This window comes from Amycolatopsis sp. TRM77291 (genome assembly GCF_054166285.1).
Genome location: NZ_JBSZHF010000001.1, coordinates 920,431 through 978,101 on the forward strand (window position 1 = coordinate 920,431; position 57,671 = coordinate 978,101).

48 protein-coding genes and 1 pseudogene are annotated in these 57,671 nt (G+C 65.5%); 23 read left to right on the forward strand and 26 right to left on the reverse strand.

The genetic code is table 11. The features are described from left to right. Positions 1-14: 14 nt before the first annotated feature. On the reverse strand, positions 15-1,388 hold the full coding sequence (locus ACXIZN_RS04445; protein ID WP_457952676.1) for a hypothetical protein: 1,374 nt from the start codon (positions 1,386-1,388) through the stop codon (positions 15-17). A 276-nt stretch (positions 1,389-1,664) separates the two neighbouring features. Here ACXIZN_RS04445 and ACXIZN_RS04450 point away from each other — a divergent pair, with 276 nt between their 5' ends. After that, a complete protein-coding gene (locus ACXIZN_RS04450) occupies positions 1,665-1,916 on the forward strand; it encodes a MerR family transcriptional regulator (RefSeq protein ID WP_457952677.1) in 252 nt (83 codons plus the stop codon). A 522-nt stretch (positions 1,917-2,438) separates the two neighbouring features. Here the strand turns inward: ACXIZN_RS04450 and ACXIZN_RS04455 are convergent. The 3 genes from ACXIZN_RS04455 to ACXIZN_RS04465 form a co-directional block, all read right to left on the reverse strand. Further along, positions 2,439-3,650 (reverse strand): cation:proton antiporter, encoded by a 1,212-nt coding sequence (locus ACXIZN_RS04455; protein WP_457952678.1) that lies wholly within the window; start codon positions 3,648-3,650, stop codon positions 2,439-2,441. A 121-nt stretch (positions 3,651-3,771) separates the two neighbouring features. After that, a complete protein-coding gene (locus tag ACXIZN_RS04460; RefSeq protein WP_457952680.1) occupies positions 3,772-4,956 on the reverse strand; it encodes a cation:proton antiporter in 1,185 nt (394 codons plus the stop codon). Positions 4,957-4,958: 2 nt separating this feature from the next. After that, positions 4,959-5,438, reverse strand: a complete 480-nt coding sequence (locus ACXIZN_RS04465) for a cation:proton antiporter regulatory subunit (protein ID WP_457952681.1) — start codon at positions 5,436-5,438, stop codon at positions 4,959-4,961. 152 nt (positions 5,439-5,590) lie between these two features. Here ACXIZN_RS04465 and ACXIZN_RS04470 point away from each other — a divergent pair, with 152 nt between their 5' ends. Next, positions 5,591-6,139, forward strand: a complete 549-nt coding sequence (locus ACXIZN_RS04470; RefSeq protein WP_457952682.1) for a hypothetical protein — start codon at positions 5,591-5,593, stop codon at positions 6,137-6,139. Positions 6,140-6,424: 285 nt separating this feature from the next. Here the strand turns inward: ACXIZN_RS04470 and ACXIZN_RS04475 are convergent, their stop codons facing one another. Further along, entirely contained in the window at positions 6,425-7,120 is a 696-nt protein-coding gene (locus ACXIZN_RS04475) for a winged helix-turn-helix transcriptional regulator (RefSeq protein ID WP_457952683.1), read from the reverse strand. Next, entirely contained in the window at positions 7,120-7,335 is a 216-nt protein-coding gene (locus ACXIZN_RS04480; protein ID WP_457952684.1) for a hypothetical protein, read from the reverse strand. The genes ACXIZN_RS04475 and ACXIZN_RS04480 overlap by 1 nt, the downstream gene beginning before the upstream one ends. A gap of 175 nt (positions 7,336-7,510) precedes the next feature. On the opposite strand from ACXIZN_RS04480, the gene ACXIZN_RS04485 reads away from it, so the two are divergent. The 4 genes from ACXIZN_RS04485 (at position 7,511) to ACXIZN_RS04500 (ending at position 12,428) form a co-directional block, all read left to right on the forward strand. Next, positions 7,511-8,419: an ATP-binding cassette domain-containing protein gene (locus ACXIZN_RS04485; protein ID WP_457952685.1), complete on the forward strand. Its 909-nt coding sequence runs from the start codon at positions 7,511-7,513 to the stop codon at positions 8,417-8,419. Further along, positions 8,416-10,056, forward strand: a complete 1,641-nt coding sequence (locus ACXIZN_RS04490; protein ID WP_457952687.1) for an ABC transporter permease — start codon at positions 8,416-8,418, stop codon at positions 10,054-10,056. Before ACXIZN_RS04485 ends, ACXIZN_RS04490 begins: the two co-directional genes overlap by 4 nt. A 248-nt stretch (positions 10,057-10,304) precedes the next feature. After that, positions 10,305-10,706 carry a MerR family transcriptional regulator gene (locus ACXIZN_RS04495; protein ID WP_457952688.1) on the forward strand — a complete coding sequence of 134 codons (402 nt, stop codon included), beginning with the start codon at positions 10,305-10,307 and terminating at the stop codon, positions 10,704-10,706. A 255-nt stretch (positions 10,707-10,961) separates the two neighbouring features. Further along, on the forward strand, positions 10,962-12,428 hold the full coding sequence (locus ACXIZN_RS04500) for a SulP family inorganic anion transporter (protein WP_457952689.1): 1,467 nt from the start codon (positions 10,962-10,964) through the stop codon (positions 12,426-12,428). 42 nt (positions 12,429-12,470) lie between these two features. Here ACXIZN_RS04500 and ACXIZN_RS04505 read toward each other — a convergent pair whose 3' ends face one another. After that, a complete protein-coding gene (locus ACXIZN_RS04505) occupies positions 12,471-13,127 on the reverse strand; it encodes a TetR/AcrR family transcriptional regulator (RefSeq protein ID WP_457952690.1) in 657 nt (218 codons plus the stop codon). A 136-nt stretch (positions 13,128-13,263) separates the two neighbouring features. On the opposite strand from ACXIZN_RS04505, the gene ACXIZN_RS04510 reads away from it, so the two are divergent. After that, positions 13,264-14,628, forward strand: coding sequence for an MFS transporter (locus tag ACXIZN_RS04510; RefSeq protein WP_457952691.1), 1,365 nt, complete (start codon positions 13,264-13,266; stop codon positions 14,626-14,628). A gap of 242 nt (positions 14,629-14,870) precedes the next feature. Here the strand turns inward: ACXIZN_RS04510 and ACXIZN_RS04515 are convergent, their stop codons facing one another. From ACXIZN_RS04515 to ACXIZN_RS04590, 16 genes and pseudogenes are all read right to left on the reverse strand, one after another. Further along, positions 14,871-15,641, reverse strand: coding sequence for an NYN domain-containing protein (locus ACXIZN_RS04515; RefSeq protein ID WP_457952692.1), 771 nt, complete (start codon positions 15,639-15,641; stop codon positions 14,871-14,873). Between the two features lie 491 nt (positions 15,642-16,132). Continuing rightward, entirely contained in the window at positions 16,133-17,077 is a 945-nt protein-coding gene (locus ACXIZN_RS04520) for a hypothetical protein (RefSeq protein WP_457952693.1), read from the reverse strand. 10 nt (positions 17,078-17,087) lie between these two features. Beyond that, complete coding sequence (locus ACXIZN_RS04525) at positions 17,088-17,471, reverse strand: hypothetical protein (RefSeq protein WP_457952694.1); 384 nt, start codon at positions 17,469-17,471, stop codon at positions 17,088-17,090. 322 nt (positions 17,472-17,793) lie between these two features. Beyond that, positions 17,794-18,591, reverse strand: a complete 798-nt coding sequence (locus ACXIZN_RS04530) for a S1 family peptidase (RefSeq protein ID WP_457952695.1) — start codon at positions 18,589-18,591, stop codon at positions 17,794-17,796. A 771-nt stretch (positions 18,592-19,362) separates the two neighbouring features. After that, a complete protein-coding gene (locus tag ACXIZN_RS04535) occupies positions 19,363-20,184 on the reverse strand; it encodes an inositol monophosphatase family protein (RefSeq protein ID WP_457952696.1) in 822 nt (273 codons plus the stop codon). 89 nt (positions 20,185-20,273) lie between these two features. Further along, a complete protein-coding gene (locus ACXIZN_RS04540; protein ID WP_457952697.1) occupies positions 20,274-20,738 on the reverse strand; it encodes a hypothetical protein in 465 nt (154 codons plus the stop codon). Positions 20,739-20,904: 166 nt separating this feature from the next. Next, positions 20,905-21,543, reverse strand: a complete 639-nt coding sequence (locus ACXIZN_RS04545; RefSeq protein ID WP_457960455.1) for an IS3 family transposase — start codon at positions 21,541-21,543, stop codon at positions 20,905-20,907. A 41-nt stretch (positions 21,544-21,584) separates the two neighbouring features. Next, positions 21,585-21,812: pseudogene (locus ACXIZN_RS04550) on the reverse strand (IS3 family transposase); the annotation flags it as partial. Then, a complete protein-coding gene (locus tag ACXIZN_RS04555; protein WP_457952698.1) occupies positions 21,809-22,111 on the reverse strand; it encodes a transposase in 303 nt (100 codons plus the stop codon). The gene ACXIZN_RS04555 and the pseudogene ACXIZN_RS04550, both read right to left, overlap by 4 nt. Positions 22,112-22,278: 167 nt before the next feature. Continuing rightward, complete coding sequence (locus ACXIZN_RS04560) at positions 22,279-22,689, reverse strand: hypothetical protein (RefSeq protein WP_457952699.1); 411 nt, start codon at positions 22,687-22,689, stop codon at positions 22,279-22,281. Between the two features lie 2 nt (positions 22,690-22,691). Further along, positions 22,692-23,558: a DUF6192 family protein gene (locus tag ACXIZN_RS04565; RefSeq protein ID WP_457952700.1), complete on the reverse strand. Its 867-nt coding sequence runs from the start codon at positions 23,556-23,558 to the stop codon at positions 22,692-22,694. A 2,618-nt stretch (positions 23,559-26,176) separates the two neighbouring features. Next, positions 26,177-26,596 carry a hypothetical protein gene (locus ACXIZN_RS04570; RefSeq protein ID WP_457952701.1) on the reverse strand — a complete coding sequence of 140 codons (420 nt, stop codon included), beginning with the start codon at positions 26,594-26,596 and terminating at the stop codon, positions 26,177-26,179. A 1,638-nt stretch (positions 26,597-28,234) separates the two neighbouring features. After that, positions 28,235-29,503, reverse strand: a complete 1,269-nt coding sequence (locus tag ACXIZN_RS04575; protein ID WP_457952702.1) for a Wadjet anti-phage system protein JetD domain-containing protein — start codon at positions 29,501-29,503, stop codon at positions 28,235-28,237. Beyond that, complete coding sequence (locus ACXIZN_RS04580) at positions 29,500-34,386, reverse strand: SbcC/MukB-like Walker B domain-containing protein (protein WP_457952703.1); 4,887 nt, start codon at positions 34,384-34,386, stop codon at positions 29,500-29,502. The genes ACXIZN_RS04575 and ACXIZN_RS04580 overlap by 4 nt, the downstream gene beginning before the upstream one ends. Continuing rightward, the gene (locus tag ACXIZN_RS04585; RefSeq protein WP_457952704.1) at positions 34,383-35,495 is read right to left on the reverse strand and encodes a DUF2398 family protein; all 1,113 of its coding nucleotides are present in this window, start codon (positions 35,493-35,495) and stop codon (positions 34,383-34,385) included. The genes ACXIZN_RS04580 and ACXIZN_RS04585 overlap by 4 nt, the downstream gene beginning before the upstream one ends. Next, positions 35,495-37,018, reverse strand: coding sequence for a TIGR02677 family protein (locus ACXIZN_RS04590; RefSeq protein ID WP_457952705.1), 1,524 nt, complete (start codon positions 37,016-37,018; stop codon positions 35,495-35,497). Before ACXIZN_RS04590 ends, ACXIZN_RS04585 begins: the two co-directional genes overlap by 1 nt. Positions 37,019-37,431: 413 nt before the next feature. Between ACXIZN_RS04590 and ACXIZN_RS04595 the strand changes: the two genes are divergently transcribed. The 7 genes from ACXIZN_RS04595 (at position 37,432) to ACXIZN_RS04625 (ending at position 49,336) form a co-directional block, all read left to right on the forward strand. Then, entirely contained in the window at positions 37,432-39,165 is a 1,734-nt protein-coding gene (locus ACXIZN_RS04595) for a hypothetical protein (protein WP_457952706.1), read from the forward strand. 852 nt (positions 39,166-40,017) lie between these two features. Next, positions 40,018-40,824 (forward strand): hypothetical protein, encoded by an 807-nt coding sequence (locus ACXIZN_RS04600; RefSeq protein WP_457952707.1) that lies wholly within the window; start codon positions 40,018-40,020, stop codon positions 40,822-40,824. After that, positions 40,821-41,906, forward strand: coding sequence for a helix-turn-helix domain-containing protein (locus ACXIZN_RS04605; protein WP_457952708.1), 1,086 nt, complete (start codon positions 40,821-40,823; stop codon positions 41,904-41,906). Before ACXIZN_RS04600 ends, ACXIZN_RS04605 begins: the two co-directional genes overlap by 4 nt. Positions 41,907-42,044: 138 nt before the next feature. Further along, positions 42,045-42,395, forward strand: a complete 351-nt coding sequence (locus ACXIZN_RS04610) for a hypothetical protein (RefSeq protein ID WP_457952709.1) — start codon at positions 42,045-42,047, stop codon at positions 42,393-42,395. Positions 42,396-42,482: 87 nt separating this feature from the next. Further along, positions 42,483-46,307, forward strand: coding sequence for a hypothetical protein (locus ACXIZN_RS04615; protein WP_457952710.1), 3,825 nt, complete (start codon positions 42,483-42,485; stop codon positions 46,305-46,307). A 373-nt stretch (positions 46,308-46,680) separates the two neighbouring features. Then, positions 46,681-48,108 (forward strand): tyrosine-type recombinase/integrase, encoded by a 1,428-nt coding sequence (locus ACXIZN_RS04620; RefSeq protein WP_457952711.1) that lies wholly within the window; start codon positions 46,681-46,683, stop codon positions 48,106-48,108. Positions 48,109-49,051: 943 nt separating this feature from the next. Beyond that, positions 49,052-49,336: a hypothetical protein gene (locus ACXIZN_RS04625; protein WP_457952712.1), complete on the forward strand. Its 285-nt coding sequence runs from the start codon at positions 49,052-49,054 to the stop codon at positions 49,334-49,336. 413 nt (positions 49,337-49,749) lie between these two features. On the opposite strand, the gene ACXIZN_RS04630 is transcribed toward ACXIZN_RS04625, so the two are convergent. After that, a complete protein-coding gene (locus ACXIZN_RS04630) occupies positions 49,750-49,875 on the reverse strand; it encodes a hypothetical protein (RefSeq protein ID WP_457952713.1) in 126 nt (41 codons plus the stop codon). A 145-nt stretch (positions 49,876-50,020) separates the two neighbouring features. On the opposite strand from ACXIZN_RS04630, the gene ACXIZN_RS04635 reads away from it, so the two are divergent. The 3 genes from ACXIZN_RS04635 (at position 50,021) to ACXIZN_RS04645 (ending at position 52,094) form a co-directional block, all read left to right on the forward strand. After that, a complete protein-coding gene (locus ACXIZN_RS04635) occupies positions 50,021-51,148 on the forward strand; it encodes a hypothetical protein (protein ID WP_457952714.1) in 1,128 nt (375 codons plus the stop codon). 548 nt (positions 51,149-51,696) lie between these two features. Beyond that, positions 51,697-51,825 (forward strand): hypothetical protein, encoded by a 129-nt coding sequence (locus tag ACXIZN_RS04640; protein ID WP_457952715.1) that lies wholly within the window; start codon positions 51,697-51,699, stop codon positions 51,823-51,825. Then, positions 51,822-52,094, forward strand: a complete 273-nt coding sequence (locus ACXIZN_RS04645) for a deazapurine DNA modification protein DpdA family protein (RefSeq protein WP_457952716.1) — start codon at positions 51,822-51,824, stop codon at positions 52,092-52,094. The genes ACXIZN_RS04640 and ACXIZN_RS04645 overlap by 4 nt, the downstream gene beginning before the upstream one ends. On the opposite strand, the gene ACXIZN_RS04650 is transcribed toward ACXIZN_RS04645, so the two are convergent. Further along, on the reverse strand, positions 51,986-52,741 hold the full coding sequence (locus ACXIZN_RS04650; protein WP_457952717.1) for a hypothetical protein: 756 nt from the start codon (positions 52,739-52,741) through the stop codon (positions 51,986-51,988). The genes ACXIZN_RS04645 and ACXIZN_RS04650 overlap by 109 nt on opposite strands. A gap of 510 nt (positions 52,742-53,251) precedes the next feature. Here ACXIZN_RS04650 and ACXIZN_RS04655 point away from each other — a divergent pair. Then, positions 53,252-53,458 carry a hypothetical protein gene (locus ACXIZN_RS04655; protein ID WP_457952718.1) on the forward strand — a complete coding sequence of 69 codons (207 nt, stop codon included), beginning with the start codon at positions 53,252-53,254 and terminating at the stop codon, positions 53,456-53,458. A gap of 487 nt (positions 53,459-53,945) precedes the next feature. Here the strand turns inward: ACXIZN_RS04655 and ACXIZN_RS04660 are convergent, their stop codons facing one another. Further along, positions 53,946-54,395 carry a DUF4232 domain-containing protein gene (locus ACXIZN_RS04660; protein WP_457960457.1) on the reverse strand — a complete coding sequence of 150 codons (450 nt, stop codon included), beginning with the start codon at positions 54,393-54,395 and terminating at the stop codon, positions 53,946-53,948. Between ACXIZN_RS04660 and ACXIZN_RS04665 the strand changes: the two genes are divergently transcribed. The 5 genes from ACXIZN_RS04665 to ACXIZN_RS04685 all read left to right on the forward strand — a co-directional run bounded on the left by ACXIZN_RS04665 (position 54,373) and on the right by ACXIZN_RS04685 (position 57,575). After that, the gene (locus ACXIZN_RS04665) at positions 54,373-54,513 is read left to right on the forward strand and encodes a hypothetical protein (protein WP_410585750.1); all 141 of its coding nucleotides are present in this window, start codon (positions 54,373-54,375) and stop codon (positions 54,511-54,513) included. The two genes, ACXIZN_RS04660 and ACXIZN_RS04665, sit on opposite strands and share 23 nt — an antisense overlap. 313 nt (positions 54,514-54,826) lie before the next feature. Next, complete coding sequence (locus tag ACXIZN_RS04670; protein ID WP_457952719.1) at positions 54,827-55,261, forward strand: SPW repeat domain-containing protein; 435 nt, start codon at positions 54,827-54,829, stop codon at positions 55,259-55,261. A 920-nt stretch (positions 55,262-56,181) separates the two neighbouring features. Next, complete coding sequence (locus tag ACXIZN_RS04675; protein ID WP_410585643.1) at positions 56,182-56,658, forward strand: SRPBCC family protein; 477 nt, start codon at positions 56,182-56,184, stop codon at positions 56,656-56,658. 141 nt (positions 56,659-56,799) lie between these two features. Continuing rightward, complete coding sequence (locus tag ACXIZN_RS04680) at positions 56,800-57,231, forward strand: SPW repeat domain-containing protein (RefSeq protein WP_457952720.1); 432 nt, start codon at positions 56,800-56,802, stop codon at positions 57,229-57,231. Then, a complete protein-coding gene (locus ACXIZN_RS04685; protein WP_457952721.1) occupies positions 57,219-57,575 on the forward strand; it encodes a hypothetical protein in 357 nt (118 codons plus the stop codon). Before ACXIZN_RS04680 ends, ACXIZN_RS04685 begins: the two co-directional genes overlap by 13 nt. Positions 57,576-57,671 lie beyond the last annotated feature (96 nt).

Here is a 57,671-nt window from a genome sequence, read left to right on the forward strand (position 1 = left end):
TCCGGGCCTCTTGTCTAATCGAGGTAGCCCCCGGCACGGAGTGCACCTTCGAGTTCGGGGTACCGGTAGTAGCTGTCGTCCGCGGTGGTCTTTGATTGGACTTCGTGGAGGAAGGACGTGAACGCCTCTGGCTGGCCAGCCCCCAAGTGTGCTGTGGCCCGGTACAGTGTGACGGCCAAGCCGGTCATTCGCTCGGCCAATCGGCACTGGTCGTTATCGGCCCACGCTGTGAGTGCGCTAGTAAGTTGGTCGACAGATAGAAGGCTGGCATGTTGAACGAGCAATTGGCCTATCTGCTCGCCGGTCCGGAAGTTCCACGCCTCCTTGAGAAATTCGATGACAGTAGGGATGAAATATGGTGCGGGCGCGACCGCGACTACGTTCATCCGATGTACCTTGCTCAACGTGGTGAATCGTTGTTCGAGTTGAGGAAGCCGGGATCGGGCGAGTTCGCTGCGTACGACAGCGAGGCAGATCGCCACGTCGACCGGCAGTGGCTCCCACTGCTCGGGGATGGGCAGAGCCAGGAGCAGTTGCTGTAGTCGCCCGGACAGGGCGTTGTCCACCATGGCCCAGAAGAAGTCCTGGTCACCCAGGCGAGCCATCGCGCGTAGCTGAACCTCCCCGACGAGTGCCTGGAAGGGCTCCAGTTGGCTCTCCACAGCTGACGTGACCATCGTGCGGTCCCGTCCCGCGAGAGCGAAGAGGACGACCGCGGCGCGGTTGGCGTACTCGACAGGGTTGAGTCGGCCGGCGGGGTCGATTTCGCGTAGTGCGTGCTTGGCGGCGATTTTGGCAATGTTGGTTCGGGTCTTGGTACGCACACGGTCGTAGAAGAGGGTCTGGATGTGTGCGATCTCAGGCACGAAGGAGGGGTCGCAGGTGTAGTTCTGAAATGCCTCTAGCGCCTGGCTGCCTTGGGTCGGCGGATGTGTGAGCAAGGCTGACAGGGCAACGGCGAGATGTGCTCGGGCGGACTCTGGACGTGGGGTGTACACCTCGCCGAAGCTGCGCAGCGACGGGTGGACGCACAGGTTGCGGTCTTCCCGGAGGCGGTCGAGCTCTCGTTGGTCGATCGTGTCGATGAGTTCCAACTGCATAGCGTTGGTCAGAAGGCTGCTTTCGATGACCTGCATCGCGCGCACGCCGTCGAAGGTGAGCCCTTTTGCTTGGGCGGCGGCAAGTTGGTCGCGAAACGTACCCGCTTGGGTGTCGCCTGTATCGGCTAGGGAGACGAGTTTACTGATGATGTCAGCGGTGACGGCTGTCCAGGTCGCCGCGATGCACGCACGAAACGCGCCTGCGTTGTAGGTACGCCATGCCTCCTCGGCCAGCGTCCGGATCTCCGGATTCCATACCTGCGCGAGCAGGGTCTCCACGTCATCCACCGCAGCCTCCTCTTCCTTAGCTCGAAGGCTATCGACTTCGGCAGCAGCGGCGGCGCTCGACATGGCCGATGCGACCCCGACTTGACTCAGTCTTGGGACCACAGCGGCTCCTAGAGTCAAGTCTTCGCATCATATTCGTCCGTTCGGGTGGTCGTTACTTTGTGCGGCTACGGTTGGTAACGCTTGAAGATGCGACGTAGATATGCGAGGCGATCTGTTTTCCTCCTGCCATACTCGTGGTCGGGCAGGAAGTGTCAGCGCGAAAAGGGGGTGAGTATGTTTCCGACTGGCCTCACATCCGTGCTGTCCGGGGCTTCGGTAGCGCAGCTGCGTAGCTGGAACAGGACGGGCCTGTTAGTACCCGAGGTGGCGACAGAGCCGTACCTGCTCTACTCGTACCGTGACGTGGTAGCTCTCCGTAGTGTCGTGCATCTTCGCCGTGAGCAATCGCTGCAGAAGATCCGCAAGGCGTTTACAAACGCCAACGAGCTGGACTTCTCTGAGCATCCATCTCGTTACCTGGCGTGAACTCGAGCAAGTGGGTTCCGATGAACTCACAGCTCGATATGTCCGGCCGTCCGGACGGTCCACGCCGGTCTCGGACCTGGAACGAACCGTTCACGCCGAGAAGCTTTGACGAACCCGTCACCTGTCCGGGTCGGTGCCGGAACGGGCACGCTTCCATGTCAAGGCCAGCCAGAGCAGGCTGAAGACGGTGATCGCCACGCCCAGCGAATCGGTCCAGTGACCGGTGAAGGCGCTGTCGATCCAGACCAGGACCCAGCCGAGCACGGCGGGCAGTTGCAGGTACCANGTCCGGGTCGGTGCCGGAACGGGCACGCTTCCATGTCAAGGCCAGCCAGAGCAGGCTGAAGACGGTGATCGCCACGCCCAGCGAATCGGTCCAGTGACCGGTGAAGGCGCTGTCGATCCAGACCAGGACCCAGCCGAGCACGGCGGGCAGTTGCAGGTACCAGTAGCGCCTGGGGATGACGCCGAGCAGGACCATGAACAGTAACGCGAACACCAGGGCGGGTGTGATGCCTCCCATCAGGAGCTCTCCTTCTGCGGAAGCTTTTCCGGTTGTCCGGTGGGCAGGTTGTCCGGCGGTTCGATGCGCAGTGCCTTGGCGACGGGCACGTCGGTGGAGGAGTGCAGCACGATCGACAGTGCGATGGTGATCGCGACCAGGTCGAAGACATGCTCTCCCGCCGGGATTCCCGCTTGTAGCGCAAGAAGTCCGTAGACGACGGATGCGAAGCCCTTGGGCCCGAACCAGGCCGCGACCGACCGTTCTCGTGCGGGCAGCGGGGTGCGGATCAGCGAGAGCATCATCGCGGCGGGCCGCACCAGCACGATCGCGATCACCGCTACCGCCCAGTCGCCGATGCTGAGGTGTGACAGCCGTTCCGGTGTGATGAGCGCGCCGAATACCAGGAGTGCGGCGAATTTCGTCGTCTCGGACAGCAGGTCGCCGAAGTGTTCGAAGTGCTCGGCCGATACACGGTCCATTGTGGCCAGTGTTGCGCCGGCCGCGAACGCGGCGAGGTAAGGGTTGGCGTGGGTGAGGTGGCAGGTCGCGTACAGGATCACCGCGACCGCCAACGGCCCCAGCGCCTGTAGCCGTGGTTCCGCGGTGAGGACTTTCAGCCGCCAGGCGAGCGCGATGGCCGCGGGGATGGCGACGCCGAGCGCGAGGCCGGCGACGAGTTCGATGGCGATGCCGCCGAAGTCGGTGTCCCGGTTCGCGGCGGTCGCGAGGAAGATCAGCACGAAGGGGAGCGCGAGGCCGTCGTTCAGCCCGGATTCGACGTTGAGCAGCCTGCGCAGCCGCAGTGGCACGTCCGTGCGGCCGACGATGGCGGAGGCGAACACCGGGTCCGTCGGTGACAGGATCGCGCCGATCAGGAACGACGTCGTCCAGTCCAAGCCGGTGAGGTAGTGCGTCGGCACCGCGATGCCCACCATGGTCAAGGGCATCGCCAGGCCCAGCGCGCGGCCGGAGAGTCGCCATCCTTCCTTCAGGGAGGGCAGGCTGGCGCGCTGGCCGTCGGTGAACAGCACGGTGAACAACGCCAGATCGGCCAGTCCGGTCACGAAGGCACCGTTGGAGGGAATGTCGACGAGGCCGAATCCGCCTTGCCCGATCAGAGCTCCCGCGACCAAGAACAGCAGCGCGGTCGACAGCACGGTGCGTGCCGCGAGCCCCGACAGCGACACGCTGATCAACAGCACCAGGCCGAATGCCAAAGCGAGCGCCATCAAGACTCCGTCCACGTCGAATGACCCACCCCTCGTGGGGTGGGTCGTGCCGACCAGACTTCCCGGCGCTCCGCGCGTAAAGATGCCGTATAGGCGCGGCGGACGCAAACCGCCGTCCCCGTCACGCCGAAGTCGGGGACACCGGCGGGTCCTTGCCCCCGACTTCGGGCGTTCTCGGTATCCGTCGTGGCCAGCGGGTGAGCACTGGCCCAGCTGTGGCGAGGATGAGGACATAGGCGGTGACGAGTGGACCGAGCGCGGCGCTCGCCGTGCCCGCGAGGCTGACGATCACCACCGAGAACTCCCCGCGCGCGATCAGGACCGTCCCGGCTCTGATTCGTCCTCGGCGTGCGGCGCCGTCCCGGCGTGCGGCCAGCCAGCCGGTCGCGAATTTGGTCGCTATCCCCGCCACTGCGAGAGCCAGCGCGGCGGGCAGGACGGGCAACAAGCCCGCCGGGCTGACCGCGAACCCGATCGAGAGGAAGAACGCGGCGGCGAACAGGTCGCGCAGCGGTGCGAGCACTGTCCTCGTGCGTTCGGCCGCGTCGCCGGTGAGGGTCAAACCGACGAGGAAGGCGCCGACGGCCGCGGACACGTCCACGAACTCTGCCAGTGCGGCCACGACGAGGGTCGAGCCGAGGACTCGCAGCATCAGCTGTTCCGAGTCGGGATGCGCGAGCCACCGGTTGACGTGATGTCCCCACCGATGGGACACGAGGAACGCCGCGGCGACGCAGACGATCGCGATCAGGACACCGGTGATCGCTTCGACCCAGGTACCTCCTGACGCGATGACCGCCAGCACAGGGAGGTACAACGCCATGGCGAAGTCCTCGATGACGAGGATCGACAGCACCGCGGAGGTTTCCCGGTTACCGAGCCGTCGCAGATCGGCGAGTAGCCGGGCGATGATGCCCGAGGACGAGATCCAGGTCGCCCCGGCGAGGGCGAAGACCCCCACCCAGTCCAGGCCGAGCAGCCATCCCGCGATCGCTCCCGGCGCCGCGTTCAGTACGAGGTCGACGACGGCGGAGGGAAGATGGCGGCGAAGGCTGTCCCGGAGCTCGGAGGCGTCGAATTCCAGGCCAAGGGTGAGCAGGAGGAGGACGACGCCGATCGAGGCGCCCGTCTGGACGAAGTCTCCGGCTGCCGGGATAGGCGCGATTCCGCCTTCGCCGAGGGCCAGGCCGGTAAGGAGGTAAAGGGGGATCGGTGAGAGCGACAGGCGGCGTGCGAACGCGCCCAGCACGCTGAGCACCAAGAGGATGATGCCGAGCTCGAGCAGGAGCGCGAGCGAGGTGTGCATGGTCAGCTTTCGATGATCGCGCGCACGCCGGTGATCCCCTCGTGCGTTCCGATCACCACTAGAACGTCCCCGCCGCGAAGGACTTCGTCCGGCGGCGGTGATGCGATGACCTCGCCACCGCGGACGATGGCGACGATGGACGCTCCTGTGCGGGTCCGGGCCCTGGTGTGGCCGAGCGGCTGTCCCACGTGGTCGGAGGCCGCCGGGACCACGATCTGGCCCGCGCTGAGGCCGGGTACCTCCTTGGTCAGGTCGGCGAAGCGCTCCGCGATCCTCGGCGCCCCGAGGATCTCCGCGACCGTGTCCGCTTCGGCAGCGGTGAGCCTGAACAGGAGCTCACCTTCGTCCGGGTCGGTCGTCGAGTATCCGATCACTTCGAAGGTGCCTGATCTACGAGCGACGATGCCGATCCGGTCGCCGTCGGCGTTGACGAACTCGTAGCGAAGCCCGACACCGGGCAGGAGAACCTCGTTGACGTCCATGGCTTCATCCTTACTGCGGCTACGGCCGGCGCAACCGTTGTGTGCACCGTGTGCTTCCGTGATCGATCGTAAGGTTTTCGTCAGGTCGGCCCTCTGCCTTCCGTGACAGGCTCGGCGTGTGGCGGGCATCTGGTCGTGGACGAGGAGAAGTGATGGCGCCGACGGTCAGGTTGCGTAGCAGGGCGCTCACCGAGCTGCTGTATCGGGACACTGGGAAGCCATCTGGAACACCGACTGCGGAGAGCTCCGGCGATAGCGGACTGTCGCGTGCGAGTCGGCTGCGTGGTCACGCGGCGCGTCTCCGCGAAATCGCGGGCGAGCACCTCGAAAAGGCGGCCGAATCGGTCGCCGAGGGCAAGCCGCTCTTGGCGCAGCGCCAGCGGGACCTCGCCGAACGGGCCTCCTGCCACTACATGGCCTATGACGAACTCGCCATGGCGGCGGAACGTCGGAGCAGGGCCCGGCGGCTCGCACGCGGGTCGACGGCGCAGGAGATCGAAGTTTGCCTCGCGTTCGCGGCCATCAGACGTGCGGAGGGCCATCGTGAGCGCGGCGAAGTCATCCTGCACCGCGGCGACAACTCGGTCTCGGCACGTCACCGCCACTTCGCGGAGGAGGCAGAGGAGAAGGCGAGAATCGCCGAGCTTCGCGCGGCGGAACTTCTGGAGGCACAAGCCGGAGTGAACCAAGGAGTGCCATGAATCCCCAGAAACGCGGACGGCCCCTATTCGGCCGACTGGATCCCTTCTGCCTGCTTGCCGTCGTCCCCTCCATGCTGGTGGGAGCCCTCTTGGCCACCCAGGGGCTATGGCTGCTCGGACTCGCCCCGGTGGGTTTCGCCGCGTTCGTCCTGCTGTTTGATTCCTGGGCGAATCGGCCGGACCCGCCCGCGCCGCCGCGACGCACAGCGCCTCAGCCGCGACCCCTCAACCGGCAAGTCTCACGGGTACCTCCGACCCACGCGGGACATCCAGGAGGGAACCCTCCTATGAGGACAGTGTGGGCGCGCCCGCATCAGTAGAGTTTCTGCTGCCGGAGAAGCGGTTCGTACCGAGCCACGTGATCGCCTCGCGGACGGCGCTCCGGGGTCCGGAGATCACGATCGCCTTGTCCCGCAAGGCTTCCAGCCAGTCCGTGTGGCCGAGCCAGACCTGAGCCAGCGCGCCGAGCGTGCAGTCGATCCGCATCGCCTGTGGCAGCCGTGGATCGTGGATGGTCGGTGCCGCGACATCCCGCGAGAGTACGAGCCACCACCAACGCGGCCCGGGCGACTCCGTAAACCGGAAATGAACCGACACTGCTTTGTCCGGAAGGACCGATCGGTCGATCTCCCGGGACATATCGCGTAACAGCAGGGCAGGATCGAGGTCGTTGTGCCGTGGCGGCGGCAACCAGCGCGCACCCCAGCTGCCGAGCGATTCGACGACCGCCGCCAGATCGCGGCCGGCTTCGGTCAGCTCGACCCGCTGAGGCCGGTTCGCCGGATGAAGGACGACCATTCCCGCGGTTCCCAGGGCCCTGAGCCGTTTGATCAGCAACCCGGTGGACATTCCCGGAACACCCGCGGCGACGTCCGGAAGCGTGGTGCTGCCGCGCAGCAGTTCCCGGACGATCAGCAGCGTCCACGGTTCGCCGACCACCTCGGTCGCCAGCGCGATCGGGCAGTGCTGTTCGTAGCGCATCAAAGCACCTGGACGAGACGGGCGATCCGGTGCCGCGCCATCCGGTGAAGCATCTCACCGAGCGCTTCGGGGACGATCTGTTCCTGGAGTTCTCGGTGGGTGGCGCGGACGATGGCGCCGACCGCGACCGGGGACAATTTCGTCGAGAACTCGCTGGCCAGCCAGACGGAAACGTCTTCGACGACGTCCTTCGCGCTCGGGGTCTCTACGCTCATCACTCTCCTCGCGTGCCCTTGACCTCCGGCCATTCTTCCGGTTCCGCGCTGGAGTGAACCTGACGACTGCCTGACGATTCCTCTGGTGCCTCGCGTCGCAGGGGGAGTACATTGCCCGCAGGAGCGCCGGGAAGCCTGGTCGGCAACAGCATTCGCCGACCGCGAAAGGGCTCCCATGTCATCCGTAGCCGCGACCCGCCCTCCTGCCGTCCACGTCGATGGACTGACCAAGCGGTTCGGTCGTACCGTCGCGGTCGACGACCTCACCTTGTCCGTTCCCGCCGGCGAGGTGTTCGGCTTCCTCGGCCCGAACGGCGCGGGCAAGTCCACGACGATCCGGCTGCTGCTCGGCCTGATCCGGCCGTCGGCCGGGACGGCCACCGTGTTCGGCGTTCCGGCGTCGGATGTTCGCCGGGCACACCGGCTGCTGGGTTATGTTCCTGGCGACGTCGCGCTGTGGCCGGAGCTCACCGGCGCCGAAATCCTCGAGCTGCTGGGCCGGGTCGGCCCGGACGTCGATACCCGCTATCGCGCGGAACTCGTGAGCCGGTTCGCGCTCGACCTGGACAAGCGGGCGAAGACCTATTCGACCGGCAACCGGCAGAAGATCGCGTTGGTCGCCGCGTTCTCGGCCCGGGCGGACCTGCTTGTCCTCGACGAGCCGACCAGCGGTCTGGATCCGTTGATGGAGCAGGAATTCCAGCGCTGTGTGGGCGAAGCACGGGAGCGTGGCCAGACGGTCTTCCTCAGCTCGCATCAGCTCGCCGAGGTCGAGGCCGTCTGCGACCGGGTCGGGATCCTGCGCGCCGGACGGCTCGTCGAGATCGCCGGGATCGCGGAGCTGCGCAAATTGCGCCGTACCACCGCCGAGGTGGCCTTCCGCGGGCAGGAGCCGTCCTTAGTGGACATATCTGGTGTCATCGAGGTCGAACGACTGGACGGAGATCGCGTCCGGTTCACCCTGTCCGGGCCCCCGGGGCCGGCGTTGCGGGCGCTCGCCGCGGCCGACGTCACCACGATATCGATGCGTGAACCGCGGCTCGAGGAGATCTTCCTCGACTATTACGGGGAGAACGCGCGATGACCACAGCGTCTGCGGAAACCCTTGCGACCACGACAGAATCTGCCGGGCAGGAGAGCGCGAACCTGGCCGTCACCCGTCACTTCGCCCGCAGGACGCGCCGCGGCGCCCTGATCGTCGCCTTCGCCGCGGCCGGGATGTCCGCTCTCGTGGCAGGCCAATACCAGAGCACCTTCGCCGGGGCACTCGACGGATCGGCGCTCCGGGCGCTGGCGGAGAATCCGGCCATCCGGATCCTGTTCGGGCCACCGGTCGCGCTCGACGATCCCGGTGGGTTCACCGTGTGGCGAACGGGGACGCCGGTACAGGTCCTGGTCGCCGTGTGGGCGCTTCTGACCGCGACCCGGCTGACCCGTGGTGACGAAGACGCCGGTCGCGCCGACCTGCTGCTCGCAGGCCGGCTCCGGCCGCTGGACCTGGTGATCCGGTGCCTGATCGCCTTGGGTGCCGCGGCGGTCGTCATCGCCTCGGCCGTGGCACTGGCCTTGTTGCTCACCGGCACCAGGCCCGCCGGTGCGCTCATCCACGCCGCCGGTCTGCTCGGCGTGATCCTAACGTTCGCCGCGGCGGGAGTGCTCGCGGCTCAGGTCCTGCCTACCCGTTCGGCGGCGACGGGCCTTGCCGTCGCTGTTCTCGGCGCGGGGCTGCTCCTGCGCATGCTCGCGGACGGCGCCGAGACGCTCTCGTGGGTCGCGTGGCTCACCCCGTTCGGCTTGACAGGCGAAGCGTCGCCATACGCGGGCAACAAGGCGGCGCCGCTGCTTGTGCTTTTCGCATTCCCGGTCGTGCTCACCGCCGGCGCGAGTGTGGCCGCCGTTCACCGAGACGTCGGCCGTGGCCTGCTCAACCCGTCCGGCCGTCGCCGGCCGCGGACACGGCTGCTCGGTTCCATCACCGGCTTCGCCGTGCGGCGCACCTTGCGTGCCACGGCGGGATGGGCCCTCGGAATCGTCGCGTACTTCTTCCTTGTCGGGATCTTGATCTCGTCCGTTCTCCGTTTCCTGCAGGAGAACCAGCGGTTCGCGGAGCTCGCGGGCGCGGCCGGGTTCGCCGGCCTCGGAACCGCCGAAGGGTTCGCCGCCGCTATGTTCGGTCTCCTTGCCATCCCTGCCGGTCTTTACGGCGCCACCCGGATCGCGGCTTTCGCCGCGGACGAGGCCGACCGCAGGTGGACACCCTTGCTCGCCCTGCCCATTCCACGCCACAGATTCGCCCTCGCGGAGATCACCGTGTCGGTGGTCGCGTTGCTCGCGCTTCTCGCCGCGGCCGGGCTGTCGCTCTGGACCGGCGCCACCATCGCGGCCGCGCCACTCGGCTTGGTCGCCGCCCTGACCGGCGCGTGGAACGCGGCACCGGTCGCGTTGCTCTCGCTCGGCGCCGCGGTGTTTGCCCTCGGCTGGGCGCCGCGTGCGGTCGCCGTGCTCGGCGCGCTCCCCGTCGTCGGCGGCTTCCTGCTCAACGTCGTCCTGCAAAGCGTCGAAGCTCCGCCATGGCTGACTTACCTGACACCCTTCGGCCATCTCGCCTCGGTCCCGGCCGAGCCGCCGAACTGGAGCGCCATCATCGTCCTCCTCGTGACATCGGGACTTCTCGTGCTCGCGGGCCTGGCCGGCTACGGCCGCCGGGACCTGGCCACCTGACCCGAAACCTCTGACCGCACCAGAACGCTGGGAATGGGCCGTTCATGCCGATCAGCCGTCGTCTAACTGTCTGGACGCGACTTTGACAAACACGGCACATCTGGGGGCGCGATGGTGGTCGCCCTCTTTCCCGTCAGGCGGTTGAGTGTGTGGCCGACGCGAAGGGGGACAGTACTGTTTACGTGAAAGTGTGGTCGATGGCGCGGCGAATCGAGCCTCGATGTGGTGGCACGTGAAGGGGAACCGGTGTGGGTGAGCAGATGCAGATCGGCGAGGTGGCCGAGCGCACCGGGCTGTCGTTGCGGACGATCCGCTATTACGAGGAAGTAGGCTTGGTGGTCCCCAGCGCTCGCAGTCAGGGCGGTTTCCGGCTGTACACCGACCCGGACGTGGACCGGCTGGAACTGATCAAGCGGATGAAGCCGCTGGGGTTCCAGCTGGAGGAGATGCGCGACCTGCTGGCCATCCTTGACCCGATCCCGGGGAGTCCCGAGATCGCGGACCCGGCGGCTCGTCTTGGGGAATTCAGTGAGACCGCCGAGAAAGCCTGCGTGGAGCTGCGTGCGAGGCTGACCATCGCCGAGGAGTTCGCCGCCCTGTTGCGCTCGTACGACGCCACCGACACGGGCTCCGGCCGGCGTCGGGGGTGACCTTGCCCTCTTCCGTCCCCGGACCCTTCGGGTCGGACCATCTCTACTCTAACGTAAGGTGAGAGTTGCCTGGCGGGTGGTGGACCATGCCGCCGGGTCATCAGTGCCCCAGCTCCCGCACCTTGGTCGAGGATGCCCCTGGCCGGCACGTCCGCAGGGTCTTGTCAGTACGCCGTGGTGGCGTGCGGTGGTTCCGCGCCCGCGTGGCGCCCGAGAAAGTCAGGTTGTCCGTCTGTGCCGAGTCTTGTGCCCCAGGTGTTCACGCGCCCCTCGTGGTTGTCGCCCAAGGTCGCTCGTACTGAGATCCTCGCCGGTCTGGTGGTCGCGCTCGCGTTGATCCCGGAGGCGATCTCGTTCTCGATCATCGCGGGCGTGGACCCGAGTGTCGGGTTGTTCGCGTCGTTCACCATGGCGGTGGTGATCTCGGTCGTGGGCGGTCGTCCGGCGATGATCTCCGCCGCGACCGGGGCGATCGCGCTCGTGGTCGCTCCCTTGGCGCGTGAGCATGGGCTGAACTACCTGATCGCCACGGTGATCCTGGGTGGTCTGTTCCAGATCGTGCTCGGCTCGCTGGGTGTGGCCAGGCTGATGCGGTTCGTGCCGCGCAGCGTGATGGTCGGGTTCGTCAACGCGCTGGCGATCTTGATCTTCCTGGCGCAGGTGCCGGAGCTGATCGACGTGCCGTGGCCGGTGTACCCGCTGTTCGCCGGTGGGCTCGTGCTCATGGTGCTGTTCCCGAAGCTCACCAAGGTGATTCCGGCGCCGCTGGTGTCCATTGTGGCTTTGACCGCGCTGACGATCGCCGCGGGGATCGCGGTCCCGACGGTGGGGGACAAGGGTGTCCTGCCCTCCTCGCTGCCCACGCCCGGTGTTCCGGAGGTGCCGTTCACCCTCGGCACGCTCGCGTTGCTCGCGCCGTACGCGCTCGCGTTCGCGCTGGTGGGGCTGATGGAGTCGTTGATGACCGCGAAGCTCGTCGACGACATCACCGACACGCGTTCCAACAAGACCCGTGAAGCGATCGGTCAAGGTGTCGCGAACATCGTCACGGGTTTCTTCGGCGGTATGGGCGGTTGCGCGATGATCGGTCAGACCATGATCAACGTGAAGACCGCCGGTGCCCGGACTCGGCTGTCGACGTTCCTGGCCGGAACTTTCCTGATGATCCTGTGCATCGTCTTCGGTCCGCTGGTCTCACAGATCCCGATGGCGGCCCTGGTGGCCGTGATGGTGCTGGTCGCGTTCGGCACCTTCGACTGGCACAGCGTCGCCCCGGCCACACTCAAGCGGATGCCGTGGGGCGAGATCATCGTCATGGTCGTCACCGTGGCCGTCGTGGTGGCCACCGACAACCTCGCCATCGGCGTGGTCGTCGGCTCGATCACCGCCATGGTGATCTTCGCGCGCCGCGTCGCGCACCTGGTCGACGTCACCGCAGTGGTCGACCCCGACGGCACCCAGGTCGTCTACGCCGTCACCGGAGAGCTGTTCTTCGCCTCCAGCAACGACTTGGTCTACCAATTCGACTACGCGAACGACCCGGACAAGGTCGTCATCGACCTCACCGACGCCCATATCTGGGACGCCTCCACCGTCGCCGCACTCGACGCGATCACCACCAAATACGCGTCACGGGGCAAGACCGTCGAGATCGTCGGGCTGAACGAACACAGCGCCCACATGCACGGAAAGCTCTCCGGCGAACTCGCCGGCAGCCACTGACACAGGCCGAACAGTGAGGGCGGAGCCGTCACGGCTCCGCCCTCACTCGTTCGATGCGGTGGTCGAGTGTGACAGGGTCGCCACGCTTTCCCCGTTGTGCGCCGAAAACAGGGTATCCACGTGATAGCGCAACACCGCGGTCGCGCCGTCCACATCCTGTTGTCCGATCAGGACACTGGTGCCCAGGCCATGGCTGAGCGTCACCAGGCGGGCCGCCTCCAGCGACACGTCCACGCCCGGCGCCAGCTGCCCGCCGGCCTGTGCGCGACGCAGCGCATTAGCGAGCTGCTGGTGGAGGTCGTCCACGCTGGAGGCGAACGGTTCGGCGCTCAGCTGGGAATCGGTCATCGCCAGTACCGCGTACGAGGCGCCGACCAGATGGAAGACCCGGCTTTCCTCGTCCGACGGCAGCGCTTCGGCGAGGAACGCTTCGATGAAGTCCCGCGGTGGCACCGGATCCGGTAGCTCCGCCAGACGTGCCGCCCACCGTGTGCGGCTCTGCTGTTCCAGCTGTCTCAGCGCGCCGAGCAGCAGTTGTTCCTTGGTGTCGAAGTAGTACTGGATGAGCCGCAGCGACACTCCCGATTCGGCGGCCACCGCCCGCATCGTGACGGCGTGCAGTCCTTCCCGGGCTGCGACCCGGACCAGTGCTTCGGCGATCTGAGCGCGCCGCTCCGCATGATCGACCGTCCTCGGCACTACGCGCCTCCGTGCACTCGTTGGTTATGATACGAGCGTATATGATACAGCTGTATCACGAAGTGGCTCGGGAGGTCCGGTGGGTTTCCGCGACACCGACCGCGGTGGTCCGTCGTCGAGGACCACTGGGTCGCAGATGGTTCTCGCGCTGGTGTGTGCGGCGCAGTTCATGGTCGTGCTCGACATCTCGGTGGTGAACGTCGCCCTGCCGTCGATCCAGCGATCGCTCAATTTCGACGCCGCGGGTCAGCAGTGGGTGGTCAACGCCTACGCGCTGACGTTCGCCGGGCTTCTTCTGCTCGGCGGGCGGCTGGCGGATCTCTACGGCCGTCGGCGGGTGTTCCTCGCCGGGCTCACGTTGTTCTCTGGTGCGAGCCTGGTGGGTGGTCTGGCGGATACCCCGGGGTTGTTTGTCGCCGCTCGTGCGGTTCAAGGCGTAGGTGCCGCCGTTCTGGCTCCGGCTACGCTGACGGTACTCACCGCCACCTTCCCCGAAGGCCCTGGGCGTACTCGCGCGCTGGCGCTGTGGACCGCGGTCGGCGTCGCGGGCGGTACCGCGGGAAACCTTCTCGGCGGGGTGCTCACCGAGTACCTCTCCTGGCGATCGATCCTGCTGATCAACGTCCCGATCGGCGCCGGAGCCATCATGCTCGCCCTGCGGTATCTCTCCGGTGGCGGTCGTCCGGCGACGCGCCCACGGCTCGACCTGGCGGGCGCGGTCCTGGCGACACTGGGGCTGACCGCGCTCGCCTACGGCATCACGCAGTCCCATGACGCGGGCTGGGACGCGGCGGTGACGGTGGTGAGCCTGCTGGCAGGGGCTGCGGCGTTGGCGGGATTCGTCGTGGTCGAGGCGCGCTTCGCCGCGGTCCCGGTCATTCCGTTGCGCCTGTTCCGGGCGCGGGCGATCAGTCTCGGGAACTTGGTGATGCTGCTGGCCGGGGCTTGCCTGAACCCGATGTGGTTCTTCCTGACCGTGTCCATGCAGAACGTCCTGCACTACAGCCCGCTGCTGACCGGCCTCGCGTTCCTGCCGCACACCGTCGTCACCATCCTGGTCGCCGCCCGCGTCACCCCGTGGCTGATGCGGTACGTCGACAGCCGGACCCTCATCGCGACCGGCGCCCTCCTCACCGCCACCGGATTCGCCTGGCAGAGCCTGCTGACACCGGACAGCGGATACCTGTCCGGGATCCTCGGCCCGGCGATCGTGTTCTCGATCGGCGGAGGTCTGCTCAACACGCCGATCACCACCACTGTCACCTCGGGGGTCGACACGGCGGACGCCGGTGCCGCCTCAGGGCTGATGAACACCACCAAACAGGTCGGCGGTGCGCTCGGCCTGGCCGTCCTGGTCACCGTCGCGGGCAGCCACACCGCCGGCGCCGAAGCGCTTTCCGCCGCCTACAGCCGCGCGTTCGTGGTGATCGCGGCACTCATGGTCATCGTGGCCGCGCTCGCATACACCCTGCCATCACAACGAGACGGCGCTGTCCGGTAGCAGACCGGTTGTGGCGCCCTTTCGTTCTGCTTTTGAATCCGACGACAGTGGTGACTCTGGCCAAAGTCGGCGGGCATCTCTAGCGCAATCGGCTCCTAGATTCGCCGGGTGCGTCCGTGAGCTGGACGTACCGGCTCGGCGCTCCGCAGAACTCGACCTGGCGTGTCGGTCAAGGTGCCGTCGGGGCACATCGGCCGCTCGCTCCGGCCGACGATCTGCTTACTGCTCCGGGGACGTGCGGGTTATTCGGTAGGGCGGCGTCGTTTGTCGCGGATGTAGATGACTGCCGGCTTGCCGTCGCCGGGGGTGCGCCGGTCGTGTTCGAACAGGGTGGTGGCGGTGATCAGGCCGCTGAGCTTGGGGTAGCCGTAGTTGCGTGGGTCGAAGTCTGGGCGTTGTTTGGTGATGATGCTGCCTACTGCGGCGAGTGCGGCCCAGCCGTCGTCGTCGGAGGCTGCCTCGACGGCGTTGCGCAGTTGGTTCACCAGTGCTGTGTCGGCCTTCAGTTGTGCCGCTGCCGTAGCGGGTTTGGGCTTGGGGTCCGCTTCCGCCGGCGCGGCGGGATTGTGAGGGTGGGTGAGGTTCTCGGTGTAGATGAACTTGTCGCAGGCCGCGACGAAGGGTTGGGGTGTTTTGCGTTCGCCGAAGCCGTAGACGGTGAGGCCGGATTCGCGTAGTCGTGCGGCGAGTCTGGTGAAGTCGCTGTCGCTGGAGACGATGCAGAATCCGTCGAAGCGTCCGGAGTAGAGCAGGTCCATGGCGTCGATGACCATCGCCGCGTCGGTGGCGTTCTTGCCGGTGGTGTAGGCGAACTGTTGGATGGGCTGGATGGACTGGGCCAGCAGGTGGTCTTTCCAGCCTTTGAGGTTGGTGCCGGTCCAGTCGCCGTAGGCGCGTTTGACGTGAGCGGTGCCGTACTTGGCGACCTCGGCTAGTAATCCTTCGGTGATCGACGGTCGTGCGTTGTCTGCGTCGATTAGTACTGCGAGTCTGATGGTGTTCTCGCCGGCCATGGATCAAGCCCTTCGGTAAGTCGTCTGACCCTGGCGTCAGCCGACGTTGGTCGATCATCCCGCAGCAACGCACTTCACCAGCGTCGTACCTGGTCTGCGACGTCGTCTCTGCCGATTTCCGCTGCGTTGATGGTCATGACCCGACGACGCAGGAACTCGGCACTGCGCCGGTTACCGGGTCGGGAGCACTGGTCGCTCGCCCGCGGACCGGCAAGACGGATCAGTCTCAGGATTCCCGCCGTTCCGGTGTGCCGGAGTTGCGTCGTCGGGGCTCGGCGGCGGGTTACATCGCGGTGAATGCGGTCTTCTGCGAGGTGCGGGAAGGCCACGGAACGCGGTAACGCCCGCCGAGCCATCGGCGACCTAGGTAGTGGCCCGGCAGCCCCTCCCCCTCGCTGCCGGGTCTTTTGCTGCGCTCGCGTGCCGACTTGCAGCTGCCGCCACTATTCCAAGTGTGCGACGAGGTAAGCGCTAGAGCGGGGCTCCGATCCTTAGAAGTCGGCGTCGTCGAGTGGGAAGTGCTCTTTGTCCCATTGGCGGCGTAGCGCGATCAGGGCGGCTCGATTGAGGACCGTGATCTCGGGCTTGTTCCCGCGTGTCGTTCGGGTGATGAGTCCTTGTAGCTCGAGGTAGGTGAGTGACGTTCGGAGCCGGTGGGTGGTGTAGCGGCCGTTGTGTTTTGTTGCTGCGACTTGTGCGGCGGGTGAGTGCAGCAGGTCCGGGGTTCGCTGATGCCAGAGTTCGACAAGTCGGGTGCGGTCGCAGGTCGGCTGGGCGTGGTCGGTGATCTCGAGGAGGACGTCGGCGACGTCCACGGTCTCGCCGGAGACTGGCGTGCCCTGGACCTCTATGAGTCCGTTCTTGCTGTGGCGGGCGGCACCGCGGCGGCCTCGTTCGGCGGCGACCGCGTCAGCGATCCGGTAGCTGGCGTTGGCTGAGTTGGGCCAGGGGAGAAGCTGTAGCCGCGCCCAGAGTGCGGTGTCGGCGAGTGATTCCTCGCCGGCATGGGCCTGGCGGTGGTCGTCAACAGCGACCGCCAGAGCCAGTAGCGAGCGCTGTAGGGACTCCACGACGCTATCGCGATGGACCTGGCGGACGCGGTCGGAGGCCAGGGCGAGGTATTGGTGCACGACGATATGGAAGAGGCTGGCTCGTTCACGCCAGGCGATGAACTCGCGATACTGGCTGGTGTGCTCGACAGCGGTCATGAGCCCGGCGTCGTGTTGCTTCTCGGCGAGCTTGATCTGGTCGCGGCGGCATGTGGCCGTGTGGCTCGCCTGGGCTTCAATAGTTTTGAGTACGCGGTAGGTCTGAGAGACGCGGTCGTCGGCGAGCAGGGCTTCCCACCTGCCGCGGTGAGATGGGGTGAGGGCTTCGCGGATGTAGTGCTCGGCGTCTTCGTCGTCCGTCGGGTCGTACGGGAGCGAGTTCGGCACGGTTGGTCTCTCACGGGGTGGTCGGTTCACGGTGGCATTCGGTGCAGAGCTGGGCGTCCGGCGGCAGGGGAGCGTCGACGAGGCCGATGCGTGCGCATCGAGTCAGGACCGCGGTGTACTCGCCGGACTTGGTCGGTATCGGCTTCTCGTTGACCCGATGCACGACATACGGGGAAGTGACGCCGACACATGGCTGGCCTGGAGTAGCTGCCGCGACGAGATGGCCGGCGCCCGGTTCGTGCGGCAGGTCGAGGTCGCAGGGCGGCCAGAACAGCGCGTCCACGCCGAGCTGCGGCTCCGAATCGCGGGCAGGCGTGCGCAACGGGTGCACGGTCGCCAGCTTCGCTGTTCCCGCTCGTACGGGATGCCGGTCCGCTGCCGCGGTGGCGGACACGGATGAGGTTCGGACTCTGTGGCCAGGACGTCGGATCTGGACTCCGTCCGCGACCAGGAAGGCGCGCACGGCCCGGACGGACAAGTGGTACGCAACCGCGAGGTCGCGCAAGGTGGCGCCGGCCTGATAACGGACGCTCAGCCCCAACGGCGGACGTGAGTCTCGGCGACGTCGTGACGAGACGGCGCGCGTAGTCCGGTTACCCATCACCGTCCCTGCCCGTCCGGTGGTGTTCTGGTTGAGACGTTCATCAACGCCGATGTCCTGGATGGTGGGGTGTGCCGCCCCCTCTCGAGAGGAGGCGGCACCCCGAGATCGGTGACTAGGTGGCGTTGCCGGTGCGGGCGACGTGGTAGATCCAGTCCCGCAGCTCCGGGGAGCTGGTGAAGACGTCGGGTTGGACGCCGCAGAACTGGGGGTCGGCGGAACGACTGGCGTTTCCGACGAGCTGGGGGACTCCGTCGATGGTGGCCAGGGCGGGTGTACCGGAGTCTCCATAGCAGCTGCCGTCGGTGCCGCTGGGATTGTCGGTGCAGATCTCTCCGGCGGAGATGAGCGCTGCAGCGCAGCGCGACGGCGCCGTGACACGAGTGTTGAGCTTCTGCAGGTGCCTCGGTAGGCCGGAGCGGGTGCTGTCAGGTTCGGTCACGCCCCACCCGTACAGAGTGATCTTGTCACCACGTCGGGCGGGGTCGCGGGCGAGTTGCACGGTCGGCTGCTGGAGCAGATGGTCGAGCTTGACCATCGCGGCGTCGACGACCTTCTGTTTTGGCGCCCCTTGTCCCCATTGCCAGCCGGGGTGCACGACGATCTTGCTGACGCTCGCGGTCTCGCCGCCGGAGAGCCGGTCGAGGCTGCCGACCCGGACGTGGAATCGCTTGTCCGCGGTCGGAATCGGCGCGTCATCAGTGTTGAACCACTGACTTACCGTCGATCGAGCCGCAGGTCCCGCGGGCGGATCCGTGACGCAGTGCGCGGCGGTGAACACCCACCCGCGAAACACCAGGCCGCCGCCACAGGTGTGGTAGTCGACGTACTTCTCACCGTGTTCGGGTGCGTCGTACTGCAGCGAGGCGATCCCCGGCGGCGCGCTCGCGGCCGGGTGAGCACCGATCAGCAACGGCTCGACCCGCGGGGGTGGTGTGTCGGGGGCGGCCGGCGCCGCGGGGGCCGNCGCCGCCACAGGTGTGGTAGTCGACGTACTTCTCACCGTGTTCGGGTGCGTCGTACTGCAGCGAGGCGATCCCCGGCGGCGCGCTCGCGGCCGGGTGAGCACCGATCAGCAACGGCTCGACCCGGGGGGGTGGTGTGTCGGCGACGGCCGTCGCCGCGGGGGCAGTCAACGCGGTGGCGATGCTCACCGCTACGGCAGCTGCGAACGACAAAGTCTTTCTGTGCAAGGAGCTGTCTTTCTAGTCGATGAAGGGGCTTGAACTGCGCAGTAAGGAGTCGCTACCTGCGGTATGGCGGCCCGCGTCCGGAGTGGTCTACGCGCGGCGGAGCAAGCTCACCTAGCCCACCGCCTCACCGTGTGCGAGGACAGCAGGCGGTGCGGGAGGCGTTACTAGCGCGGCCGTGGACTGGGCCTTCGTCGCGTCTGCGGCGTAAGAATGCGGGGCAGCTGGAGGGTCTGCTGGTCGTGATCCGCGGTGGTTCGCCGGAGGTCGCGGTCGGACGCGGGCCAGACCGGGCGACGTCGCTGATGTTCGGCCGCGATGCGGGCGGTGATACCCGCTACCGAGTCTGGGCGGGAGTTCCAGCGCCGACGCCGTTGGCGGGCGCGGGCTCGCATGGCGAGCACCGCGCCAGCCAACAGCAGGACGGTCACGAGGCCGACGGGCAGGGCCGGGTTCATCGTCGGTCCGGTTGCTGTGGGGCATCAGGCACTCGTTCAGTTGCCGGGCCAGAACCGGCTGCCGCGCAGGTGGTGTAGCAGGGGTAGCAGTTCCTCGGGGAGTCCTGGGCTGACCGCGACGACGCAGCGGGAACGCACGGAGTGTGGGCTGGCGTCCGAGTCGAGAACCAGTGCTCCGGCCTCTCGGGCGATGACAGCGCCGCTTGCGGTGTCCCAGGTGCGATTGCCGAGCAGAATGCAGGCGTCGAGGGTTCCGTCGGCGACCCAGACCAGGTCGAGTGCGGAGGATCCATAGCGGCGAAGTTCCTGTGCGCGTGCGGTAAGGGAGTGGTCCAGGGACGCGCACAGGACGTCACGCAGGCCCGTGTCGGTACCGCTGCCATAGTCACCGAAGCCGATCAAGGCTTTGTTGAGCTTGTCGGTGTTCGATGTTGTGATCGGCTCGCCGTCGCTGAAGGCGCCGCCGCCTTCCGTTGCTGAGTATCGGTGCCCGAGAAAGGGCAGTGCGGTGACTCCTAGCACTGGTTGCTCGTTGTGGACCAGGCCGAGGGCGATTGCGCAGAGTGGGTTGCCGTGCTGGTGGTTGACCGTGCCGTCGATGGGATCGAGAACCCAGTAGGTGTCACGGTTTCCGACTGGTCCAGTCTCCTCGCCAAGGAACCCAATGCTGGTGCTGTCCGCGCCGGTCAAGCGCTGGTGTATCAGTCGTTCGACGGTCTCGTCGACGTCCGAAACAGGATCGCGGTCACCTTTGTAGCGGATCTGGCGTGGAGGGTGGCGAAGCACATGCTCCACAGCGAGATCCATGGCGTTGTGCGCAGCTGTGAGCGCGAACGTGAGATCAGGTCGCTGCGCCATCTGATCCCTCAGATGCTTCGTTGCTGACGGATACCGTCGGGCCGTTCCTTGTGTGACCGTTGACTAGGCGTGGATCAGTGAACTCGGTATCAGCGGCCACGATCGTTCTCCCACAACAGAGTGTGAAGTCGGGTAGATAGGTGCCACCGGCGGGCCAGCACTGGCTCGGCCAGCAGCCGCATCCGTGCCAGCACAGTGGCGCTGTCGGTGCCCTCCGGCATGATCCAGACCGGCTTGAGGTCGTAGGTCCCGACGAGCTCTTGGACCTCGTCCAAGTCGTTGGTCTCTTGGACGACGAACTTCCAGATGGCTTTCCCGGTGCCGGCGAAGTGGCGCAGTGCTGCTGGGCGGACGCGTTGATGGCGGCGCAGCCCCGAATGCGCGAGCTTCGGTGAGACGTTGAACCGTGTCACCGCCGAGGTGAGCAAGTCCGTAGGCGGGATGGTGCCGGAGGTCTCGATCTCGATATCGGCGGCGAGCGCACGCTCTCGGATCGTGCACAGCAGCCGCTCCAGAGCGCGCGGCTGTAGCAACGGCTCGCCGCCCGTGATCACCAGCAGATCGGCGGGAGTGGAGGCAAGCCAGGACAGGATGTCGTCGATCGAGAGAACTCGCTGCTCGGCGGCGAGATCGTACCGAGTTGGGTCATGGGTATGTGGGGTGTCGCACCACGCGCAGTGGGGTTGACCCGTTTTGACGGACAGGGTCGATGAGGTGGTGTCAGGCTACCTGACGACTGGAGGTGTCTTCGGTTGTCAGGTTGCTTGTTTCGTAGGCGTTGGGGCTGAGATGGCCGAGGCTGGAGTGTCGTCGGCGGGTGTTGTACCAGCCTTCGATGTATTCGAAGATCGCCTTGTGTGTGACGGTCCGCGTCGGCCAGCCTTGCCGGTCGATCAGTTCGGCTTTGATGGTGGCGAAGAAGGACTCGGCGACCGCGTTGTCCCAGCACTGTCTCTTACGCCCCACCGATAAACGCACCCCATGGTCCTCGGCGAGGTCACCGAACTGGGCAGAGGTGTACTGGCAGCCTCGGTCGGAATGGAAGATCACCCCGGGCTCGGGCCGGCGCTGCGCGACCGCGTTGTCGAGTGCCTCGGCGATGAGCTCGGTGCGCAAGTGGTCCGCGGTGGCCCACCCGACGACCCGCCGTGACCTGAGATCGATCACCGTGGCCAGATACAACCAGCCCTCCCAGGTGTGGATATAGGTGATGTCGCCACACCACCGGGTGTTGATTTCTGTTGCGCTGCAGGAGAAGTCCCGCTTGATAAGATCAGCTGAAGTGGTCGCTGCCGGGTCGGGAACCGTCGTGGTGCGCCATCGTTTCGGAGCCCTGCCCGCTCGCCCAGCGGCGCGCAGGAGCCGGGCGACGCGCTTGCGGGAATGCCGCCGCCCGCGCGGGCGCGCAGCTCCGCGTGGACACGGGGTGTTCCGTAGGTGCCTTTCGACTCGTCGTGGATCGCGATGATCTCGGCGGTCAGTTCGTCATCCTGTCGCTGGCGGGCCGAAGATTCGGCGTCGCGATGGGCGTAGTAGGCGGCTCGGGAGACCTTGAGTAGCTCACAGGAACGTTTCACGTTGCCGGTGGTGCCGGCGTTCTCCGCCTCGATGAACGGGTACACGTTCACCGGATCTCCTTCGCGAAGAAAGCCGTCGCTCGTTTGAGGATCTCCACGTCCTCGGACAACCGGCGGTTCTCCCGCCGCAACCGGGCCAGCTCGTCCCGCTCGTCAGTACTCAGCCCGTCGGCGCGGGCCCCCGCGTCCCGCTCGGCCTGCGCGATCCACTGCCGCACGGCGGTCTCGGTCAGGTCGAAGTCTTTCGCGACCTGACCGATCGAGCGATCCCCGCGCTGGCACAGCTCGACGATCTCAGCCTTGAACTCCCGTGTGAACGAACGCCGAGCCCGAGGCTTCTTCTTGCCCATAGTCTCCATGATGACGGACATCCTTCCGGAGGCACACGCCCCCTGATCTTGGATGTCCGCCAAAACGGGTCAAGCCCAAATGGTCACTGGTACCTCCGGCGCACGTGCCCCCGCGACGACGGCGTCTCGAACCAGAACATCGCGCCCTGGCATCCCTTTGCTGGAAATCATCGCTCGTGCTGAGTCATGTACTCCAAGGACTCGATCATGGTATTGACGTGACTAATGGCCATTTTGGCGTAGCGGTCACGAGGTGTTTTTGCCTGGTGTGGGTCGAGAGTCCCCTGGAGCAGGCGCAGCAGTACGGTCAGCACTCGCCGAAAGACACTGATCTCGTAGTTCATCCAGTCGACAGGGTTGTCCGAGAACTCGTATCCGGCTCGAGCGGTCCAGATCAACGGCGTGAGGTTGGCGGCTGCGGCGGTCTCTCGGATCCAGCGAATACCGTTCGCTACCTGGCTAGGGGTCAGGTCGGTTACTTCGACCAACTGAACGGTGCTCAGCGCGCCGGGCCTGGCCTGCATTAAGGCGACTCGGACGAGCTCGCCGCTGACGTGCCGTGGTATCGGCGCTGCCATGGTCAGTCGCCACGCAAGAGTTGCTCGAGCTGCTCATCCATGCTGGTGTCGCCGGTCTCGACGACAGTCTGAGACCAGTCCGCGGCAGCGCGGACTCGTTGCAGGTTGTCGAACACCGCTTCTTGCTCGTTCGTCGTGAGGTGTTCTCCGTGCAGGGTTGGGACGACTCGATTGACGGCGGATACGAAGGCGGCGCAAGCACCAAGGAGATTGACGATCTCCATGCGGTGCTCGACTCGGCGAATGGTGGGGGTCCGCTCGCGAGCTACATTTTGCGCTTGACGGCTCCGCTCGGCCTGAACACTGTTCACCATGTGGCGAGCGGTGTGGTCGCCCATGACGCGATGTGCGACCTCCGGGCGCCGCAGGAGGTCGGTCGCGACTTCCGCGGCCACGATATCGTCCCTGGCCAGGTCGTGAATTCGATGGACGCGTTCCTGGCTGGTCTGTGGGTTCCGCGGCGTCTGGCCCGCAGCCCGTGCCGCGACGTCGCAAGTCCAGCGGTTGCCGCCGCCGAGCTCGGGCGGTGGCTGCTGGCGAATCAACTCGAAGCGATTCTGCAGGTGGGCAAGGTGTTTGTGCACCGTGAACGACGCATTCTTGGAGCGCTTCGACTTCGGCCAGCGTGACGCTACCTCCCTGTAGGTAAGGAGCGTATTGAACTCGATCCCGATCTCATCCGCGAACTTGCTGAGCGTGTCGTAGACCTCGGCGCCATGTGTTCCGCCGATCGGCTGGATAGGTTCAATTTCGACCGCAATGTAGCCGATCTCGAACTGGCAGTCCGTCAGAGTTTGAACTGTCTTTACGGCTTTCTCCACGAGCTTTTGATAGCGTCTTTGGGTAACATTTCCAACCTTTGTTGTCATGGCATTCCTTAATTTTGGTATGGCGAGACTTGTCGCGGAAGCAGGGCTCAAGCCGGGTAAAGACCGGGCTGGGTGGCGTAGGTGACTATGCGGCGTGCCGTGTTACTTTTTGTCGATCAATGCTTTCATCTGATCACCGTCTTGTCGAAACTCGGCGTCGGCGCAGCGACGAGGAGAACGCTCATCGTGCTCCGACTAGTCCAGAAAGGCAAGGGGTCTTCGCGAGGGGGGCAGTCTTGCGATTAACCGTTTGCCGTAGTTGTCACGGTTGACGCTTACTTCGAACGGCTAGCCTATTTCGCCAGGCTCTTGTCCTGCACGAAGCGGAACAGTAGATGGCATCGGACCGCCGTCGTATGGCCGGTAAACGATCACTGCAGACCGGGCACGTGCTGGCGTCGTCGCGCGCACGCAAGATCTTTATGCGAGTTTGGGCTCGGCGAACCCAGCGCCAATGTCGTGACCTGCAGCTGGTGGAGCAATACTTCGCGTCGGCCCGGGCGTTCGGCGAGAGTGCTTCGCCGCACGCCGCGCACTTGCGCGTTGCCGTCATCGGATAAGTTTAGGTCATTTCTCGTGATGCGTCGTCCCGTGTCAACGATGTCGTCGCTTGGAAATTCGTTGTGATGGACGCTGCCTCGATTGACTTGAAAGCTGTCCGTCAGCACGCTACGAACCAGGTACTTCTAGAGTAGTCGGCATAAGCATGTTGGCTTTGCGCCCGCACTGCGACTTCCGCGCTGGATATGCTTGCTCAGCCGCGCATGGCGCCTCTGTGTCAACACCTCGGGTGTCTGACTGTCTAGTTCTCTTTCATGAGAACCCAAGGGTGGCCGCATTGTGCTTCTATGATGGCGGTTGCCCAGTTTCCGATGGGGTCCGGGCAGTTCGGTGTGCGGCAACGGTGCCGCCAAGTCGTCCATCTTCCCGAAGTGATGCCGAAGTTGCTTCAGGCAGGGCCAAATTCGGCCGCCGGATCGGAAAGGTGTACGGCCCGGCGCTGGTTCCCCGAAGGCGAGCAGTCCGTCGAAGACATGGATGATCAGTCGCGCTGCGTTGCCTGGTCGCCCGGATGGCCGCCGACGGCGCATCGGGATACGAGAGCACCCTGGCTTCCCCGCTGACCTCCGAAGCCCGGGAGCGTCTGGTGGCAAACATCCGCGACGTCCTCGGCGAGGAAACATGACACCATGGTGCGTTCCGGGATCGGCGCGATCCTGCGGAGTACCGCGCCGGTCGAGCGCGCCCCGCGCGGTGTACCGGGACATGGCGAAGGGATTCGGGACGAGCTATGACACGCCCCTGGGCCGGGGGCCTGTCTCTTTCCTGCACCCCAGCCTGGTACTCCAGTTGTCGGCGGACGTGTTCGAGGGGTACGGGCTCAGCCATGTCCGCGATCGCCTGCGGACTGCGGCGTGGGTCGCCCGCGAGCTGGAGCCCCGGTGGCGGACCGTGCCGTCGGATCAGCTCGCCATGGTGCTCGCGGCGGGGCCGAGGCTTCGGATCGCTGATCAGCGGCTCCGCGGTCGCGGAGCTCAGAGGCGACTTCCGCTGCAATCGAGCCCGGTGACTTCCAGTTCCGCCGCCGGGTCGGTGCGCTGGATTGTTCGGAGTTCTGGCCCGATGGTCCGGTGGAGTTCGGCACAGGGTGGCAGGCTATGACCGGGATCGAACGATCGGCCTGGACCGTGCTGGTCCTTGCTGCGCACGCTCGTCACATCGTGTGTGCCGTGACCCACATCCTCGCGTGGGCTTACCAGCGAGCGCCAGAATCTGCCCACGAACGGAGATGATGTGACCACGATGGACACTCTTGACAAAATCCGTGCCGACGCGGCCGCCTTATGCCGGGCTGAAGATACCGCGGTGTCGAACCGCACATTCGGCGGGCTGGAGTTCTAGACTTGTTAATGGACGGCGCCTATGCCGAGCAGACGTGCAACCGCGGCGCATGGCGGTGCTGCGTCGTGATCAATCGGCCGGGATGGCCTTTGTGGTCAACGAACACGCGCACAAGGCGCTCGAGCGCGGACGGGGCGATCCGCGTATCGCGTTATCGCCTACTGCGCTGGCTGCTGGACCGCACCGACCAGCGGTCCCGCACCCTGCGGGTCCTGCACTTCGGAGCGCGGCTGGTGCTGTTGCCGAATCTCGCGTTCGTCCCCGACCCCGTGTTCGGCCCGGTGCCTGGGTTGGGTTCGCTCAGGGGCGCGCGTTCACGATCGTGACCGACGCCGACGGGCGGGACACGGTGTTCGAGGACGCGCCGGCCCCCAGCCGCATCCAGATAGTCTGCGACGAGACTTCTGACGGCCGCGGGCTTGGCTGCTACACGCGGCGGTTCGCCGAATTGAGCTACGCCAGTCTCGATCACGACGGCAGCCGGGCGCGGATCCGCGACGCGATCCGGAGCCTTGGGGGAACTGGCCGCCGCCGTCGTGGATGGCCGATCAGCGCCGTAGGCGGGCTTGCGACGACACGACAGCGCCTTGGCTTGCCAAGCCCTCGTGGTCGGTCACCTCAAGGGTGGCAGCGTGCTGGCGTCAGCGCGGGAGAAGGAGGGATCGGAAGCGGTGGGAGGCAGGTCTGGTGCTGCTTGTCATCACGGCCGTGGGGTATCACCGCCAGAAGGACACTAACCAGCACCACCACAGGTGGAACCGTTCTCGGGGTTTCTCCATCCGCACGCCGTGATGCCACAGCACCACCAGTACGGTGGCGCCCGCGCCGAGCAGAGTCAGCACGCTGCCGATGACGATCGCGAAGGTGTGCTTGTCGCCTTCGTCAAGTTCCGCGCGTCGCTCGTCCGGCCATACCCGGATGTGTACCCGGCCTCCTTTGTGGACCGTGCGCGGCTTATGGTGTTCAAAGGTTTCCGTCCTCACCCCGTCGGGTCCGACGTATATGACCTCCGCGGTCACGCGGTCCCGAGACGCGGTCGCCACAACCCGCCCGGGGAAGAGCCCAGCCGACCGGTTGACATCCGCGGCGATGGAAACACCGAACCCCAGCTCGGCGAGACCGCCGACCAGCAGCATCAGGGGAAGCCACAAAACGGCCATTCCGGGCAGCCGGGACCTCGATGACGTCATGCCCTCAGTACGCCCGGGACGCTGTCGCGGTTGCCTCAGCAGGTCCCAGCGACCTTTGTTCCACCGGCGTATTGTCCGGAACAAAACGCCACCGGCCGGAAACGACTGACCAGCGCAGAGAGTCTGGGAGGCGGCACGGCATTTCACGGAGCTGAGCGACACCAGCCCGACTGCTCGACGAACCCACCCTTGCGACGCTCGCCGGCAGCCCACACGAGTCGGATGTGCGCGTCGCCGGGTCAATCGCTCGGAGTGGTGCTGGCTGCACAATTGTCGGCGCTACGCGGCGGCTGGGTGTCGTGCGACGACTGGGGCACCGGCCAGGACCTTCTCGCGCTACGACGCTCACTTACCTAGACAGTCGACGAAAGCCACGCGCAGCGGCTGCGCGGCCTCTCCGATGTCGCGCCCCGCACATCCTTCATGGCCTTTGCGTCCTCACCGTCGCCAGCGACCTCATCGACGAGCCAAAGGTAGACGCTGGCCGAGCTACCGCTGGAGACGCGGAAGACGTAACGCTGCGATGCGCCTACGAAGAACTACCCAGTTGGGCTACATAGCTGGAGCAGAGGATGTGACCCCATTTGGCAGTGGAGAGACGGCGTGCTCCAGATTTGCTCCAGCTACTGAAAAGTAACTGGAGTTCGGCACGCCAGTTCTCAAAGTGAGCCGGAACGAAAAAACCGCCCTACCTGCACATATCTGCCAGGTGGGCGGTGTTTCGTCACTGTGGAGCTAAGGGGACTCGAACCCCTGACCCCCTCACTGCCAGTCAGGTTCGAGCAAGGCACTGACCTGCGGTTATCGAGAACCCGCTGGTCGGCTGGAGCAGTTGTAGTCTGCTCGATGCGGCTCTGCGTAGTTGGGCGTTGTTGTGGTTGACGCTGTGCTCCAGATCTGCTCCAGGGAAATTAGTGTGAGAGTTCAGGGCAGCTCAACGACAAGAGGATAGGCGACCATGATCTTCGAGTTGGGACAGCCCCTCAGTCTGTCGAATCGGCAGCTGGCAACCAGTTGGTAAAAGTCGACATTTGACGTGTCGGACGGTATCGAGTGATGTTGAACGAGACTTTTTTGTCTGGTTGAGGGTCAGTCGCTGTGTCGGGGTATGTCGCCTGGTTCTGGATTATTTCAGACTCTTTGGGCTCGCAGATGCCGAGCGACTCCATCGTGCAGCGCTCCCGCGCCGCTCTCCGCGCCATGATCAACGCTGCCATTCGCGACCCACGACTGCCCATCGCCTCCTACCCCTGCCTCCTACGTCGAACTGCCCTCCGGACGACGGCCGAAAGTGGTGCTCTGGACCCCCGAACGTGTCGAACGGTGGCAACGCTCCGGACAGAAGCCCTCCCTGCGCATGTGTGGGTACCTGAGCAGACCGGGCGCGTCGGCGGCTATCACGGTTTCGGCGTGGTCAACGCTCCCGTTCGAATGGCCGCGCTCCAGGAAGCGAGGCCGCTCGCCGCGCGAGCCTGACGAAGACTCGGCGTGGCGGCTGACTTTCCGTCGACAGCACCCACGCCGTCAGGCGGGAGCCAATCCGATGTTCGACGGCTCGGGGTGGGCTCCGCCGCCTGGTGCCGATCAGGAGTAGTAGGCCTCCTCGAGCGCGGTTAGATCCTGCCGGAGAGTGGGCAGCACTTCCCGGTAGAGCGTCTGGTGTTCACACGCTTCACCGGTCTCGGCGATGTGGGAGGCGAGCTCACGTAGCTGTGGGGGACCGTGCACCGCGAGGTGCCGGGCTAGATCACGGGCCAGGGCGAGCTTCTTCTCGCTCTGCGTCAGCTTCACGCCGTTCTTCCAGAGCTCGACCGACATGCCGATCGGGTCGACGCGGCGGCCGAGGCGCTTCGTCAGGTTGCGGATGATGTCGATCCCGTAGGCGTCCAGGTCCTGCCACGCCGCGATGGGGACGTCGCGTGTTTCAAGGAAACCGACCAGACCGTCGCTTGCCTGTCCTTGGCCCCAGACGCACAGCCATGTGCTCACGATCTCGGGCATTTCGCACACGGCCTGGAACGCTTCCTTATTCTCGACAAGGAGTACGCCCCTGGCTGCGAAGTCGGTGTCTCCCAGCGTCCGCAACCCGTTGGCGGGCAGGCCGATCCAGGGTTCGGTCGTGGAAGCCTCGGCGATGGTGTCCTCTGCGATCCACGTGAACGGGCCGCGCATGAGCAGTTCGGTGTCCGCCATGTCGACGGCCGTTTCGAACGACTGACCGATCAGGTTGCCGAACGCGAACCTGCGCGGCAGCGTCCACTCAGCCTTGGTGTCGTTCCAGGCTCTGCCTGCCAGTTGCTGGGCCTTCAGCCGGTGCCCGGCCCGGGTGTCGGTGTGCCAGAGGATCGCGGCGCGCAGCGCCAACTCGTACAGCGTCCACCTGGTCGTTCCGCTCCGGGATCCCGCAGGGACGCGGAGCACCGGATCCGGTGGCGTCTCGAGCAGCGCGTTGTACTCGTATTCCAGCTCGGGAACGGTGGACGTCAGCTTCAGGATCTCGTCGTATCTCTGCCGGTCCCGGGCGATCCGGTCGGCCCGCGCCTGCCGGCGGGCCGCCCGGTGATCGCCGAGCGGCCCGCCTTTAAGAAAGGCGAGGGTCTCCTGGAGGCCGACGCCGTTGGTTACCTTCTGGGACAACGCCTTGTCGAGCCGGTCCACCGCGACCCGCATCTCGCCTGCTCGTGTCGGAGGTACCTTGAGAAGCCAGCGGAACACCCGTGACTCCTCGGGTGTCAGCTCGTTCAGGTCGATGCGGACCGACGCCGCGTTCCCGTCGGTTTCAAGCCGCTCGCGCACCGTCGTGCGCAACCAGGCCCAGCTCGGGGTGCGCAGGACCTCGGGTATTTCGGTCATGTCAGCGCGTCCAGATCGTGATCTAGCATGTTATGACTGATTGTCCCGTCCCAAATGCTGCGCGAAGCGAGCACGCCGGGCAGGGCGTCCTCGACGACGAGGTTGTAGATCGAGATGCCGTCGAGTTCAGGGTGCAGCCCCAGCTCCGACTCGCTCGTGGCGACCAGGTCCAGGTCAAGCTTCGTGATCAGGTCGAACAATGCGCCGCGGTTCTTCGCGTCGACACCGGCGAAGACTTCGTCGAGCAGGATCAATCGTGGGCATCCCGGACCGGCCCGGCCGTTCTCGTGCACCACGATTCTGCTCGCCTCGCAGTGCGTTGCCGCCGCGGCGAATAACGGCAGGTGCAGGGCCACGGCCTTCTCCCCACCGGACATCGCGTTGTGCCGGCGACGGTCCAGCTTCGTCCACGAAGTGCTGCCGCTCTGCTTTGTGACGAGGTCGAACCTGTGCCACAACCGATAGTCGAGCATCGTCGCCAGCTGCTCGCGCCACGGTTCGGAGGCAGGGGTGACCCGTGTGCTCGCGATGCGGCGCCGGTAGAAGTCCGACAGCCGGTCGCGTTCGCTGCGGTAGAGCGTGCCTTCCGGTTTCTGGAGGAGCTCCATCATGTCCGCCGGCACGTCGCACTTCGGTGCGGGCTCCCAGCACAGCTTGAAGGTGTACCCCGATGTGGTGGAGTGCGCGCTCATGAGCGCGTTCATCCGATCCACCAGAGATCGTGCCGCGTGGATCCGTTCACCGACCTCAAGACGGACCTCGTCGGACAGGAAGCGCTCGAAGAGCTCGGCTTCCTCCTTCTCCAGCAGCTCCTCTGTCTGGTTCAGGTCGCGGGTGAGTGCGGCGAGCGTGTCCCGGAGGGAACGTTCCTTTCCGTTGAGGCTGCCAGACAAGGCGAGGACGCCGTGCTCGACTCGTTCGCGCACCACGATGTGTCCGGACAGGGCCGGCTCCACCTTGGTGCGCACCCGTCCGGCCGTCGTTTGAGCGCTCTCTTCGTGCGTGACGTCCCGGCGCGCCTTGGAAACCAGCGCTCGTCCCCAACCGCATACGGTCTCGATCTGGTCCGTGCGCAGGGTTTCACCGAACGGCGGTGGTGGCTCGGTTTCACCGGGGAGGTGGAGAAGGCCGAGCCGGTGCACGTCAGCGAGAGACTCGGCGGCAGCGGACAGCTGTGCGCGAGCCTCTTTGAGCTTGTCCTGTGCGGCGCAGGCCTCGTGTTTCGTGCGTTCCACGGCACGTCCTAGTTCGAGTTCCGCTGCGGCTCGCGTGTCCACCGACCGGGCGCGATCGCCTAACGTGGACTGAAGCCCGTCTAGACGGGCCATCAGATCCTGATGCGGTTTGCCCATCTGCCTGTTGAGATCGTCGTACTTGTTCCTGGCGAGCAGGGCGGCTTCTTCCGCCTCGGCCGCGAGTGCGATCGAATCGCCGGAGATCTTCTCGGCCGCGCGGGCGTTTCTGACGGCCGTCACGGAGACGAGGGCGAGGCCGAGGCTGTGTACCGTCGCGTTGATCCAGTCCTCGGCCGCCGACCGGAACCGCTCGGTGTCGGTCCGGATGACGTCGAGCCGCTCGCCGTGCTCGGCGAGCCCGGCGATATCGAGTGCGGTCGTTGCGAACAGGGTCGCGTCTTCGTGCCCCTTCTCGGCCGTGGACTCGTCGCGCTGAGCGGAGGTGAGATCGGCGGCGCGGTCCTGGACGATCCTGACCTTGACGTTCACCTCGTAAGAGGCGTCGTTTACCGCTTTGTCCGAGGGCTGCAACTGGATCTGGCGTTCGAGTTCGCTCACGCGCACAGCAACTGCGGAGAGAGCCTCGACGGCGTGGTCGCTCAAGGCCTGCCATCCAGCAGAAGCCGTTGAGACGACGCTAGCCGCCACGTCGAGCGCGGTGGTGTCCGGTCCCTCGGCGTGACCGGACCAGACCAGGCCGGGCATCGCCGTGATCGCTGCGGTGGCGTCGCGCTCGAATCCCGGCAGTTCGACGTCGGGAAACGCCTGCCGGTCGAATCCCAGGCCGAGCGCGTCGAACGTGGCCTGGGCGGTCGCGATCGCCGATCGGCCGGCGGAGGAGAGCGCGTTCACGTCCTCGGCGATCCTGGAGATGAGAGCGAGCGCTTCGCTGATCACCTGTGCCTGCGCTGCCTCCGCGATGTGCACGGAGTCATCGGCGGGAATCGCCGCCCGTTCCTCCTCCGCCCGTTGAGCGGCTTCCGCCGTCTTGCGAAGCCGGTCCCGCAACGATGAGCAGACACGCTCCAGAGTCGCGATCTCTTTCTCCAATAGAGCAATCTGCCGCAGACGCACGATTTCACGGCTGCCGGCGCCGATGAGGTCGACGCTCTGCTTGCGGTAGGCGCCCCGCAACGGGCCCGCTGACCAGGAGCCGTCCCAGGCCACGGTGAGTCCGTCGGTATCTCCGTGAGCGGAGTCCAAGAGCCCGATCCGTGCCAGCACAGCGCGAACCACCTCGGCGGACACCGGCCCGTCCGGCGGCAGAGCGGGGTCCGGGCACAACGCTGCGGACAGCGGCGTGAACGCCCGCACGGTGCCTGTGGTGAGTGTGACGTCGAGCAGCGGCTCGTCGTCCGGTCCTGCCGCGACCGTGCCGTCCGGGAACACCCAGGCGTCCGCCAGCCCCGAGCCGATCAGGGCGGCCTCCAGCAAAGCGCGCTGACCGGGCTCCTGCGACAGACCGGGGACGAAGTCGACGAGCAGGTAGAACGGTAAGCCTTCGCGATCGAGGCGTTCCGCGAGACGGGTGTGCGGTACGGGCAGGACGGGCAGTCCGCCACTGGCGAGCCGCCGGTGTTCCGCCAGCGTGTCGTCGAGTGTGCCGGTGGCCGTCGTGAGTTCGGTCCGGATGCTGGCCGCCTCCCGCTCGATCTCCTGCGCACGCGTCGTGGCCGCGCCCGAGGCCCACTCCACGACGCTCATCCGGGTGAGGGCTCGCGGGGCGGGCTTGAGCAGGAACTCCGGAACCTCGGCGGCGGCGGAGAGTTCACGCAGGCCCGTCGACCAGGCCCGGACCTCGTCGGCGAAGGCGATTTTCGTGTCACGGGTGTCACGAGCACTGCTCCAGACACCCGGCCACGCGGCCGACAGCGTCGAGCACCGGCCGATCAGCTCCGCCGCGCGATGCCCGAGAGACTCGACGATGGGTGGGATCTTCTCCAGGGCGTTCGCTTCGGCAGCAAGCGCGGTCCGTCGCACCTCCGCCGCTCGCCGCCGCCACTCGGTGACCGCCTGCCCGGGAAGGTCGAGCGGCCAGGACGGTGGCGGAGACGCACCCAAAACCAGTTGGGGGCTGTGACCGACCCAGTCGGTGACCGAATCGAGGTAGGCGGTCAGGAGTTCGCGCCGGAACTCACGGGCCTTCTCGGCCTCATTTTCCGCGTGCTCGACCCGCTGCTTCATCCTCACCGTGGCCTCTTGGGCGGTATTGAGGCGTTGTGCCGCGGACCGCATCCGTTGGACGAGGCCGAGCAACCGGTCGAGCTCGTCGAGCCGTTCCCGCACGGATCCGCGCAAGGTCGCGACGGCAGGGCCGCCGTCGGGCGACGAGGGGTCGAGATTCGCGACCAGGTCCGCCGCGACCGCGGCCAGCCGGTCGTGCGCCAGGCGTCCCGCCATGCGGTCAGCCGCGGCAGCACGTTCGTCCATGGTCACCACCGCGGCGGCTGTGGCCTGTTCCGCGGCGGTCGCCTCTTCCCGCAACCGGGCGGCGGTCTCGGCGAGCTGGTCCGCCTGGGCACGGCTGCCGGTTGCGGCGTGCCGCAGCGCCACCGCCTTCTCCAGCAACGGAACGAGCTGACCGCCCTTCTTGTACAAGTCGAGCTCTTTGATCGCTTCGATCTCGGTCCCGAGCGAACGCACCTCCTGCCGCAGCAACTTCAGTTGGTGTTGGGCTTGGGCCAGGTCGTCCTGCGCCTGCCGCTGAGCTCCGGACGCGGCCCCCGCGAGCTTGGCCTTCTCGTCGACCCGGCCCAGCGCACCGACGACTTCCGCCGCTCTTCTGGCGACTACGACCTCCAGGTAGGTCGCATAGGCGTGGTGCAGTTCGCTCAGGCCCGCGTGGGCCGTGGTGAGCTCGGCGATCACATCGCGGTGCCGGTCGAGTCGCTCGAACCCGTCGGCAAGTTCGTTCGTGACCACCTCGCTGACCGGCGGCAGGGAGTCGCGCAACAACTCGTCGAGCTTGTCCTCAGAGAGCTTGTCGGACAGCTTCGGCTTGCGCAGGTGCAGCAACGTTTTGCGCAGTGACTCGAACTGGCGGTCGTCGAGCCCGAAGAGGACTCGGTTGACCTCCTTGCGGTGCGCGTCCGGCGTCGGATGGACCTGACCGGGCAGGCCGCGGGAACCGAGGTCCGCCAGCGCCTGGACGAGCTGGACGTTGCTCTTGGGCTCGCTGCCCGCGGGGCCCAGTTCGAAGTCGATCCCGACTCTGCCTGTAGTGGTGAAGTACCAAGAGAGGACGCGCTTGCCGGCCCGTGTGGCCTGCAAGCCGGCGCCGACCGTGCAATATTCCACACCGTCGTCGGTGAGCCTGCCGAACTCGACCCACACATAGCCGCGGGCGTTCGTGCGCTCCTGGTTGGAGTCGTGGCCGAGCAGCCACAGGAACATGCCGCGATCCTGGACGCCGAACGTCGACAGCCGTTCGGGCGATAGGTTCGCGTCCAGCACGTAGGGGAGCAGCACCTCGAGCGCCATCGATTTGCCCGATCCGTTGTTTCCGAGCAACAACAACCGGCCACGGTGGAAGGTGAACACCTGCTCGTCGTAGTGGAACAGCCCGATGATGCCCGCCCGCAACGGTTCCCACCGGCGACGGGTCGGGTGTGCGGTGCCGAAGAGCGACTCGGCCGCTGTGGTGGTCATTTCTTCTCTCCGGTGGTCGTGACGACGACGTCGCGGAAGCGGCCCGCGGCCGGGGTGAGCTCGAAACCGATCTCGTCGCGCCGGATCAGGCCGAAGGCGTCCAGGACGTCCAGCACCTCGGTGGCGAGCTTGTCGAGGCCGCCGTCGACCCGGTGTCCCTTGGCCCAGCGGGGATGCTCGGCCATCAGATCCGCCAGCAGGTGCCGCAGTCTGGTGGCCGGCACCCAGTCCGTGACGTCCTCCCGCCTGCGGCCGAGCTTGCTGATCACCAGCAGCGCGGCCTGGTGCGTGATGGTGTTGGGCTGGGGGAACCGCAGGTCCGTCGACTCGCCGGTCGGATCCACGGCGCACCAGCCTCCTGCCCGGCGTTCGAGCAGCAGTCCTGCCTCGGCGAGGTGCCGGCGGATCGACCGGGACGAGCCGGCGAGGAACTCCCGTTGCTCGCCGTCGAGGTCGTCGCGGAGCAGCACCGGGTCATCGAGCAGGCGCCGCATCACACTGAACCTGGAGCTCTCCTCAGCGTCGGGATCACGCCGGGTGAACAGTTGCGACAGCCTGCGGTCGTCGATGATGTAGAGGGCGTTCGCGTTTTGGTCGGTCTCGTAGTCGTCGCGCTGGTCGAGGGTCGTGAGGACCCTGTACGAGCGGAGCAGGTCCAGCACGTCAACCAGGGCCAAGCGCTCCGCCTTGTCGGAGGCGTCGTACGGCGTCAACTCCTCGTCGGCGCCCGTTAGGTCGGCGACGCGACCGGACAGGTCCTGAAGCGAGACCTGACCGCGGGGGAACTGTCCGATCGCGACCGCGGTCACGCAGAACAGCACGTATCTCCTGCGGTCGAACGGCCTGGCGTCCGAGCGGAGCGAACGCAACGGGGGCCGTGGACGGGAATCCGGGTCCGGAACCTTGTGCAATCGAGCGAATCCTCGGCGCCGGTCGACCACCAGCCGCCAGTCGCAGGTGCCGAGGAACCACCGGCGCAGCCAGTCCTCGTGATTCGCGACCAGGTCGAACCCTGATTTCGCCCGATCCAGCACCGGTGAACGCAACAAGGCCCTGATCGCCCGCGCCCGGTCGGCCGCGTCGTGCTCGGCGGAAACGCCGGAGACCATCAGAGCTCCCTCGTCCAGACGATGTGGATCTCGTAGTCCGGGAGCGTCCAGCGGCCGGCCGGAGAGTCGATGCGGGCTGCCTGCCCGGTGGGCGGCTCAAGCAGCGTGATGCGCAGCCGACCGTCGACGCTCGTTGCCCTACGCTCGCCCGAGCCGAGGTCCGCTGTCGCTCGCTGCGCCTGCGCCACCAGACCGGCGAGCAGGGTGAGCGTGGTGTGGTCGGGAAATCGCCGCACGGCGGAGAGCCTGACCCGGCCGAGCCCCACCAGCGTGGCGCAGGCGTTCTCGGCCTCGGCGATCCGCTGCCGGACTGCCTCGGCGAGCAGGTGTTTCGTTGCCGAGTGGTTCGGTGTCCGGCTCGCCCGGCCGACATGGTCCGGCGACGAGACGGCACGCAGCTTGATCGTGTGGCGGACCACCGGTGCGTCCCACCAGTCGTGGGACGGTGGCGAGGCGTCGTCCACCACGTCTTCGCTGAAGTGGCGGGCGCTGCTCAGGCCGAGTTCGTTGTGCCACAACGCGTGTGCGTGCTCATCGGTCACCGAACCGGAGAACCCGCGGGCCAGCCGGAGGAGATCGGAGGCGCTGCCCGTGCGCATCAGGCGAGCGTCGCGAACCCGATCCAGCACCGCCCCGATCCCCAGCACCGCACGGCGGACCATGCGGTGGAGTTGCTGCCCAGCGGCCAGCCCTTCGCCGGCCGGGACGAACCAGCGCCGGATCCCGTCCATCCGCGTCGCCGTGCGTACGGCCCACGACTCCAAGCGGTCGGCCTGGTCGATGAACTGTTCTCCGGACGCCTTCGCACCCGCCTGGAGTGCGGCCGAATACCTGGCAGCCTCGCTTTCCAGGCTAGCGAAGAGCGGGGCGACGGCCTCGGACACGTCATCGAGGTGGTCGGTGAACTCCGCCAGATAGTGAATCGTGTCGACCTTGAACAACAGGAAGTCCTCGACCTGAACGGCGGGTGCGTTCAGGATCTGGTTCACCCGTTGCAGAAACCGGCCGGCATTTCCGGCCAGCGCCTTGAACGCCCCGTGCAGCTCCTCGGCCAGGTTATAGACCATGTCCCCGTCCGGAGCGTCTTTCAACGCCTCGGCTACGAACTGTTCGATGATGGCGTGCACGCGAAGCAGAGCCACCCGTTGCAGGCCGATCGTCTTGAGCAGCGTCTCCTCGAGGGCCACCACCGCTTGGTGCGCGGCCTCACCGCCCGCGCTCAGATTGTAGACGTCGGCACGAAGTTCGTACGAACGCAGGTCGTGTGCCCAGCTCTCGTCGCGGACGGGATCGACGTTGCCCCACTTGCACAGTTGCGTCAGCCTGCGGGTCAACACCTCTCGGGATAGAACCAGGGGAGACTCGGCACCGCGCAACGCCTGGTCGACGTCGGCGAGCGTGAGGTCGGATCGGTACTCGGCCGCGGCGATGAAGAGCACGCTGACGATAGCGCGGTACTCGGGCGCCTCGTCCGCAGTGACGTAGGCGAACAGTGACTGCCGATCGCCGGAGTCGCGCCGCATCGTCCAGCCTCCCTTCCGGTGTGCGCACGGGTGTACATGCAATCAGACCGGCGAACTCGAACCGTGTTTCGCGCGCCGTCTTCATCAAAAGGATCATTCGAAGCCACTCGTTTGTACCAGCCTTGCTGGACTGCGGTTCAGTGGGGCTGATTCTGACCTCTTTTTGCCCGTTAGAAATGCACAAATAATGGTCATTGGCTGTCCAAGTCCGGAGAACGGCACCCGCGGCTCTCCTGCGTGCCGGAGCGGCGTCGCTGCGCCGGTGATCACCGCCGCAGGCCGCGTCCTGGCCGCTTGGACGCGGCGGGGAAGGCAGTCAATGGTGTAAGTCAGCGTGTGCTTGAACCGTGGTCGGTGCGTGAGTGACTACGGCTGATTCATGTTGCGGACCGGGTGAGAGCTATTGTCGGAGCATGGCGCTTTCTGTCGCGGGCAACGACATCTTGCTGGCGTTTTTGGACGAACTGGTCGGCGATGGGATTGACATCGAAGGAGCGCGGACCGCGTTCCAGACGACCATGGGCGGGTTCGACGCCCGCTTCCGTGCGGCGGTCCAAGCCCGCGTCGCGGAGATGGTCCAGCCGGAGGTCTTTATCGAGATCCCCGATGATCCTGAGCGTCTGACAAGGGATGAACTGGATGCCTTGGTGAGGCCCGCAGCGGAGGGATTTCTACGTTCCTATCCCACCAAGGGACAGTTGCTACAGCAGGTGGATCTGATCCGGCATCGGCAGGAGAAGCGACCGGCCTGGATCCCCAGGATCGATCACCACGGCGATCCATTGCCGGCGGAGCAGTCGCTCGACGACCGGCAGCCGGGCAGGCGATCCGTCGCCGTCACGGGTTTCCCCGAGTTCGGGAAGGTCACCGTGGAGCTGCCGGCCGACGAGGATCGCCCGGATCTGGCCATGGAAACAGGCGGTATCGGGGAACTGGAACTTGTGCTGCACACGGTGCTGGGCAGTGCCTGCAACGAGGATCCGCGAGCGGAACTCACGCTCGACGCGCAAGCGAATGAGGCGCTCGTGCCGGCCGCGGCTCGATGGTGGACACGTGAACCGCTGCGAGGTCGGTCGGCGGCAGACGACCCAGGTGTGGCCAGTGAGCTGCTCGCGACGTCGGCGACGCTGGGAGACCAGCTTGTCGAGGAGTCGGCACCCGCGGTCGCTCTGGCGGTGATCGATGCTGTGGCAGCGGCTGGTGACTGGCGCTACAGCCCGCTGTGGCGGCTCGACTCGTGGGAACCAGGCCAGGACGCGATGACGTCGGCTGCCGCTCGCGCGGCCATCGCCGGTTGGGCGGGAGCCGGGCGAAGTGGCCTGGTGGTGTATGTCGACGGGGGTGCTTTCCACGAGCACAAAGGCGTTCTCGGTGCGCCGAGTCCCCTGCACAGCTACCTGTTGTGCGTTTCCCGATCGGTGGCCACCCAGGACGGGGTCGATGCGGTGTACCGGTACACGTTGTCCTGCCCTGGTGAGGGCTGGTGCCGTCGAGGTGGCTGTGCGATGGAACCCAATCTGGAGCTGGAAGCGCTTCTCCGGCCGCTCGTTCTCTCTGGCATGGCGGCCGATTTGGCTCGCACGCAGGGCCAGCAGACATATCGGCAGCTCTACGGAAGCCAGGACACCGACTACCTGGACACGGTTCTCGATATCGCCGAGGCGAGACTCGCCGCCGAAGGCTGGGCGGACCTTGGCCGCTCAACCTGGGACGGCGGAATCGAGGAAGGCCACTTCCGCCGCGACGAACACTGCCTGGCCGTCGCCTACGATCCGGTCACTCGCCACCTGCGGCTGGCCGACGGCAAGCTCGAGCTCGAACATACCCTTCAGATGCTGGCGGAGGACGGCCTACTGACGGGTGAGGAGGGAGCCGAAATCCTCGACACCGGCGAGGACGCCGTTCAGAGCTGGGGCGCCGATCTCCTCGACGCCGCGAAGGAACTGTTGCAAGGTCGCATCAGCCCTTACCCCGGATTGGACGACGCAATCGGGATCACACTGCTCGGCCTGCACCCGCACGCTGACGGGGCCTTGCACGGCCCTGGTGCGAGCGACCTCGTCGAGGAACAGATGACAGCCCTCTTCAACGCGATCGGCCTTCTTTCTGCCGAGACGGCTGGAGGTCCGCCGACTGAGCTGGGCTAGTGGCGAAGGGTGCGGTGCTTGCTTGCGATTCATCCCTCAACCGCTCCTGAATCTGCTTCGATCATTGCCCCCCGTCAGGGACGAGACCGACGGCGACCAGGCCGCGGTGGGTGACGCGCCACAGGCAGAACGTGAGTCTGGTTCGACACCGGCCAGAAACCCGCCTCGATCGACGCGTTGAGCCAGTCCGAGCTGCGTAACGTCATCCTGGTCGAATACACCTGGCACGACAGGATCGCCACGTGGGGCAGGCCGGGTGTACTGCTCTACCGAGGCACGCGGCCTCCTGATTCTTGCGCCACTAGCCTCGATAGGAGTGCCCATCGACTGGTTTGGTGGGGCAGACCGGAGGACGACTTGCTCAACATCGCGAGCTTAACAGGGGTGAATGCCTCTTGGTCGCGGCATCGGTGCTGCTGACCGCGATCGCTGCTGTGTTCGCCGCTGTGTTCGAACCAGCGCGTTCTCTACTTGCAGAGGCTGCACGAGGCCGCCGTCGCGTCCGACCTCGTCAAGCGAAGTCAGGCCGCGCTGTTCCAGTGCCGTCCAAAAGGGGAAGAGAAGGAAGCGCGGAAACGGAGGCGCTCAGGACACGGCAGGTACGAACTCTGAGCTACCAGCAGGGTCCGGAACGGTGAGCTCAGCCGCTGCAGTGGCTGAGAACTGTCATCAGCGGGTGCCGCCTCCACCGTTTGAGAGGTGTCGTGAGGGGCAGAGTCGGCGATCGTACAAATTTGACGTCGTACTTCTGCAGCGCGGTGAGCAGCGACGTTCGTCGGCATGGGCAAGTCCAGAAGCTCGGCTGGTTCATTTTCACGCACTTGATACTGCGTTGGGGTAGAGTTCAGACTCGTGACTGAGCAGGCGAGGGTTTTGGGGATGTTGCGTGGCTCTGGCGTGCTGGACGGCATCGCCTGGGCGCACCGGTCGGCCTACCAGCAGGTGCGTCAGGACTACAACCCCGCAGGTGGCCACAAGCAGTCCTGGATCGGATACAACGCCTACATCTACCTGCTGGATCGTCTCGACCGGGTCTTTCAGTGCGGGGACTTCGCGGCACTGCCGGGGGAGGAGTCGGTGGGGCGTGACGTTCTGGCGGATGGCATCGCCGGCCGTGACTTCCAGTCGATACCGTTGCTGCCGGCGGGCACCGTGGTCCGACATGACCTCAACGGATCTCCTGGCTGGGTGGTCGATGGTTGGCGGTGGTTGCTGGCCTCGTACAAGTTCGGGCAGGTCAGGAAGATTCGCTGGCCAGAGAAGAGCGACACGAAGCAGACAGTTGCGCGTCAACCTCACTCCGAGGACGACGGTGGCCTGTTCCCAGTCACGGCGATCCCCGGCTTGCCGCCGTTGGAAGGTCTTCCGGACGACGAGCGTGATCTCCGGAAGACCTTGGTTCTCGCGCATGCGATGGACCCGGTGACCGTCGACTTCGAGCTGTTCTTCGGTCGTATCCGGTGGAACTCTGACCGTGGCGATGCCTGGGTATGGCGGGAGAATCTGCTGGATCTGCCGCCTGGGCCCCAGCGGAGCGGGGTGCGGCCTCAGCCGGTCGACCCGATTCTCCCGCCGTCCGGAGATGCTGCTGACGCGGATGTGCGAGTTCGGAGGTCGGCGCGCGGTGATGGCGGACCGCGTGCTATTGGTGACGTATGACTGAACGGCTGGGTGATATCGCCGCCTTCTTCGACGGCGGTCGCCTAACCCTGGCTCGACAACTGGCGGGCTTGCGGAAGAACGCTCTGGCGGGGTTGATCCAGAAGACGCCTACAGCGGTCGCGGCATACGAGAGCGGGATGAAGCGACCGGCGCCGGCCACGGTGGGCGCTCTGGCGATCGCATTGGAGGTAGACCCGGGATTCTTTCTGGCCAGGAAGCAGTCGTTCCCGATCGCTGCCACCGCCCCGCACTTCCGGTCATTGAGATCGACCAGTCAGATCTCGCGGGATCAGGCCTACTCCTACGGATGCCTCGCCGTCGACATCGCGACCACGATCGAGCGGCATGTCGAGTTCCCGAAACGCGATCTGCCCAGCTACCCGGTATCAACGGAAGAAACCGGTGGTCGCGCCCCGGAGGAGGCGGCATTACTCCTGCGAAAGCAATGGGAAATGCCGTCGGGACCAGTCGGACATCTTGTCAGGCTGGCGGAAAGTCATGGCAGCCTTATCGTGTTCAGCCCCTTGGACAACGCGACGGTCGACGCCTACTCCTTCGACACGCCCGAGTGGCCGATTATCCTGCTCAATCCGTTGAAGGACGACTACTACCGCCAACGCTTCGACGTGGCACACGAGCTCGGGCACCTGGTGATGCATGTGGATGCCGAGCCAGGGGGCCGGATCGTCGAGGATCAAGCGCAACGCTTCGCCGCGGAGTTCTTGATGCCGGCGGATGAGATCGCCGAACAGCTGCCAAGCAGGGCGGACTGGCGACGACTCGGCCAGCTCAAGCAGCACTGGAACGTCAGCCTGCAAGCACTCTTGTTCCGGGCGCGAACGCTCGGCGTCATGAACGACGTCACCTATCGCAACGCGATGGTCACGGTGTCTTCCAGAGGATGGCGGCGCCGCGAGCCTGGTCCGATGCCCTTGCTGGAGCGGCCGTCTTTGTTACCTCGCGCCATCGAACTCATTCGCACCGAAACCCAGGTAGACGAACTTGCACTCGCATCGGAGTGCCAGGCACCGCTTGAGCTATTCCGGACCATCACATCGCGTTCTCCGGCGGCTGGCTAGCGCAAGAGCCCGCCAAGCTGTGCCGTCAGAGACATCTGAGGCTCGATCTACACGTCTGGTAGCGCCGTAGCGATCTTCGTGCAGCCAACGATTACTCTGGAACGAAGTCGGTGGCGAAGCGTCGGCTGGGGAGGTCGTATGGGCAGGCTTGGACGCCGCTTCTGGTGGCTCGGAGGCATGGCTGCTGTCGGCCTGGTGCTCTGGGGAGCGTGGCAGCTTGGCGCATTGAACTGGCTGTGGGAGGAAAACCATCCATATCGGCCGGTGGTCGAAGCGCTGAGCTGGGTCGCAGGCATCGCAGGACTGATTCTCGGGGCAATCACTCTGATTGTCTCGCTACGCCAGCTGCAGCGCGAACACAGAACCGAGGGTGGGGCTGCAACGCGACCAGCCACCGAGGTGGCCGGAAGGTATACGGTCGAAGTTCGAGACGGTCGTGGGGTCCAGATCGGTGACCACAACACACAGACCAACCACTTCGACCGGTAGTTAACAGTGTTCTCCCGAGATCGACAGGACCGCAGTCCGACCCCGTCGGAGCTGGCGCGGCGTGTAGACGTCAGCCAAAGCGAAGGCGTGCAGGTTGGCGATCACAACACGCAAAACAACACCTACGTGGTTAATTGCCCCGAGGGTCACGGCGTCGTTGCGCCAGCACGGGACAATGAGGCGATCAGCGATACCGTGGACAGGAACTACCGGCGGAACCGGATCACGCGGCCGCCGGTCATGGCTGCCCATCCTGGAGCGCCACTTCTGGCCGACCGACTGACTGCAGATGATGGCCGTCCAGTTGTTGTGATGCACGGTCGTGCCGGTTCAGGCAAGAGCACGGTCGCGGCCGAGGCTGTGAAACAGCTGACCGAGGCTGGCTGGACGGCTGCGGTAGTGCGCATGGACGCGATCGACAGTGTCTGCCGAAACGCCGCGGCACTAGGGAAGGCAGCAGACCTGCGGTCATCCCCCGTGGACGTCCTGGCTGCGGCTGCCGGCGGTGGACCGGCCGTACTCGTCATTGATCAGCTCGATGCGGTGAGTACGTACAGCGGCCGCATCCCCGACAGCTATCACGCTGTCGCCGAGGTGGTCGAACAGGCGAGTAGGTACGGCCGAATGAAGGTCGTCCTCGTCGTGCGTACAGCTGACCTTTTGGATGATCCGAGAATGAGGTTTCTGCTACTCGACGAGGACAAGGTCGAGCAGCTCGAGGTCGGGGACCTTGATGCCACGGCGGTACGTGCTGCTCTCGCTGAGTTTAGCGTCGACGCGACCTCACTAGCGGCGGATACGTTCGACTTGTTGCGAGTCCCTCTGCACCTGGCGGTGTTCTTCCGGCTGGAAGCCAAGTCTCGTGAGCTGCCGTACCGGACACTTCCGGACCTGTATCGACAGTTCACAGGCCAGCTCCGTTCGCTGGTCGAAGGCGACCTTGGGGCGGCTGGCTGGCACGGGGCGATCGCACCTCTCGTGACCTACATGAGCGAACACGAGACCCTGCATGCACCAGCTGCGCTCCTCGATCGGCTTCCGCAACGTGCACGGCCAGCACTGGCTTCGGCGGGGATCGTCCGCGATGACGGCGACACCGTCCAGTTCTTTCATGAGACCTACTTCGACTTCTTGTTCGCACAAGAATTCGTCGCCCAGGGGCAAGATCTGCACGACTTCGTGGTGAACTCGGGTCAGCAACTGTTCCGGCGCGCCCAGCTGCGCCAGGTCCTCGAACACCTCATCGGGGTCAATCGACGGCGGTTCCGGACAGACGCGGTCCGGCTCTTGACCAGCGACGCGATTCGTTCGAACCTTCTCGACGTCGTGATCGGGGTCCTCAGTTCCCTGCCGGCTGCGGCAGACGACTGGCTGGCGATCGAACCGTTCGCATTCAGCGGCTCACGTCGTAGTGGGCGGCTCCTCGCCCTGCTGATGGAGCCCGCTTGGTTCGATGCTGCCGACTCGGCCGGTCGTTGGGAGCCGCTGCTCGCGGAGACTGCGACGGCTACACCGACAGCCAACGTGCTGATCAGGGCGGCCAGGGAGCGTGGGAAACGCGTCGCTGAACTGGTCAAGCCGTTCATCGGCAACTCTGACGAGTGGACGCTTCGACTGCGGTCCATGGTCGTGTGGTTTCTGTCGCCAGGCCTGGTCGACCTGACCGTTGAGCTGCTCCGCCGCGGCTTGTTGGACGGAGCTCGAGGGCCGATCGCGGTCAACAGCAACTTCTGGTCGATCATCGTCGGCCTGAACGACGAAGATCCCGCAGGAGCGGCGCGGGTGATCGGTGCCTATCTGAACCGCGCCAGAGAACGAGCGCAAGCCGACGGTGTCGCCGACCCGTTTCCGGACTACATCGACCAGGCAGGAGGCGCCGGTGGCGACAAGACGATCGTCGAGATCGCCACAGCAGCGCCACAGCAGTACCTGGAGCACGTGCTCCCCTTCGTACTTACAGTATTGGACGACACTGCCACGGACGCCGATAGCGAGCGAAAGACCGGAGGTCCTTGGGCGCACAGGTTCTACCGATCTCATCAAGTCACCGCAGCAGTCTTAGACGGCATCGATATCGCCCTACGCGCGACTGCGCACGACCTTTGGAGCAACTCGAGCTCGATTATCCCCACTTTGTGCAGCAGTGATCACGAGGTCGCGCGGTTTCTCGCGTGCCGTGCCTACGCAGTCATCGCCGAGTCAGCAGCGGACGAGGCGATCGACTGGCTGCGATCGGACGACCGAAACCTGAAACTGGGCTGGCAGGGCAGCAACGTCTGGGCATCACGGCTACTCATCGAGGCAGCCACACCGCACTGCGGCGATGCCCAACTCGAGGCTCTAGACACGAAGCTCCTTGCCCACTACCCCACCTGGGAGAGGAAGCCCGGAAGAAGTGGAGCCTGGGGGTACACCCAGTACGTGCTGATGTCGGCGTTGCCCGAAAGTCGTCTGACACCTGCTGTCAGGCGCAGGCTAGGTGAACTCGAGCGCAAGTTCACCCGCGCCGCTATCCGGCCACCTGAGCCTGTTGAAGCTCACTTCGTTGGCCCGCCGGTGCCCGAAAAGGCAGGCGAACACATGACCGACGAAGACTGGTTGCGAGCTATCGCCAAGTACAGTTCGAGGGAGGAACTCGCTCGTCGGAACTTTGCGGTCGGAGGCTCGCGAGAACTCGCCCAACTGCTCGGTCGCCGTGCCACGATCGAACCGCAACGCTTCACCGAACTCGCCTTGACCTTTGACGAACAGATTCCGACATCCAACATCATCGAAGTGGTCAACGCAGTCGCTGGCAAGGTCACCACCGCGAAACTGACTGAACTGTGTGAACACGCGAGGCATCTCGCAGGGGAAGCGGCAGGCCAAGCCGTGTGCCGAGCCATAGCAAACACCGCCGAGGAAGCCACGGATGCCTTGATCGGCCTACTCGAGCACTACGCCCGCGCGGTCGATCCTGCGGTGGAACGCGCGGGCCGACGGCCCGACGACGAGTTCGATCTGGCAACGGAAGGGCTGAACTCGACTCGAGGAGTCGCCGCTGCGACAATCGGTCAGATTCTCGTTGCTGATCCGACGCATGCACCTCGGCTGCTCCCGGTCGTGGCGGAGCTCGCACAGGATCCAATCCTGTCTGTACGCGCGGAAGCCGCTCGCCCTGTTTTGGCGCTGTTCGAAAGCCACCTGGAGCAGGCGCTCGATATCGCTGACGCACTGTTCTCTACGAGCACGATTGAGATTCACCTCTCAAACCCTGCTAACGAGCTGATGCTGTACGCCGTCTGCGAGGCAGGCCCGCGTTTCGCGCGGCACCTCGACCGTGCGCTCGAAGCAGGCAGTTCCATCGCGGTAAGCGCGGGGCACATCTGGGCCAATGCCTTTTTGAATGACCAGCTACCGGAGGCATGCCTCTCCGACGTCCTCGACTTACCGAACCTGGCGCGGCAGGGAGCCGCGCAAACCATGGCCACAGCACCGCATCTTGCTGCCAACGAACTCGTAAGGCTATTTGACGACGAGGATCCGGACGTCCGCAAAGCCGCCGCCGCAGCGATCAGAGTCCTCCACGAAACCGACTCTGCCTCGATCACTGAACGCGTCGTGGCGGCATACACGGCCAGCCGAGGCTTCCCAGACAGCTTCGGTGTCCTCTTCCACGCGCTTGAGCAAAGCCTGCGATTACTGCCCTCGACCACGATCATCGCCTGCGAACGCGCCGTCGAACACGCTGGTGCCGAACTCGGTGATCTGAGTAGAGCCACCGCGGCTGTCAGCCGTGACATTGTCACCGTCGTGCTCCGGCTCTATCGGCAAGGCGACGCGGCAATGCGCGATAGATGTCTCAACGTCGTCGACAAGCTGGCCGATGTCGGGGCATACGGGCTGCAGGAGGCGCTCCAGCACGAGCGTTGACGGGCAAGTTACGCAGCCTCCTGACCGGTACCTCTGGTTGTCTACCTGTTCGGAGGTCGCCACTGGCATTTCATGTGACTCATTTCGCCGCCGTCAGCCAGCGCACCAGCATCACCCAGTGACCCTGCCGGGTAAACCAGGCACTCGTAGGTGGCAGGGAGCCGCTGTACAGCAGCGAGGCCGCGCTTGCGCCGTCTCCGATTGGTCTCCGTTGCCGAAGCAGAGCCCGACACGGCCCGATACAGCCTGCCGCTCGGACGGGTGCAAGACCCATGCTGACCTGCGCAGATGGTAGAAATTCGACACTTCGCGGCGCTGGCTGACCTTATAGCGGAGGGGACTTGTAACCCGAAGGAATCTGCGGCTCATCGACGTGGCGTTGCTTGCCTTCGTCGCGTTTGCACTGGTAATAGCCGAGTTGCGAACTGTCAAACGGTGGCGCATACCGGGTCTGTCCACTTTTGACGCTGGCGCCCGGGAGGTCAGTATGGCTTGGACAGAGAAGATCGGCCAGCGCTCGTGGCGTGTCCGTTATCCCACGGCTGATGGCAGGATCGGGTCGCGTTCTGGTTTCGGTACTAAGAAGTTGGCTGATGACTATGCCAATCAGATTGAGGCCGATCAACGGCGTGGTATCTGGTTGGACCCGCAGGCGGCGAAGACCAGCGTGTCCGCCTGGGTGGCCTTGTGGAGCGAGACTCTCGATGTGGAGGTCCGGACTGAGGAGAACTATCGCAGCCGGATCCGTAACCAGATCGAACCTCGGTGGGGGAGTACCGCGGTCGGTGATATCACCGCCCTGGCGGTGACGTTGTGGGTCAAGGAGTTGCGGCGCCGTTACGCCCGGTCGACGGTGGCCGGCGTTGTCACGGTGTTCTCGATGATGCTTGACGACGCTGTCGACGAGCGCCTCATCGCCGTCAATCCTGTGCGCAGGAGGGCGCGGCGTGGTCGGCGCCGTGAGCGGTCGCCTGTTCCCGCGGAACGGGTCTGGGCCACGCCCGAGCAAGTTGTCCGGATCTCCGACAACGCGGAGTTGCTCGGCGGCCGCTGCTACGGGCTGTTGGTGGTGACCGCGGGCTGGACCGGGGCACGCTGGGGCGAACTGACCGGTCTGCGCCGCGTCAACACGCACCTCGACGACGGCTGCATCGTCATCGATCCGGACACCGGCTGCTTGCATGAAGGCAACCACCGGCTCTGGCTCGGGCCGCCCAAGACGCCCGCGTCGGCACGCACCATCACGCTGCCACCGTTCCTGATCGATCTGTTGCGGGATCACCTGGACGGTCATGATGGTGACGTCGTGTTCGCGAGTCCGCGTCGCTGCTGGTTGCGCCGCAGTGACTTCGATCGGCGGGTCTTCCGCCCCGCGGTGGACGGAAACCTGCACCGTCCCGACGCTGCTGTGCCGATCGAACCGGTCCGGCCGGGGCTGACGTTCCACGGACTCCGGCACAGCCACAAGACGTGGATGATCGCCGACGGTATCCCCGAGATCGCCCAAGCCCGACGGCTCGGGCACCGGCTCGACAACCGCATCGTGGAGACCTACAGCCACGTCGCCCCCGAAGTCGAACGACGCTTGCTCCGCTGTCTCGAGCGCCGCTGGCGCAAAGCCCGCACGGCCGTTGGCCTACCGAACGCGCCACAGCCGGCCGGATCTGCGCGAACGCTGGTTGACCCCCACCGCGCGCCGCGGTGGTGGGAAAGCAGGGGTGAGAACCTGCGGCAGCTGAGAGGTTTCCTGCCTCGCTTCACCGCGAGCCCCACGTGTCCTCGGCCTGGCGCCTGTTGCTGATCATCGAGCAGGCAGAACAGGCAAGATCGATCCTCCAGAAATCCTCCAGCAAGGGTTCCTGAATCGATCCGCAGCGGATCTTCAGGTGATCACCGAAGATCATCGGTCCAACGAGAAAACCCTCCCTGACCTGCGGGAGTTCCGCTGATTCGGGAGGGTCTTCGTACTGTGGAGCTAAGGGGACTCGAACCCCTGACCCCCTCACTGCCAGTGAGGTGCGCAGGGGGTTTCTACCTGCGGGAACGGAGAAACCGCAGGAAAAGCGCTGTGGTTCAGCGCTGCTGGATGCAGTTTAAGACCGTTCGGGACCTCCTCGTGCCCCAGTTTTGCCCCAGGGAAATTCGTGTGAATGACGACAGGCGATGTCGGGAGCGCGCAGCAACTGCGAGGAAAAGGGTGGCTCCACGCCGAGGGGGAGGGAACGCGGAGCCATCTGGAGAATCCTGGCACGATTGGGCGGTGAGCACCGGGTGAGGGCCCTTCGAGACTGGCGACCCAGCCGGCCATCTAAGAGACCATGGCTCGGCGAAGGGGCGCTCCCTGCTACTGGCCCGATGGCGTGGGTGCTGGGCGGCGTTGTGTGGAAGCGACGCCGCCCAGCCGGGTTACCCACCCAGCCCAAGCGGATCTCGGGCGCGGAGATCATGGCAGTCGGCACCGACAATTCCCGACTACGCGGAGGAGGCGGCGCCTCGAGACAGGATATCCTGGCACGTGAGCTGGCCCGGATCATGGCGCCCGGTCTGGATGGACGGTGGTCTCCCTCTAAGCGATGCCTTGGGCAAGAGGTAGCGGACGGGCGGTCTCATCGCGGGATCGGCCGTTCATCGTGTGCGTTGCCCGTCAGCTGGTCGCGACTCAGATCTTTCACACAGTCGGAGACGGCTGACATGTCGAGCCCTGATCCGGTTAGCCTGCTGATAGGCGGAGCGAAGGAGTCAACATGACCGGAGCAGGGCTCGTCTACATTCCCGCGTTCATCATGTCCATCTACCTCGCCGGTCGGTCATACCCAACGCAACGAGCCAGGCTCATCGCGCTGTCGGCCCATTTGCTCGTATCGGCCGCAGTGGTGACAGGGTTGAGTTTGGCCGCGGTCAGCCACGAGGAACCTGGCATCATCGGACTTTGGTTGGCGATCTTCGGCCCCGGCGCCGCCATCGCCCTGTGCCGCCTCGTCGCCATACTGTGGCAACGGATTGCCGGAACCGCTGGCGAGCCGACGTAGAGCACGTCACCCAACGATGGCCAGCGGACTCATAATCCCTTGGCCGTCGGTTCGAGCCCGACCCGGCCCACAACATCGATACCGCTGCCGACCTGCAGAAATGTTGGCCCTTCGGCGGCAATTTCGCCTCGGCGTTGATCGCGACTGGGCTCCATTATGTCTCCGTTTGCTCCGGTGTGCTCATAGGTGGAGGAGTGTTCTGCGGAGCCGGGTGGTGGCGTAGCAGCCTTCTGCTTGTTCGTCACGACCGCTGGGGTGGGGACTTCAGCAGGTTTGGAGTTCTTTGCTTCCGCAACTGGACAAGCTGGGTGTGGTCGCAGGTCGGCTGGGCGTGATCTGTGTTCTCGAGCAGAAGGCCAGTGATGTCCACGGTTTTACCCTCGCCCTGCGCACTTGGAACTGACGCGGTCACGTCAGGCGGTGAACTTGAGGTAGAGCGTGGCGTACTCGATGGGAGTCATGAGCTCGGCGCCGCGTTGGTGTTTGGCGAGTTCGATCTGTTCGGGACGTCGGGTGTACTCGTCGTCCGCTGGTCGCAACGGGTCAATCTATGCAGGTTAGGCGACCTTTCTTGGCCAGTGCCGCGCCGTATCGTCGCGGCGGTGGTGCGCTGTACGACCGGCTTGACGTGGCTTCGCGCTAGCGGGAGGAGTCTTCGCGGGCGCATCGGCTAGTTTGACTTGGGTGCGATCGAGTTGGTTTCTTGTGCCGGAGGAGAACCCGGCCTGGGACATGAATGGCGACCCATGGTCTAGCTCGCGGTTTACAGAGGTCCTCCATCTCGGTCGGCTTGACCTTGTTCGCCGTACGCCGCAACAGGAGCCAAGCGACATTGACGCGGCGGTTGATCTGGGCCGCCTCGCGCATGGCGAACTGGAGTTGTTCGGCACCGACGGTACGCAGAGGCTCGACGACGACGAAATCGCAGCAGTTCTACGAACGTTACGCACCGTCCTCAAGCGTCTCGGTGTTCCGTTCGACCTGCCGTTCAGGGACTTCAAGGGCTTTCATGGGTTTTGGAGCTCCCGAGGGATGAGCGGAGCTGGCGGATGGGGTGCTAGGCGCGGGTACCTCAGCGAGGTTTTCAACCCCGTATTCACTCGGCTGGACGACCTCGATGACGAGCGTGGCGGGCGTTCACGCTTGCGCGGAGTGGACGGCCAGCCCCGGAATCTCATTTTCGCGTCTACAGGGCCGAAACCGGACATCGTGTTGCGAGACGCGATCGACAACGTCATCGAGGTCACCAGGAACGCCGAGTACTGCTTATTCTACGACCATCCGCTGGACACGTCCGGCTTGACCTGGGCTCAGCTGTGCGACTGGTGGCGCATGACGAAGAACCTTGGTGGTGCCCCGGAGCGGGAGGTCGCGCTGAACCTGTATGGCCGCCTCGCTGCGTCGCTGGGTGACAACAAGGTCGAGCGTGCGCTGTTCCGAGCTTACTGTGAGCGCTACGGTGCCGAACAAGGCTCGTCCGTGCCTGCTCTTCTACCTCAGGTCTATCTTCACTACGACCCGTCGACGTGGAAGCAGCGCGGTGGGCGCCCAGGCGCGCTCGCACGGGAACGGATGGACTTCCTGCTACTGGCGCCGAACGGGGGACGTGTCGTGATCGAGGTCGACGGCAAGCAACACTACGCCGACGGCGATCAGGCATCTCCACAGCTGTACTCGCAGATGGTCGCGGAGGATCGCCAACTCCGGCTGCGCGGGTATGAGGTCTATCGATTTGGTGGGTTCGAGTTGACCCAACCTGATGCACCGTCCATGTTAAGCAAGTTCTTCGCGGAGCTACTGGCATCGCTTTAATCCTGATATGGAACCATATTGCGAGCCTCCAGCTCGCAGGGCACCGTCGAATGCGCACCGCGGCGGGTGCATTAACTAGCTGACGGAGTGAAAGCTTTCGGCTCGACTACGTCGCGATGAATACGTGCCCTAGTCAGAAGTGTTTGTAGCGTGCTGGAGTCCCAGGTCTTGCGCAGGATTGGGTGACCACGACCAGGGACGGGACTGGACCTCCCTCGCAGGCAAGCGAACCGAAGTGCGTCTTTGGTTCGGGTCTCGGGTTGTCAGCGTGTTGGCGGCGGGTTCACCGTTGGCCATGGCCAGCCTTGCCGATTGGGCCTTGGAGACCACAGAGAGCGAGCGCAAGCGTCGGCGTGCCCGGTGCGGCATCGGAAGATCGTGAGGCTGGCAGCTGATATTCATGGATGGCTAGGTCGTATGCGTGATTGCGCCGCCGCAGTTCTGCGCTCGGGAGTTAGGGAGTAGGCCTCACACGCAGGTGGCGCTCGCGGGGACGAGCTGCGGCGATCGCTGCCTCGAATCTCGCCGGCCTGATCGTGGACAGCGCGGTGTTCGTGCCCTTCGCGTTCGGATCGTGGGCGCTGCTGCCCGGGCAGCTCGCGGGTAAAGCCGCCGCCACAGCGGTGGTCTGCGTGGTCCTGGCGCTGTGGTCGCGGCGGCGGGAGGTGGCGTCGTGAGGTTCTTTCTCGGCACCCACCAGCCCGCCTGGCTCGCTCGTGATCTCAGGGTGCCGCTGCTGGTCTCGCACCAGCGCCTGGCCGGGCGCCGCACCCTGCCTCGCGCGTTGGGGCAGAGGGCGCTGGATTCCGGTGGTTCTCCAGCTCGTCGAGAACCGTGTCATCGACCGGGCGAGCCGCTTCGGGTGGAAGTGCCGAGCTGCAAGGCGTCGGCGGGGCTGTGCCCGGACAGGTGTGCCGCGCAGACCGGTCGAGTGCGAGTGGCGTAGGACTTGGCGGCCGCGACCAGCCCGAGGCCGAGGCCACCGAAGGCCAGGCCACCGAAGGCGATCATCCACGTGATTCCGGAAGTGGTGGTGAACGGCGGCGCGATCGCCGGACTTGGCAGCACGCCCACGGCGGTGAGTGGTGCGAAGATCAGGAGGAAAATCCCGTAAACCGACAGACCGACGGCTGCCAGCCACGCGGGGAGCAGGGGCAGCAGGCGGGGGACCCGCCGCCCGGCGAGGACCAGCGTCCAGCGCGGGAACACCTGGCCCCACGGGTACATGAGCCCCAACAGCAGTAACACCCCGGCCGCCGCGGCCAGGACCGTCACATCGATGCCCACCGCTGCCAGCGCCTCAACCGCTCCCGGCCCGCTGGCGTTGATTTCCCGCCATCCCTCGGCGGTGACCCCGAGCGCGTCACCGCCCAGCGTCCAGATCGTCTTGACGCCCGCCCACGGCAGCAGCCCGCACATGAGGACGTAGACCGTCCGCCGTGTCCGCTTCGACGCGATGCCGGCGCGGGGGTGAGCGAGCGGACCGTCGCCGACCCCTGGATGCTTCTGCCCGCACCTCGGACACCGACCGCGCCACCGCCTGGCCCACACCTTCCAGCTCGCGCCCCCAGGTGGTTCGGAACTCCCGCTCACGGTCATCTCCCCGTTCTCACGATCATCTTCACCGAGATCATGGCCGCCGCTAACTGTGACGACTCTCAGGAGAGGTAACGGCTCGGTCACTGGAGTCTCATGAGACAGCTGGTTCTGGGGAACGGAGCCTCTACCGAGCTCTCGCTGCATGGCCGCTGGCGCAGCGACGCCCGTACCTCGCGGTCGTCGGCGATCCAGACCGTGCAGAAGCCGGGCCGCCCGATCCCGGCCGGCTGCGTGACGCTGACCGACTCGGTGCGGCTGCTGCCGACCCCGACCGCCTCGGACGCGAAGAACTGCACCCACGACACACACGACGGCGGACCGTCTCTTCCCGACCGCGCCCGCGCCCTGAGCACACCGACGCCACCGCCGGACGGAACGCGGTGCGCCGCGGCCCACAGCGCAGGGATCGATAGCTGCCTTTCCCCCGGTGCGTGGGGCCCGGCCGCCGGCACCGTTCGTCCACCGACTTCTCCGCCACACCGATGACAAGGAGGCCCAGCTCTCATGGACACTCCACGACTTCTGCCGACCCCGCGCGCGACCGACGGCACCAAAGGCTGTCCCGCGCAGCGCGGATCGAAGGGCGATCTGATGCTGCCCTCGGTCGTCATCGCCGTCACCACACCCGCACCGAAGTCCCGAGCGCGGAAGGAGGTGAAGGACCGTGACGACCGCCCGCGTACCGCGCTCCCGCCGCGCAGCACACGGTGAACCCGGGCCGGTGGACTGGGGCGAGTACGGCGTCGCCGTGCATCGATGGGAACTCCTCACCGGCCGCCCCGCCCCGTACCCGACCCAGCCCGGCCGGCACGGACGCCCCGTGCGGCCCCCGGGCCAGGCAACAGACCAGGATCACGGCGAGAGCAAACCCGGCTATCGCGAGTTCATGGTCGGTAAGCTGGTTGTCGCCGGGCGCCGGCCTGGCGAAGCTCAGAAAGGCGCCAAGCTCTGCCGCGCAGAGCGTCGTCCCGGCCAGCACGGCGCGGTCTGGGTCGCGTGATGCTGCAACGCCTTACTGATACCCAGGGCGAGCGCGGCGAGCACCGCAGCCGGAAGCCCTGGCCACAGGAAGGGTTTGTCATGGCGAGCGATTCCTCCGCCTGCGGTGGGCAGGCCACAGGTCGTTCGGCGGCGGAGTTCCCATCGCCCGGATCAGGTTGGATGGACCGACCTGACCGTCAGCTGATCGCCGGGGATGTCAGGATTCGCGCAGCCGGTTCCGTCGGCAGGCACGAAATTCGATTCGGTCTCCTGCGGCAGGTAGATCCGCAGGCCTTTGACCCGGCACCGGGTCACAGGTAGCGGGATCGTAGTTGTGGACGTTGACGAACCGGATGTCGGCGGCCGCGACCTGCCCAGGGCGCAGCTCGACCACGCCGCCCTTGTCGCCGGCGCGGTCGGCTGGTTTCCCTACCTGGTGCCCGTCGTCACCGGCAACATAGGACACTCCGGGGAAGCCTTGGATCCGGCATGACTCATTGCCGGAATTGGTGATCAGAAGGGGCCGGTAGACGGAACCGGCGGCACCATCTCCTTTGCCGAGCGCCAAGGTGACGTCGTCTGATTGGCAAAGACCATCTGAAGCCGTCTCGGTCTCCAGCGTCCGTGGCGCCGAGGTCGACCCGATGGAGCTGCTTGTCGAGGACACAGGGGGAGCACCGGTCAAAGCCGGTGTCGTTCCATCATCACCGCAGGCGGAAAGGAGAGTGCAAACCGACGCCGTGATGGCCAAGGTCCATTTCGGACTTGGCTTCAACATGATGTGAATTCCTTTCTGATCGGTATGAGTGGTGACGGGAGGTCCTGATGGCTTACCCGTGTCCGGTGTTCGATTCCTACCTTGGTAAACCGTTACGTCAGAGACATGTTCGGCGCGACAGGTGGGCGGCGGCCCTGACTATCGATCACTTCTGGCTGGCTTGGGACTTGTCGTTCGCGTGGTCATCACATCGGCGGCGGCATCGCCGGATCGCAAGGGAATCGTCAGGTCAAGCTCTTTGGGCAGTCGCCACACTTGAGGTGGAAGGCCCCCCGTCGGCTTGGCGGGGGATGCCGGACGACAGGAGTTTCCTCATAAGTATGAAGCCACGCCGGCCCAAGGCAATCACAAGCGACAGGAGTGATAGTGAAGCCGACGAAACGAGCCGCCTGGCTCCCGCTGTCGCGGGAGCGTGTACCTTTCTCGCCGGTGTCTGGTTGATACTTTCACCGTTTGTGCTCGATCATGAGTGCACCGGAGGCGGATTCGACGGGCACTGGAACGATGTGCTCGTGGGCATCGCGCTGATCGCAATCGGTTCCGCGCCCCTGGTGGAACCTCGCGCGGCTTCATGGTGGTTCTCGGTGCCGCCGATTCTTGGCCTATGGCTGCTCGTAGCGCCTTTTGTGCTGGAGTATAACGACGGAATGCCAGCACCCGGAGTCACGACGAGCGATATCGCGGTCGGTGTGTTCCTGCTGCTCATCTGGTATGTCATCCCCACGTCTCGGGTAAGCCACTCGCGCGGACAGTGACGCCGAGGAAATCGAGCTACGCAGGCGGTGGTGTGCGGCAGCCCGGTCTTCGCGATGTCGTTTCGGGGCGGTGACCGCCGACCATGAGCGGACGAGTTCTTCGCGGGAACGCATTGTATATGAGATATGATCAACCTTCCAATGCACTGATCCGGGTTGGCTTGGCGGTGGCGATCCTGAGCGTGTTCGCATGTGGTGATCCGCGCACTCATGGGCAAGGCGGAGACGCGCTCGGAACGAAACCTCCGCGAACACGTTCCCCGATGCGGCATCAGTTGGCTCGCACCGGCTTCTTCGAGCACGACATCCGGCCTTCTGGCACCTTATCGTCGGTGTGACGTCCGAGCCGACGACCACTTCCGGGCAGGACGGTGGCGAGTCAGCTGACAGCGTGGATGGTTCTTGTTCGACCGACTGTCGGAGCGGGGTTGACTGGAGTGCTTGCGCGACTGGTTCTCGTGCGAGGGCGAGTGCGGGGATGGCCGTGAAAACAGTGATGTGAGCAGGTTCCCCAGTCCGGGAGCCAGGAACCGGGCAGGTACTGGACTTGGCTGCGCCAGGCGAAGGGGATCCCGGCGGCGCCGGGAAGGGCGGGAAGCAGCTGAGCCATGGCGAGACCCAGTCCCGTTTGCCCTGGGGTGGCGCCGAGCGTGCGGGCGACGGCCAGAGGGTGGCGGGTGTCGAGTACGGCCGTCCAGGCGCTCACCGCGGTATTGATCACTTCGAGGACGAACAAAGACGACCGTTGCGAAAAGTCCATAGTGGACTCATTGACCTCAGGCTGGGGTCGCCATTTGTGATTTTCCTTCATGTCTCAAGGATTTTCGGCACATGGCCCCAATCGGCTCCCCGGATGTGGCACGATCTGGATCGTGACAGGAGGCTTCCCTGGTTCGCGCCATAGGGAGCCGTCGAACGATATGAGGAGTTCCGCAGTGCGGTCGTACGACGTCCTGGCCCAGTCGGCTGCGCCAACGGCCGTGGTATGGACGTTGTTGCTGGACCCGAGGAGCTGGCCTGCGTGGTCGCACATCGACTCCTTGGACCTGGGGGGTTCGAGTGGTCTCTCGGTGAACAACAGGGACGGTGTCGGCGCCATACGGGCCTTCCGCGTCGGGAGGAGCGTCGCCACTGATCGGATAACTGGCCTCACGCCAGGACGTCGGTTCGCCTACGAGAGCGTGGAGCACCCGCAGATGGCAGACCACAGTGCAGTGGTCGATCTTCTCGAAGTCCTCGGTGGTGGAACTCAGATTCGTTGGCATGGAACGTATTCGCCTCGCGGGATGTCGCGGTGGACCTCCGAACGGCAAGTTCAGCGAGTGATGCAGGGTATGGCGACAGGGCTCGCGAACCACGCCGCCGGGCTGAGCACTTCGCCGGCTCGACGCGACTGACCAGGCCGGTCGGATCGTAAGGTGATTGTCAGGTTCGTTCACGCCATCATGCGGCAAGGTGGTCGCCGTCCGGCGAATGCCGGAGGACGGTGAATTGACGGCACAGGAGCACAACACCGCATGGACCAGTGGAGTCCCGACGTGGACCGTGAAGCTGATGTTCGCGTGGTGCGGCACAGCCTGGTTCCCGCCGCGATCCACGGCATGGTCTTCCTGGCCGGGCTCTGGCTTGCGTTGTCACCATCGATACCGGACATCGGGGGAAACGAAAGTGGCTCCTCGGGCTATTGGAACGAACGTGTCGCCGGAGCCGCCTTGATCTTCTGCGGTGCGGCTTCTCTTCTCGAGCTCGCCGAGTACCAGATCTGGCGACCGGTCCAGTCGGTCACCGGGCTTTGGTTGCTCGGTACCCCCTTCTTCCTCTCGTATCACAGCGGCGGAGCCGAGTCCGATGTGGCGATCGTTGACATGGTTGTAGGAACGATCGTTCTCGGCCTGTCTTTCCTCGCTTGGAAAATCCCGCGTTGGTCGCCGCCGGTGAGAGTGAGGCGGCAGCGGTCATGGACGTGTTGACCGAGTTGGAACAGCGAGCCTGGCGAGTACTCACGGCCGACCCGGCTGCCGCACGCTCGTTCTACGAGACCATTCTCGATGACCGGATCGTGGTCCTGCTCGCCGACCGGTCGCCCATCCAAGAGCGAGAAGTGGCGCTTAGCGCACTATGCGGTGACAAGTGGGATGCCTGTCGCCTTGACGGCTTGAGCGCGACACGGATTAGTCCTGCCGTCGGGTTCGTCAGCTACGGCATGGTCGCCACCAAGGACGGTACACCCTACGCGGCGCAGGTGAGCAGCGTCTACGTCAGCCGAGACGATAGCTGGAAGCTCAGGTTCCACCAGCACACCCGCAGATGGTAGTCGCTAGTGGACAGTGCGAGTTCCATTTCGGACAGTTCGCGGATACGGTGTTCCGCAGATACGTGGAGCGGCTTCCGGTGAGGCGTCGATAGCGGA

What these genes read in the sequence shown, in the direction of transcription:
- ACXIZN_RS04575 (WP_457952702.1), bottom strand. Translation starts at nt 29,503, where the DNA reads ATGACCGAAATACCCGAGGTCCTGCGCACCCCGAGCTGGGCCTGGTTG.
- ACXIZN_RS04565 (WP_457952700.1), bottom strand. Translation starts at nt 23,558, where the DNA reads ATGACAACAAAGGTTGGAAATGTTACCCAAAGACGCTATCAAAAGCTC.
- ACXIZN_RS04480 (WP_457952684.1), bottom strand. Translation starts at nt 7,335, where the DNA reads ATGAGCGTAGAGACCCCGAGCGCGAAGGACGTCGTCGAAGACGTTTCC.
- ACXIZN_RS04535 (WP_457952696.1), bottom strand. Translation starts at nt 20,184, where the DNA reads ATGGCGCAGCGACCTGATCTCACGTTCGCGCTCACAGCTGCGCACAAC.
- ACXIZN_RS04675 (WP_410585643.1), top strand. Translation starts at nt 56,182, where the DNA reads ATGAGGAGTTCCGCAGTGCGGTCGTACGACGTCCTGGCCCAGTCGGCT.
- ACXIZN_RS04595 (WP_457952706.1), top strand. Translation starts at nt 37,432, where the DNA reads ATGGCGCTTTCTGTCGCGGGCAACGACATCTTGCTGGCGTTTTTGGAC.
- ACXIZN_RS04590 (WP_457952705.1), bottom strand. Translation starts at nt 37,018, where the DNA reads ATGCGGCGCGACTCCGGCGATCGGCAGTCACTGTTCGCCTACGTCACT.
- ACXIZN_RS04555 (WP_457952698.1), bottom strand. Translation starts at nt 22,111, where the DNA reads ATGGGCAAGAAGAAGCCTCGGGCTCGGCGTTCGTTCACACGGGAGTTC.
- ACXIZN_RS04610 (WP_457952709.1), top strand. Translation starts at nt 42,045, where the DNA reads ATGGGCAGGCTTGGACGCCGCTTCTGGTGGCTCGGAGGCATGGCTGCT.
- ACXIZN_RS04475 (WP_457952683.1), bottom strand. Translation starts at nt 7,120, where the DNA reads ATGCGCTACGAACAGCACTGCCCGATCGCGCTGGCGACCGAGGTGGTC.
- ACXIZN_RS04515 (WP_457952692.1), bottom strand. Translation starts at nt 15,641, where the DNA reads ATGGCCGGCGAGAACACCATCAGACTCGCAGTACTAATCGACGCAGAC.
- ACXIZN_RS04510 (WP_457952691.1), top strand. Translation starts at nt 13,264, where the DNA reads ATGGTTCTCGCGCTGGTGTGTGCGGCGCAGTTCATGGTCGTGCTCGAC.
- ACXIZN_RS04450 (WP_457952677.1), top strand. Translation starts at nt 1,665, where the DNA reads ATGTTTCCGACTGGCCTCACATCCGTGCTGTCCGGGGCTTCGGTAGCG.
- ACXIZN_RS04625 (WP_457952712.1), top strand. Translation starts at nt 49,052, where the DNA reads ATGACCGGAGCAGGGCTCGTCTACATTCCCGCGTTCATCATGTCCATC.
- ACXIZN_RS04560 (WP_457952699.1), bottom strand. Translation starts at nt 22,689, where the DNA reads ATGGCAGCGCCGATACCACGGCACGTCAGCGGCGAGCTCGTCCGAGTC.
- ACXIZN_RS04670 (WP_457952719.1), top strand. Translation starts at nt 54,827, where the DNA reads ATGAAGCCACGCCGGCCCAAGGCAATCACAAGCGACAGGAGTGATAGT.
- ACXIZN_RS04460 (WP_457952680.1), bottom strand. Translation starts at nt 4,956, where the DNA reads ATGCACACCTCGCTCGCGCTCCTGCTCGAGCTCGGCATCATCCTCTTG.
- ACXIZN_RS04570 (WP_457952701.1), bottom strand. Translation starts at nt 26,596, where the DNA reads ATGCTGCTGGTCGGCGGTCTCGCCGAGCTGGGGTTCGGTGTTTCCATC.
- ACXIZN_RS04455 (WP_457952678.1), bottom strand. Translation starts at nt 3,650, where the DNA reads ATGGCGCTCGCTTTGGCATTCGGCCTGGTGCTGTTGATCAGCGTGTCG.
- ACXIZN_RS04655 (WP_457952718.1), top strand. Translation starts at nt 53,252, where the DNA reads ATGGACACTCCACGACTTCTGCCGACCCCGCGCGCGACCGACGGCACC.
- ACXIZN_RS04490 (WP_457952687.1), top strand. Translation starts at nt 8,416, where the DNA reads ATGACCACAGCGTCTGCGGAAACCCTTGCGACCACGACAGAATCTGCC.
- ACXIZN_RS04470 (WP_457952682.1), top strand. Translation starts at nt 5,591, where the DNA reads ATGGCGCCGACGGTCAGGTTGCGTAGCAGGGCGCTCACCGAGCTGCTG.
- ACXIZN_RS04685 (WP_457952721.1), top strand. Translation starts at nt 57,219, where the DNA reads ATGGACGTGTTGACCGAGTTGGAACAGCGAGCCTGGCGAGTACTCACG.
- ACXIZN_RS04605 (WP_457952708.1), top strand. Translation starts at nt 40,821, where the DNA reads ATGACTGAACGGCTGGGTGATATCGCCGCCTTCTTCGACGGCGGTCGC.
- ACXIZN_RS04465 (WP_457952681.1), bottom strand. Translation starts at nt 5,438, where the DNA reads ATGGACGTCAACGAGGTTCTCCTGCCCGGTGTCGGGCTTCGCTACGAG.
- ACXIZN_RS04580 (WP_457952703.1), bottom strand. Translation starts at nt 34,386, where the DNA reads ATGACCACCACAGCGGCCGAGTCGCTCTTCGGCACCGCACACCCGACC.
- ACXIZN_RS04665 (WP_410585750.1), top strand. Translation starts at nt 54,373, where the DNA reads ATGGAGCTGCTTGTCGAGGACACAGGGGGAGCACCGGTCAAAGCCGGT.
- ACXIZN_RS04585 (WP_457952704.1), bottom strand. Translation starts at nt 35,495, where the DNA reads ATGGTCTCCGGCGTTTCCGCCGAGCACGACGCGGCCGACCGGGCGCGG.
- ACXIZN_RS04485 (WP_457952685.1), top strand. Translation starts at nt 7,511, where the DNA reads ATGTCATCCGTAGCCGCGACCCGCCCTCCTGCCGTCCACGTCGATGGA.